Source organism: Achromobacter pulmonis (assembly GCF_002885955.2).
In the GTDB taxonomy this organism is placed as follows: domain Bacteria; phylum Pseudomonadota; class Gammaproteobacteria; order Burkholderiales; family Burkholderiaceae_B; genus Achromobacter; species Achromobacter pulmonis_A.
Genome location: NZ_POQS01000003.1, coordinates 189,724 through 246,016 on the forward strand (window position 1 = coordinate 189,724; position 56,293 = coordinate 246,016).

The 56,293-nt window shown below is 65.3% G+C and carries 49 protein-coding genes and 2 pseudogenes (2 of these 51 running past the window's edge); 34 read left to right on the forward strand and 17 right to left on the reverse strand.

The features are described 5' to 3' along the window. Positions 1–717, reverse strand: partial view of a YbfB/YjiJ family MFS transporter gene (locus C1I89_RS12180; protein ID WP_102773045.1) — the 5' portion only. 528 nt of this gene lie to the left of the window's left edge; only the first 717 of its 1,245 coding nucleotides appear in the window; its start codon is at positions 715–717; its stop codon lies beyond the left edge, outside the window. A 65-nt stretch (positions 718–782) separates the two neighbouring features. Here C1I89_RS12180 and C1I89_RS12185 point away from each other — a divergent pair, with 65 nt between their 5' ends. Continuing rightward, positions 783–1,661, forward strand: a complete 879-nt coding sequence (locus C1I89_RS12185) for a LysR family transcriptional regulator (RefSeq protein WP_102773048.1) — start codon at positions 783–785, stop codon at positions 1,659–1,661. Here C1I89_RS12185 and C1I89_RS12190 read toward each other — a convergent pair. The 4 genes from C1I89_RS12190 to C1I89_RS12205 form a co-directional block, all read right to left on the reverse strand. Then, positions 1,649–2,287, reverse strand: coding sequence for an OmpW/AlkL family protein (locus C1I89_RS12190; protein WP_102773051.1), 639 nt, complete (start codon positions 2,285–2,287; stop codon positions 1,649–1,651). The genes C1I89_RS12185 and C1I89_RS12190 overlap by 13 nt on opposite strands. Before the next feature lie 190 nt (positions 2,288–2,477). Further along, positions 2,478–3,944: a glutamate synthase subunit beta gene (locus C1I89_RS12195; RefSeq protein ID WP_102773053.1), complete on the reverse strand. Its 1,467-nt coding sequence runs from the start codon at positions 3,942–3,944 to the stop codon at positions 2,478–2,480. 8 nt (positions 3,945–3,952) lie between these two features. After that, positions 3,953–8,692: a glutamate synthase-related protein gene (locus C1I89_RS12200; RefSeq protein WP_102773056.1), complete on the reverse strand. Its 4,740-nt coding sequence runs from the start codon at positions 8,690–8,692 to the stop codon at positions 3,953–3,955. Between the two features lie 383 nt (positions 8,693–9,075). Continuing rightward, positions 9,076–9,819: a hypothetical protein gene (locus C1I89_RS12205; RefSeq protein ID WP_102773058.1), complete on the reverse strand. Its 744-nt coding sequence runs from the start codon at positions 9,817–9,819 to the stop codon at positions 9,076–9,078. Positions 9,820–10,052: 233 nt separating this feature from the next. On the opposite strand from C1I89_RS12205, the gene fghA reads away from it, so the two are divergent. The 4 genes from fghA (at position 10,053) to C1I89_RS12225 (ending at position 13,733) form a co-directional block, all read left to right on the forward strand. After that, the gene (gene fghA, locus C1I89_RS12210; RefSeq protein ID WP_102773059.1) at positions 10,053–10,919 is read left to right on the forward strand and encodes an S-formylglutathione hydrolase; all 867 of its coding nucleotides are present in this window, start codon (positions 10,053–10,055) and stop codon (positions 10,917–10,919) included. 63 nt (positions 10,920–10,982) lie between these two features. After that, a complete protein-coding gene (locus C1I89_RS12215) occupies positions 10,983–11,672 on the forward strand; it encodes a hypothetical protein (RefSeq protein ID WP_102773060.1) in 690 nt (229 codons plus the stop codon). Between the two features lie 211 nt (positions 11,673–11,883). Next, complete coding sequence (gene rpoH, locus C1I89_RS12220; RefSeq protein ID WP_102773061.1) at positions 11,884–12,768, forward strand: RNA polymerase sigma factor RpoH; 885 nt, start codon at positions 11,884–11,886, stop codon at positions 12,766–12,768. A 198-nt stretch (positions 12,769–12,966) separates the two neighbouring features. After that, a protein-coding gene (locus tag C1I89_RS12225; RefSeq protein WP_102771781.1) for an IS5 family transposase occupies positions 12,967–13,733 on the forward strand; the annotation gives its coding sequence in 2 pieces (ribosomal slippage) (positions 12,967–13,282 and positions 13,282–13,733; 768 coding nt in all). 137 nt (positions 13,734–13,870) lie between these two features. Here the strand turns inward: C1I89_RS12225 and cpdA (C1I89_RS12230) are convergent. Beyond that, entirely contained in the window at positions 13,871–14,710 is an 840-nt protein-coding gene (gene cpdA / locus C1I89_RS12230) for a 3',5'-cyclic-AMP phosphodiesterase (protein ID WP_102773062.1), read from the reverse strand. Positions 14,711–14,899: 189 nt separating this feature from the next. Here cpdA (C1I89_RS12230) and C1I89_RS12235 point away from each other — a divergent pair. The 3 genes and pseudogenes from C1I89_RS12235 to C1I89_RS12245 all read left to right on the forward strand — a co-directional run. Further along, a pseudogene (locus tag C1I89_RS12235) lies at positions 14,900–16,057 on the forward strand (cation:proton antiporter); the annotation flags it as partial. Beyond that, positions 16,014–16,502 (forward strand): annotated as a pseudogene (locus tag C1I89_RS12240) (sigma-70 family RNA polymerase sigma factor); the annotation flags it as partial. The pseudogenes C1I89_RS12235 and C1I89_RS12240, both read left to right, overlap by 44 nt. A 198-nt stretch (positions 16,503–16,700) precedes the next feature. Continuing rightward, a protein-coding gene (locus C1I89_RS12245; protein ID WP_102771781.1) for an IS5 family transposase occupies positions 16,701–17,467 on the forward strand; the annotation gives its coding sequence in 2 pieces (ribosomal slippage) (positions 16,701–17,016 and positions 17,016–17,467; 768 coding nt in all). A gap of 137 nt (positions 17,468–17,604) precedes the next feature. On the opposite strand, the gene cpdA (C1I89_RS12250) is transcribed toward C1I89_RS12245, so the two are convergent. Beyond that, positions 17,605–18,444 carry a 3',5'-cyclic-AMP phosphodiesterase gene (gene cpdA, locus C1I89_RS12250; RefSeq protein ID WP_102773062.1) on the reverse strand — a complete coding sequence of 280 codons (840 nt, stop codon included), beginning with the start codon at positions 18,442–18,444 and terminating at the stop codon, positions 17,605–17,607. A gap of 189 nt (positions 18,445–18,633) precedes the next feature. Between cpdA (C1I89_RS12250) and C1I89_RS12255 the strand changes: the two genes are divergently transcribed. After that, on the forward strand, positions 18,634–21,285 hold the full coding sequence (locus C1I89_RS12255; RefSeq protein WP_102773063.1) for a cation:proton antiporter: 2,652 nt from the start codon (positions 18,634–18,636) through the stop codon (positions 21,283–21,285). 6 nt (positions 21,286–21,291) lie between these two features. On the opposite strand, the gene C1I89_RS12260 is transcribed toward C1I89_RS12255, so the two are convergent. After that, positions 21,292–22,104, reverse strand: a complete 813-nt coding sequence (locus tag C1I89_RS12260; RefSeq protein ID WP_102773064.1) for an NUDIX hydrolase — start codon at positions 22,102–22,104, stop codon at positions 21,292–21,294. 290 nt (positions 22,105–22,394) lie between these two features. On the opposite strand from C1I89_RS12260, the gene coxB reads away from it, so the two are divergent. The 5 genes from coxB to C1I89_RS12280 all read left to right on the forward strand — a co-directional run bounded on the left by coxB (position 22,395) and on the right by C1I89_RS12280 (position 26,566). After that, positions 22,395–23,552, forward strand: coding sequence for a cytochrome c oxidase subunit II (gene coxB, locus C1I89_RS12265; RefSeq protein WP_102773065.1), 1,158 nt, complete (start codon positions 22,395–22,397; stop codon positions 23,550–23,552). A gap of 104 nt (positions 23,553–23,656) precedes the next feature. Beyond that, the gene (gene ctaD, locus C1I89_RS12270) at positions 23,657–25,264 is read left to right on the forward strand and encodes a cytochrome c oxidase subunit I (RefSeq protein ID WP_102773066.1); all 1,608 of its coding nucleotides are present in this window, start codon (positions 23,657–23,659) and stop codon (positions 25,262–25,264) included. 29 nt (positions 25,265–25,293) lie between these two features. Beyond that, positions 25,294–25,419 carry a cytochrome oxidase small assembly protein gene (locus C1I89_RS34855; RefSeq protein ID WP_209165517.1) on the forward strand — a complete coding sequence of 42 codons (126 nt, stop codon included), beginning with the start codon at positions 25,294–25,296 and terminating at the stop codon, positions 25,417–25,419. Between the two features lie 8 nt (positions 25,420–25,427). Continuing rightward, positions 25,428–25,652, forward strand: a complete 225-nt coding sequence (locus C1I89_RS12275; RefSeq protein WP_102773067.1) for a DUF2970 domain-containing protein — start codon at positions 25,428–25,430, stop codon at positions 25,650–25,652. A gap of 38 nt (positions 25,653–25,690) precedes the next feature. Beyond that, positions 25,691–26,566 (forward strand): cytochrome c oxidase subunit 3, encoded by an 876-nt coding sequence (locus C1I89_RS12280; protein WP_102773068.1) that lies wholly within the window; start codon positions 25,691–25,693, stop codon positions 26,564–26,566. Positions 26,567–26,743: 177 nt separating this feature from the next. Here the strand turns inward: C1I89_RS12280 and C1I89_RS12285 are convergent, their stop codons facing one another. Next, positions 26,744–26,944, reverse strand: a complete 201-nt coding sequence (locus C1I89_RS12285) for a twin transmembrane helix small protein (RefSeq protein ID WP_102773069.1) — start codon at positions 26,942–26,944, stop codon at positions 26,744–26,746. Between the two features lie 36 nt (positions 26,945–26,980). On the opposite strand from C1I89_RS12285, the gene C1I89_RS12290 reads away from it, so the two are divergent. The 5 genes from C1I89_RS12290 to C1I89_RS12310 all read left to right on the forward strand — a co-directional run bounded on the left by C1I89_RS12290 (position 26,981) and on the right by C1I89_RS12310 (position 31,148). After that, positions 26,981–27,790 (forward strand): SURF1 family protein, encoded by an 810-nt coding sequence (locus C1I89_RS12290; protein ID WP_102773070.1) that lies wholly within the window; start codon positions 26,981–26,983, stop codon positions 27,788–27,790. Positions 27,791–27,847: 57 nt separating this feature from the next. Next, entirely contained in the window at positions 27,848–28,423 is a 576-nt protein-coding gene (locus C1I89_RS12295) for an SCO family protein (RefSeq protein WP_102773516.1), read from the forward strand. Positions 28,424–28,577: 154 nt separating this feature from the next. Next, positions 28,578–29,618 (forward strand): COX15/CtaA family protein, encoded by a 1,041-nt coding sequence (locus tag C1I89_RS12300; RefSeq protein WP_247747715.1) that lies wholly within the window; start codon positions 28,578–28,580, stop codon positions 29,616–29,618. 13 nt (positions 29,619–29,631) lie between these two features. Beyond that, positions 29,632–30,525, forward strand: coding sequence for a heme o synthase (gene cyoE / locus C1I89_RS12305; protein ID WP_102773071.1), 894 nt, complete (start codon positions 29,632–29,634; stop codon positions 30,523–30,525). 17 nt (positions 30,526–30,542) lie between these two features. Then, complete coding sequence (locus tag C1I89_RS12310) at positions 30,543–31,148, forward strand: SCO family protein (protein WP_102773072.1); 606 nt, start codon at positions 30,543–30,545, stop codon at positions 31,146–31,148. Here C1I89_RS12310 and C1I89_RS12315 read toward each other — a convergent pair whose 3' ends face one another. Continuing rightward, complete coding sequence (locus C1I89_RS12315) at positions 31,149–31,367, reverse strand: DUF3717 domain-containing protein (RefSeq protein WP_102773073.1); 219 nt, start codon at positions 31,365–31,367, stop codon at positions 31,149–31,151. 132 nt (positions 31,368–31,499) lie between these two features. Here C1I89_RS12315 and C1I89_RS12320 point away from each other — a divergent pair, with 132 nt between their 5' ends. The 6 genes from C1I89_RS12320 to C1I89_RS12345 all read left to right on the forward strand — a co-directional run bounded on the left by C1I89_RS12320 (position 31,500) and on the right by C1I89_RS12345 (position 38,225). After that, positions 31,500–32,159, forward strand: a complete 660-nt coding sequence (locus C1I89_RS12320) for a glycine zipper 2TM domain-containing protein (protein WP_102773074.1) — start codon at positions 31,500–31,502, stop codon at positions 32,157–32,159. A gap of 42 nt (positions 32,160–32,201) precedes the next feature. Next, positions 32,202–32,936, forward strand: a complete 735-nt coding sequence (locus C1I89_RS12325; protein WP_102773075.1) for a PhaM family polyhydroxyalkanoate granule multifunctional regulatory protein — start codon at positions 32,202–32,204, stop codon at positions 32,934–32,936. A 67-nt stretch (positions 32,937–33,003) separates the two neighbouring features. Next, positions 33,004–34,377 carry a bifunctional UDP-N-acetylglucosamine diphosphorylase/glucosamine-1-phosphate N-acetyltransferase GlmU gene (gene glmU / locus C1I89_RS12330; protein ID WP_102773076.1) on the forward strand — a complete coding sequence of 458 codons (1,374 nt, stop codon included), beginning with the start codon at positions 33,004–33,006 and terminating at the stop codon, positions 34,375–34,377. Next, positions 34,377–35,756, forward strand: coding sequence for an MFS transporter (locus tag C1I89_RS12335; protein ID WP_102773077.1), 1,380 nt, complete (start codon positions 34,377–34,379; stop codon positions 35,754–35,756). Before glmU ends, C1I89_RS12335 begins: the two co-directional genes overlap by 1 nt. A gap of 91 nt (positions 35,757–35,847) precedes the next feature. Beyond that, positions 35,848–37,170: a UDP-glucose dehydrogenase family protein gene (locus C1I89_RS12340; protein WP_102773078.1), complete on the forward strand. Its 1,323-nt coding sequence runs from the start codon at positions 35,848–35,850 to the stop codon at positions 37,168–37,170. After that, positions 37,167–38,225, forward strand: coding sequence for a glycosyltransferase family 4 protein (locus tag C1I89_RS12345; RefSeq protein WP_102773079.1), 1,059 nt, complete (start codon positions 37,167–37,169; stop codon positions 38,223–38,225). Before C1I89_RS12340 ends, C1I89_RS12345 begins: the two co-directional genes overlap by 4 nt. A gap of 9 nt (positions 38,226–38,234) precedes the next feature. On the opposite strand, the gene C1I89_RS12350 is transcribed toward C1I89_RS12345, so the two are convergent. After that, entirely contained in the window at positions 38,235–38,723 is a 489-nt protein-coding gene (locus C1I89_RS12350) for an Lrp/AsnC family transcriptional regulator (RefSeq protein WP_102773080.1), read from the reverse strand. Positions 38,724–38,874: 151 nt separating this feature from the next. Between C1I89_RS12350 and glmS the strand changes: the two genes are divergently transcribed. Continuing rightward, on the forward strand, positions 38,875–40,707 hold the full coding sequence (gene glmS, locus C1I89_RS12355) for a glutamine--fructose-6-phosphate transaminase (isomerizing) (protein WP_102773081.1): 1,833 nt from the start codon (positions 38,875–38,877) through the stop codon (positions 40,705–40,707). Positions 40,708–40,933: 226 nt separating this feature from the next. Here the strand turns inward: glmS and C1I89_RS12360 are convergent, their stop codons facing one another. The 5 genes from C1I89_RS12360 to C1I89_RS12380 form a co-directional block, all read right to left on the reverse strand. Beyond that, on the reverse strand, positions 40,934–42,097 hold the full coding sequence (locus C1I89_RS12360; protein ID WP_102773082.1) for an AlbA family DNA-binding domain-containing protein: 1,164 nt from the start codon (positions 42,095–42,097) through the stop codon (positions 40,934–40,936). A 21-nt stretch (positions 42,098–42,118) separates the two neighbouring features. Continuing rightward, positions 42,119–43,030 carry a hypothetical protein gene (locus C1I89_RS12365; RefSeq protein ID WP_102773083.1) on the reverse strand — a complete coding sequence of 304 codons (912 nt, stop codon included), beginning with the start codon at positions 43,028–43,030 and terminating at the stop codon, positions 42,119–42,121. 22 nt (positions 43,031–43,052) lie between these two features. After that, the gene (locus C1I89_RS12370; RefSeq protein WP_146196898.1) at positions 43,053–45,638 is read right to left on the reverse strand and encodes a S8 family peptidase; all 2,586 of its coding nucleotides are present in this window, start codon (positions 45,636–45,638) and stop codon (positions 43,053–43,055) included. Beyond that, complete coding sequence (locus tag C1I89_RS12375; protein WP_219929580.1) at positions 45,574–46,554, reverse strand: AAA family ATPase; 981 nt, start codon at positions 46,552–46,554, stop codon at positions 45,574–45,576. The genes C1I89_RS12370 and C1I89_RS12375 overlap by 65 nt, the downstream gene beginning before the upstream one ends. A gap of 997 nt (positions 46,555–47,551) precedes the next feature. Beyond that, entirely contained in the window at positions 47,552–48,448 is an 897-nt protein-coding gene (locus tag C1I89_RS12380; RefSeq protein WP_102773086.1) for a LysR substrate-binding domain-containing protein, read from the reverse strand. Positions 48,449–48,571: 123 nt separating this feature from the next. On the opposite strand from C1I89_RS12380, the gene C1I89_RS12385 reads away from it, so the two are divergent. The 6 genes from C1I89_RS12385 to C1I89_RS12410 all read left to right on the forward strand — a co-directional run bounded on the left by C1I89_RS12385 (position 48,572) and on the right by C1I89_RS12410 (position 54,128). Continuing rightward, complete coding sequence (locus C1I89_RS12385; protein WP_102773087.1) at positions 48,572–49,321, forward strand: SDR family NAD(P)-dependent oxidoreductase; 750 nt, start codon at positions 48,572–48,574, stop codon at positions 49,319–49,321. Between the two features lie 38 nt (positions 49,322–49,359). Continuing rightward, positions 49,360–50,349, forward strand: a complete 990-nt coding sequence (locus tag C1I89_RS12390) for a TRAP transporter substrate-binding protein (protein WP_102773088.1) — start codon at positions 49,360–49,362, stop codon at positions 50,347–50,349. Positions 50,350–50,424: 75 nt separating this feature from the next. Beyond that, positions 50,425–50,955 (forward strand): TRAP transporter small permease, encoded by a 531-nt coding sequence (locus C1I89_RS12395; RefSeq protein WP_102773089.1) that lies wholly within the window; start codon positions 50,425–50,427, stop codon positions 50,953–50,955. A 13-nt stretch (positions 50,956–50,968) separates the two neighbouring features. Beyond that, complete coding sequence (locus tag C1I89_RS12400) at positions 50,969–52,228, forward strand: TRAP transporter large permease (protein ID WP_102773090.1); 1,260 nt, start codon at positions 50,969–50,971, stop codon at positions 52,226–52,228. A gap of 11 nt (positions 52,229–52,239) precedes the next feature. Further along, positions 52,240–53,121 (forward strand): transketolase, encoded by an 882-nt coding sequence (locus C1I89_RS12405; protein WP_219929581.1) that lies wholly within the window; start codon positions 52,240–52,242, stop codon positions 53,119–53,121. Further along, positions 53,118–54,128 carry a transketolase family protein gene (locus C1I89_RS12410; RefSeq protein WP_102773092.1) on the forward strand — a complete coding sequence of 337 codons (1,011 nt, stop codon included), beginning with the start codon at positions 53,118–53,120 and terminating at the stop codon, positions 54,126–54,128. The genes C1I89_RS12405 and C1I89_RS12410 overlap by 4 nt, the downstream gene beginning before the upstream one ends. 63 nt (positions 54,129–54,191) lie before the next feature. Here C1I89_RS12410 and C1I89_RS12415 read toward each other — a convergent pair whose 3' ends face one another. Beyond that, on the reverse strand, positions 54,192–54,497 hold the full coding sequence (locus tag C1I89_RS12415) for a hypothetical protein (RefSeq protein ID WP_146196899.1): 306 nt from the start codon (positions 54,495–54,497) through the stop codon (positions 54,192–54,194). On the opposite strand from C1I89_RS12415, the gene C1I89_RS12420 reads away from it, so the two are divergent. Together C1I89_RS12420 and C1I89_RS12425 are read left to right on the forward strand one after the other, a co-directional pair. Next, positions 54,496–55,905, forward strand: coding sequence for an aminotransferase-like domain-containing protein (locus C1I89_RS12420; protein ID WP_102773094.1), 1,410 nt, complete (start codon positions 54,496–54,498; stop codon positions 55,903–55,905). The two genes, C1I89_RS12415 and C1I89_RS12420, sit on opposite strands and share 2 nt — an antisense overlap. Positions 55,906–56,001: 96 nt before the next feature. Beyond that, positions 56,002–56,293: the start of an acetyl-CoA acetyltransferase gene (locus C1I89_RS12425; RefSeq protein WP_102773095.1), read on the forward strand. The gene runs 887 nt beyond the window's last position; 292 of the gene's 1,179 nt are visible here — the first part of the coding sequence; the start codon lies at positions 56,002–56,004; its stop codon lies off the right edge, out of view.

The following is a 56,293-nucleotide window of genomic DNA, read 5'->3' on the forward strand; positions in this document are numbered from 1 at the left end:
GGCCATCACGGGCAGGAAGGTGGCGGGGATGATGTAGCCCACGCCGAACACGCCGTAATGCAGGGCCAGCCCCGGTATGCCGGCAGGCAGCGCGGCGTCCGCGGCGGCGGGCGTGGGCGCCACGGGCGCGGCCCGGCGGCGCATGCCGGACCAGGCCGCCGCCGACAGCGCCAGCGCCAGGGCGCCCAGGGCGATCCACAGCATGTCCGCGTCCGCGCCGAGCGCGGTCAGGGCCAGGCAGGCCAGGCCGGTGAGCGCGATGCCCGCGCCCACGCCGGCATAGGCCACGGCCGAAGCGCCCGCCTCGCGCGGGTCGCCGGCCGGCACGGGCCGCCAGGCCGCCACGCAGATGAAGGCGCTGGCGCTGGCGTAGCCCGCGGCCAGCCGCAGCGCGCACCAGGCCGCCATTCCCGGCCACAGGGGCATGGCCAGGGTCAGCGCCGCCACGGCCAGCAGGCTGGCGGCCAGCATGCCGCGCAGGCGCCGCGGCGGCCAGGCGACGGCGGCCAGGGCGCCCAGCAGGTAGCCGGCGTAATTGGCCGAGGCCAGCCAGCTGCCCTGCGCCAGCGACAGCCCGGCTTCCTGCGCCATGGCGGGCCAGACCGGGCTGAAGGCGAACCGGCCGATGCCCATGGCGGCGGCTAGGGCCAGCGCCGCGGGCCAGGCCAGCGCGGCGGCGCTGCGGGGCGGCGGGAGGGGCGAAGCAGGCGTTGACATGCCCCCTACTCTAAGGCTGTACTAATATCTTTAATAGTGAATTATTCAGAACACGAGTTCTTGAAATGAGAAACTTGGACCTCGACGCGCTGCAGATATTCAAGGCGGTGGCCGACCAGGGCGGCGTGGCGCGCGCCGCCGCGCACCTGAACCGCGTGCAGTCCAATGTGTCGACCCGCCTCAAGCAACTCGAAGCCGAGCTGCAGACGCCGCTCTTTCGGCGCCAGAACCGCCGCCTGGTGCTGTCGGACCAGGGCCGCGTGCTGCTGTCCTACGCCGACCGCCTGCTGCGCCTGTCGGACGAGGCCCAGGCCGCGGTGCGCGAGGGCGCGCCGCGCGGCGTGCTGCGCATCGGCACCATGGAAAGCACCGCGGCCGCGCGCCTGCCGCCCATTCTGGCGGCCTATCACGCGGCCTGGCCGCAGGTGCGCATCGAGCTGGTGACGGGCACTTCGGCGGCGCTGGCCGAGCAGGTGCGCGGCTACGCTATCGAAGCCGCTTTCGTGGCCCGGCCGTTTCCGGCGCAGGGGCTGGCGGCGATGGACGCGTTTCGCGAAGAGCTGGCGCTGATCTCGCCCGCGGCCTGGGGGCCGGTCGGGCGGGCGCAGGAATTGAGCGGGCGCAGCGTCATCGCGTTCGCGGCGGGGTGTTCGTACCGCCGCATCCTGGAGTCATGGCTGAACCAGGAAGGCGTGACGCCGGCCAACGTGATGGAGTTCGCGTCGTATCACGCCATCGTGGCCTGCGTGGCGGCCGGATCGGGCGTGGCCATCGTGCCGCGTTCGGTGCTGGAGGTGCTGGGGCCGGCGCATTCGGTGCGCGTCGGCGCCCTGCCCGGCTCCCATGCGCGCGCCCTGACCCAGCTGGTCTGGCGCGCCGACGACGACACGCCGGCGCTGCAGGCGCTGCGCCAGACCTTGCAACAGGCCGCTCAGAAGCGGTAGCCCACGCCCACCGTGGCGACCCACGGGTTGATGCGGGCGGTGCCGATGTGCTGGCCGTCCAGCTTCACCTTGGACGAGATGTCGATATAGCGGATATCCGCGTTCATGAACCAGCGGTCATTGATCTTGATGTCCGCGCCGAGCTGCGCGGCCACGCCCCACGAATCCTTCAGCTTCAGGTCCGAGCCGCTCAGCGCGCCCTTGGTCTGGGTGTCGAAGAAGGTGGTGTAGTTGATGCCGACGCCGATGTAGGGCTGGATCATGCTGTCGGGCAGGATGTGCCATTGCAGGCTCAGCGTGGGCGGCAGGTGCTTGGTGGTGCCGATCTTGCCCAGGCCGCTGCCGCGGATGTCGTGCTGGAAGGGCCAGGCGCCGAGCAGTTCGATGCCGATGTTGCGCGTGGCCATGTAGGTGAGCGTGAAGCTGGGGCGGACGTTGTTGTTGACGTCGAGCTTGACGCTGCCGTCGAGCACGCTGCCGTTGTTGGAGGCCGGCATGACGCTGGTGGCGCCAACCTTGACCAGCACGTCCCCGGCCTCGTGCGCATGCGCGGGGGCGGCGAGCGAGGCGGCGGCGATCAGGCCGGCGATGGCGGTGGCGCGGACGTGGCTGTGCAGCGAAAACATTTTCCTCTCCGATCTTTTCTGGGGTTGAGCAGCTAGGTTCTCAAACCTGCTCCGGACCCCGGTTGACGCGTGTCAAACCGTGAAAAGACCGCAAGGAAAAAGTGGTTATGTTGCAACAAGTCGTAGCACGACCCATGAAAAACGCCGCCGCGCGCTTTCGCGCCGGCGGCGTCGCATGCTGCGCCCAGGCTCAGCGCGGCAGTTCGCTCGACCCCATCAAGTAGGCGTCCACGGCGCGCGCGCACTGGCGGCCTTCGCGGATGGCCCAGACCACCAGCGACTGGCCGCGGCGCATGTCGCCGGCGGCGAAGACCTTTTCCACGTTGGTGCGGTAGTCGTCGGTGTTGGCGCGCACGTTGCCGCGCGCGTCGCGGTCCACGCCGAAGGCGTCGAGCACGGTCTGCACCGGCGACACGAAGCCCATGGCCAGCAGCACCAGGTCGGCCTTGATCTCGAACTCCGAGCCTTCGACTTCGCGCATCTTCATCTGGCCGGTGGCTTCGTCCTTGAACCATTCGACGCGCGCGCCGACCAGTTTCTCGACGCGGCCGTTGCTGCCCTTGAGCAGCTTGGTGGTCACCGACCAGTCGCGCTCGCAGCCTTCCTCGTGCGAGGACGAGGTGCGCAGCTTGAGCGGCCAGTAGGGCCAGGTCATGGCCTTGTTTTCCGACTCGGGCGGCTGGGGCATCAGCTCGAATTGCGTGACCGAGGCCGCGCCGTGGCGGTTGCTGGTGCCGACGCAGTCCGAACCCGTGTCGCCGCCGCCGATCACCACCACGTGCTTGCCCTTGGCCAGCGTCTGGTTGGCCAGGCGGTCGCCGGCCACGGCCTTGTTCTGCTGGCGCAGGAAGTCCATGGCGAAGTACACGCCGGACAGCTCGCGGCCCGGCACCGGCAGGTCGCGCGGGGTTTCCGAGCCGCCGCTCATCACCACGGCGTCGAACTCGGCCAGCAGCGATTCAGGCGTGCGCACCGTGAGGCCGTCGGCCACCGGGTCGCTGGGGTTGCCGATATAGGTCGAGGGCGCGAACTCCACGCCTTCGGCCTCCATCTGCGAGATGCGGCGGTCGATCTGGTGCTTTTCCAGCTTGAAGTCGGGGATACCGTAGCGCAGCAGCCCGCCGATGCGGTCGCTCTTTTCGAACAGGGTCACGGAATGGCCGGCGCGCGCCAGCTGCTGCGAGCACGCCATGCCCGCCGGGCCGGAGCCCACCACCGCGACCTTTTTGCCGGTCTTGCGCGCCGGCACCTGCGGCGTGACCCAGCCTTCGGCCCAGCCCTTGTCGATGATGGCGTGCTCGATGGACTTGATGCCCACGGCCTCGCTGTTGATGTTCAAGGTACAGGCGGCTTCGCACGGCGCCGGGCAGATGCGGCCGGTGAATTCCGGGAAGTTGTTGGTGGAGTGCAGCACGTCCAGCGCGCGCTTCCAGTCCTGGCGGTACACCAGGTCGTTCCAGTCCGGGATGATGTTGTTGACCGGGCAGCCGTTGTTGCAGAACGGGATGCCGCAGTCCATGCAGCGCGCCGCCTGCTGCTTGGCCTGCTCGTCGGTCAGGTGCAGCACGAACTCGCGCCAGTTCTTCAGGCGCTTCTGCGGGGCCTCGGAGGCCTCCTGCAGGCGCTGGTATTCCATGAATCCGGTGATCTTTCCCATGATTTCCCTCACGCAGCCAGTTGTTGCGGGTTGGCTGCACGCCACATTTCACCCAATGCGCGGCGGTAGTCCGTCGGCATGACCTTTACGAATTTGCCGCGCGAGGCTTCCCAGTCGCCCAGGATTTCGCGGGCGCGGAAGCTGCCGGTGTAGCGGAAGTGGTCTTCCACCAGGCGGCGCAGGATGGTTTCGTCCGTCTCGCGTTCGCCGCCGCGCTGGGCGCTGTGCCAGGTGTCCATGTTGTCCTGCGCGGCCTGTTCGGCGTGCGGGACCACGGGTTCCAGTTCGACCATGGACAGGTTGGCGCGGTGCTTGAGCGTGCGCTCCGGGTCCCACACATAGGCCACGCCGCCGGACATGCCGGCCGCGAAGTTGCGGCCGGTGGCGCCCAGCACCACGACGGTGCCGCCGGTCATGTATTCGCAGCCGTGGTCGCCGGTGCCTTCCACGACGGTGGCCGCGCCCGAGTTGCGCACCGCGAAGCGTTCGCCGGCCACGCCGTTGAAGAACGCCTCGCCCGCCAGCGCGCCGTACAGCACGGTGTTGCCGGCGATGATGTGATCCGGGCCGAAGCCGCGGAAATCGTTGGGCGAGCGCACGATGATGCGGCCGCCCGACAGGCCCTTGCCGACGTAGTCGTTGCCTTCGCCCACCAGGTCCATGGTGATGCCATGGGCCAAGAAGGCGCCGAAGCTCTGGCCGGCGGTGCCATTGCACTGGATGTGGATGGTGTCGTCCGGCAGGCCCTCGTGGCCGTAGCGCGCGGCCACCGCGCCCGACAGCATGGCGCCGATGGTGCGGTTGCGGTTGCGCACCGGCACGATGAACGAGACCTTCTCGCCGCGCTCCAGCGCCGGCTTGCTGCGCTCGATCAGCTGGTGGTCCAGCGCGCCGGCCAGGCCGTGGTCCTGCGCTTCGGTCTGGCGCACTTCGGCGTCGGACAGGGTCTGGTGGAACACGCGGGTGAAGTCCAGGCCCTGGGCCTTCCAGTGCTCCACGCCCGAACGCATGTCGAGCAGGTCGGCGCGGCCGATCAGGTCGTCGAACTTGCGGATGCCCAGCTGGGCCATGATTTCGCGCACTTCCTCGGCGATGAAGAAGAAGAAGTTGACGACGTGCTCGGGTTTGCCCTGGAATTTCTTGCGCAGCACCGGGTCCTGCGTGGCCACGCCCACCGGGCAGGTGTTCAGGTGGCACTTGCGCATCATGATGCAGCCTTCGACGACCAGGGGCGCGGTGGCGAAGCCGAATTCGTCGGCGCCCAGCAGCGCGCCGATGACCACGTCGCGGCCGGTCTTCATCTGGCCGTCGGCCTGCACGCGGATGCGGCTGCGCAGGCGGTTGAGCACCAGCGTCTGCTGCGTCTCGGCCAGGCCCAGCTCCCAGGGCGTGCCGACGTGCTTGATGGACGACACCGGCGAGGCGCCCGTGCCGCCGTCATGGCCGGCGATCACGACGTGGTCGGCCTTGGCCTTGGCCACGCCCGCGGCCACCGTGCCCACGCCCACTTCGGACACCAGCTTGACCGAGATCGAGGCCTTGGAATTGACGTTCTTCAGGTCGTGGATCAGCTGGGCCAGGTCTTCGATGGAATAGATGTCGTGGTGCGGCGGGGGCGAGATCAGGCCCACGCCCGGCACCGAATAGCGCAGCTTGGCGATGTATTCCGACACCTTGTGGCCGGGCAGCTGGCCGCCCTCGCCGGGCTTGGCGCCCTGGGCCATCTTGATCTGGATCTGGTCGGCCGAGGACAGGTATTCGGCGGTCACGCCGAAACGGCCCGAGGCCACCTGCTTGATCTTCGAGCGCAGCGAGTCGCCCTTCTTCAGCGCGACGTCGGCTTCGATGCGCTCGGCGCCCAGCACCGAGGCCAGCGTGTCGCCGTCCTTGATGAGGCTCTTGCCTTCGCGCATCTCGGCGCGGTAGCGCAGTTCGTCCTCGCCGCCTTCGCCGGTGTTGGACTTGCCGCCGATGCGGTTCATGGCCACGGCCAGCACCGAGTGCGCCTCGGTCGAGATCGAGCCCAGCGACATGGCGCCGGTGGCGAAGCGCTTGACGATCTCCTTGGCCGGCTCGACGTCGTCCAGCGGGATGGCGCGCGACGGATCGAAGCGGAACTCGAACAGGCCGCGCAGCGTCATGTGGCGGCGGCTCTGGTCGTTGATGATCTGCGCGTACTCCTTGTACGTGCGGTAGTTGTTGGCGCGCGAGGCGTGCTGCAGCTTGGCGATGGAGTCCGGCGTCCACATGTGCTCTTCGCCGCGCACGCGATAGGCGTATTCGCCGCCCGCGTCCAGGTCGTTGGCCAGGACCGGATCGGTGCCGAAGGCGGCGCGGTGCTGGCGCAGCGCTTCCTCGGCGACCTGGAAGATGCCGATGCCTTCGATGTTGGAGGCGGTGCCGGTGAAGTACTTGTTCACCAGGGCGCTTTGCAGGCCCACGGCTTCGAAGATCTGCGCGCCGGTGTAGGACATGTAGGTGGAAATGCCCATCTTGGACATGACCTTGTTCAGGCCCTTGCCGATCGCCTTGATGTAGTTCTTGACCGCCTTTTCGGGGTCATTCATCTTGCCCAGCGATTCCAGCGCCAGGTAGGGGTGGATGGCTTCGGCGCCATAGCCGCCCAGCAGCGCGAAATGGTGCACCTCGCGCGCCGAGCCGGTCTCCACGACCAGGCCGGTGTTGGTGCGCAGGCCGGCGCGGATCAGGTGCTGGTGCACCGCCGAGGTGGCCAGCAGCGCGGGGATGGCCACGCGTTCGCTGTCGACCAGGCGGTCGGACACGATCAGGATGTTGTAGCCGCTGCGCACCGCGTCCACGGCGCGCGCGCACAGCGCGGCCACGCGGGCTTCGATGCCCTCGGGACCCCAGGCGGCCGGATAGGTGATGTCCAGCTCGAAGCTGCGGAACTTCTTGCCCGTCACCTGCTCGATGTCGCGGATCTGCGCCATGGCGGCGAAGTCCAGCACCGGCTGCGACACTTCCAGGCGCAGCGGCGGGTTGACGTTGTTGATGTCCAGCAGGTTGGGCTTAGGGCCGATGAACGACACCAGCGACATCACCAGCTGCTCGCGGATCGGGTCGATCGGCGGGTTGGTGACCTGCGCGAACAGCTGGCGGAAATAGTTGTAGAACGGCTTGGCGCGGTCCGACAGCACAGCCAGCGGGGCGTCGTTGCCCATCGAGCCGATCACTTCCTCGCCGCTGGCGGCCATGGGCTCGAGGATGAACTTGTAGTCTTCCTGGGTCCAGCCGAAAGCCTGCTGGCGGTCCAGCAGCGAGACCGGCGATTGCGTGGCCGTGGCGGCCTGGCGCGGCGCCGGCAGCGATTCCAGCTTGATCTGCAGGCGCTCGATCCACTGGCGGTAGGGGCGGCTGTTGGACAGCTGCAGCTTGATCTCGGCGTCGTCGATGATGCGGCCCTGCTCCAGGTCGATCAGGAACATCTTGCCCGGCTGCAGGCGCCACTTCTTGACGATGCGGTTCTCGGGGATGGACAGCGTGCCGGCCTCGGAGGCCAGGATCACCATGTCGTCGTCGGTGACCAGGTAGCGCGCCGGGCGCAGGCCGTTACGGTCCAGCGTGGCGCCGATCTGGCGGCCGTCGGTGAACGCGACCGCGGCCGGGCCGTCCCACGGCTCCATCATGGCGGCGTGGTACTCGTAGAAAGCGCGGCGGCTTTCGTCCATCTGCGTGTGCTGCTCCCAGGCTTCCGGGATCATCATCATCATGGCGTGGGCCAGCGAGTAGCCCGAGTTCACCAGCAGTTCCAGGCAGTTGTCGAAGGTCGCGGTGTCGGACTGGCCTTCGTAGACGATGGGGTACAGCTTCTTCAGGTCGTCGCCCAGCACGGCCGACTGCATCATGCCTTCGCGCGCGCGCAGCCAGTTGAAGTTGCCCTTGACCGTGTTGATTTCGCCGTTGTGGGCGATCATGCGGTACGGGTGGGCCAGCGGCCAGGCCGGGAAGGTATTGGTGGAGAAGCGCTGGTGCACCAGGGCCAGGGCCGAGACGGTGCGGGTGTCGGCCAGGTCGCGGTAGTAGCGGCCGACCTGGTCGGCCAGCAGCAGGCCCTTGTAGACCACGGTGCGCACCGAGGCCGAGGGCACGAAGTATTCCTTGCCATGCGCCAGATGCATGTTCTGGATGGCGTGGCTGGCGGTCTTGCGGATCACGTACAGCTTGCGTTCCAGCGCGTCCGGCACCATCACGTCGGCGCCGCGGCCGATGAACAGCTGGCGGATCACCGGCTCGCAGGCGCGCACGGCGGGCGACATGGGCATGTCCACGTCCACCGGCACATTGCGCCAGCCCAGCACGACCTGGCCCTCGGCGCGCACCGAACGCTCCAGCTCTTGCTCGCAGGCCAGGCGCGAGGCGGTTTCCTTGGGCAGGAACACCATGGCCACGCCGTATTCGCCGGGCGGCGGCAGGACGATGCCCTGCTGGCTCAGCTCGTCGCGGTACAGCGCGTCGGGGATCTGGATCAGGATGCCGGCGCCGTCGCCCATCAGCTTGTCCGCGCCCACCGCGCCGCGATGGTCCAGGTTCTCCAGGATCTTCAGGCCCTGCTGGATGATGGCGTGGCTTTTCTTGCCCTTGATGTGGGCGACGAAACCGACGCCGCAGGCGTCATGTTCGTTCTTGGGGTGGTACAGGCCCTGGGCGGGAGGCAGACCGATGCGGCTCGCATCGATGGGGGTCGCCTTGGGCGGGAGACAGGATTCGATCTGGGTGTTTTGGGGCATGGCGCGCTCCGCAGTAGGCCTGCGTCGTGATGTTGCAGTGCAGGAGACGGACAATACCCCTGACAGGAGCAGGGTGCAATAGGAAAAAACAGGGTATGTCCCTAATTATATTTATGGTCGCTCATAGGATGATTATTTGGTGACGTATCTAGATCGTTGCCTGGCGCGGGTTTCCAGACAGGGGTGCAGACGGAGAAGCGATGCTTGACCGGGATTCGGCCGTTTTTTTGGTTATACGTCCCCGATAATTTTGGATGTCGAGGCCGCTCGTATCCGCAATCCGGTGTTGCGCAATCGCAATGGCGAGCGCCGCGACGCGCCCAGGGCGCGTCATGCATGCATGCAGGAAAACGGGGAAAGGAATCCGCCCGGGACGGGGCGGATCAGGAATTGGACGTGGAAGAGGAAGGTTCGGCGTCGGCCGGCGCGGCTGCGGCCGGCTTCTTGCGCGGGCGTCCGCGCTGGCCCGGGGCCACGCGCCGGCTGGCGGTGTGGGCCAGGCTGGCGATGAAGGCGGGGCCGCCCAGCGCCCACTGGCCGGAAACCGCCTGGTCGATGCGCTGGCTTTCCTCGCGCGACAGGCCGTCCTGCAGGCGCTTGCGGTAATTGGCCTGGCGGTCGAAAGGCGTGTTGCCGCAGGCCCAGTAATCGGCGTGGTCCGACTGCCATTGGGCGGGGGCGGCCGTGGTGTTGCCGGTGTGGCTGGCGGCCGAGGACCAGGGCCAGGAGTCCGGGTCCTGCGAGGCGCCGCTGCGCACGGGATAGGTTTCCAGCCAGACCAGGGCCGGCAGCACCCAGGCGCCCGGCTCCAGCAGGGCCGAGCGGTAACGGCCGGCGAATACGCGCCCGCCGCGCAGCCGCGCCGCCAGGTTGCGGCCCAGCGTCTGCATCAGCCGCGGCAGGCCTTCTTCGTCGGCCGGCGTGGCCAGCAGCAGGATGCGGTCGTTGGCGAGCAGCCAGCCATGAACCGAGACCCGATGGCGCTGGGCGGATTCGCCCAGCCACGTGGCCAGCTGGTTCAGGATGTCGGCCGGCGCGGGTTGAGACGGCGCCGCCAGCGGCTGGATGAAATTGGCCTGCACCAATTGGGGCAGCCCAGGGGCGTACAGACGGGGCAGACGGGCCATAGTGTCAGGACTTGCGTATCCGGAAGAACGGGTTGTCTTCTCTCACGGTATATAAATAGTGCCACGGTAGGCGGCGGTCAAGTCCCGTGATCGCGATATGGGCAAGGATCCGTCATTTTTTTCGTCGTCCGTACCCGAATACGTGCAGGTTAACATTCGGCGACGGAACGTCGTACCGTGGATATACCCTAACCCGCGGGCGTTTTTTCATCCCCTACGACTGGAGCAGACCTATGGCCGTGGCCCTCGAACTCATCTCGCAGCACCGCTGTTTCGGTGGCTGGCAGCGCTATTACCGCCACGAATCCGCGCAGATCGGCCTGCCCATGCGGTTCTCGGTCTATCTGCCGCCCCAGGCCGAGCAAGGCCCGGTACCCGTCCTGTTCTACCTGGCCGGGCTGACCTGCACCGAAGAGACTTTCATGATCAAGGCCGGCGCCCAGCGCCTGGCTGCGGAGCTGGGCGTCATGCTGGTGGCCCCGGACACCAGCCCGCGCGGGGCCAACGTGCCGGGCGAGGACGAAAACTGGGACCTGGGCACCGGCGCGGGCTTTTACGTGGACGCCACCACGCCGGCCTGGCGCACGCACTACCGCATGTACAGCTACGTGACCGAAGAACTGCATGCCATCGTCACCGGCGGCGCGCTGCCGGGCGACGCGTCGCGCACCGGGATCTTCGGCCATTCCATGGGCGGCCACGGCGCGCTGGTGCTGGCGCTGCGCAACCCCGCCAAGTTCCGTTCGGTGTCGGCCTTCGCGCCCATCGCCGCGCCCAGCCAGTGCCCGTGGGGCAAGAAGGCCTTCGGCGCCTACCTGGGCGCCGACGTCCAGGACTGGGCCGCCTACGACGCGTCTGCGCTGATGCGCCAGGCCCGCCAGCCGTTTCCCGGGGGCATCCTGATCGACCAGGGAGAATCGGACCAGTTTCTGGCGGAACAGTTGTATCCCGAGGTATTCGAGCAGGCCTGCGCCGCCGCCGGCCAGCCGTTGACCCTGCGTCGCCACGAGGGCTACGACCACGGCTATTACTTCATCTCGACCTTTATCGAGGATCACATCCGGTTTCACGTCGAGCGGCTTGGAAAACCCGCGGCCTGAGGCCGCTTCTATACTGGCCGGCCACCGCCCGCGGCGGTTCTTACCTAATCGGGAACGGCTGATTTGATCAACGGAATCGCTCCTTTCGTCTGGATACTGCTGGGCGCCATCGTCGTCCTGCTGCCGGGCATCGTCATGCTGCTGGGCAAGGGCGGCCCGCGCGACGAGCGCGGCCGCAAAATGTTCCAGCTCCGGCCGGTGCGCCGCCTGTTCGGGCTGATGCTGGTGCTGCTGGGCTGCGTGTCCGGCCTGCTGGCCCTGTCGCTGGTGCAGTTCTTCCGCCTGACCACCGACGAGCCGGTGGCCCGCGTCGAGATCCGCCAGCTGGCCGAGGGCCAGTTCCAGGTGGACGCCAGCGCGCCGGCCATCGGCAGCCGCCAGTACGTGCTGTACGGCGACCAGTGGCAGATCGACGCGCGGGTGGTGCGCTGGAAGGTGCCGGCGCTGATGGCGGGCGTGCCGCCGCTGTACCGCCTGGAGCGGCTGTCCGGCCGCTACAGCGACGCGGCCCGCGAGGCCTCGGCCACCCGTTCGGTGCATCCGCTGGACGACTGGCCCGCGCCCGACCTCGGTTCGCTGAAGAAAAACTTCCCGAACTGGTTCCCCTTCGTCGATGTCCAATTCGGCAGCGGCGCCTACATGCCCCTGTTCGACGGCGCCCGCTACCAGGTCTTCCTGGACCCGCGCGGGGCGCTGTTCATCCGCCCCGACGGCCAGGCTACGGTCGACGGCCTCAAGCGCCTGGGCTGGTAGTGTGAACACCCACGCTGCGCCGCCTTGGGGCGGCCCGGCTGCGGCGCGGCCATTCTTGCGCTGGCTCGAACTCCTCGGGCCAAAAAAATTGGGGGCGAATCATGTGTGGTGGAACTTTGATGCGCCGCAATAGTCGAATTAGCACTCCCTTTACTAGAGTGCTAACATCGAATTCATGTCGTCATCCTTAAGCCTTCCGGAGACTCCCGTTATGAAACAACCCAGTACCTCGTTGGCCACTTCCGGCAACGCCCTGGCGTTGGCCATCGGCAATCCGGGCGCGCTCGGCACGATCGACGCATACATTTCCGCGGTGAATCGCCTGCCGGTGCTGTCGGCTGAACGAGAAACCGAGCTGGGACGCCGCCTGCGCGACCAGGAAGACCTGGGCGCGGCGCGCGAGTTGATCCTGTCGCACCTGCGCCTGGTGGTGTCCGTGGCCCGCCAGTACCTGGGCTACGGCCTGCCCCACGCCGACCTGATCCAGGAAGGCAACGTCGGCCTGATGAAGGCCGTCAAGCGTTTCGACCCCGAGCGCGGCGTGCGCCTGGTGTCGTTCGCCGTGCACTGGATCAAGGCGGAAATCCACGAATACATCATCCGCAACTGGCGCCTGGTCAAGGTGGCCACCACCAAGGCCCAGCGCAAGCTGTTCTTCAACCTGCGCAGCATGCGGCCCGACGGCCAGACGCTGGACCCCGAGCAGGTCGATCACATCGCGCGCGAGCTGAACGTGCGCCGCGAAGACGTGAGCGAAATGGAAGTGCGCCTGTCCGGGCGCGACATGTCGCTGGAAAACCAGGACGACGACGATGAGAGCTACGCGCCCATCGCCTATCTGTCCGACGACGGCCGCCAGGAACCCACGCGGGTCCTGGAGCGCGCCGCGCGCGACCGGCTGCAGGGCAGCGGGCTGAGCGACGCGCTGGAAGCGCTGGACCCGCGTTCGCGCCGCATCGTCGAGGCGCGCTGGCTGCAGGACGACGGCGGCGCCACGCTGCACGAACTGGCCCAGGAATTCGGCGTCTCGGCCGAACGCATCCGCCAGATCGAGGCCGCCGCCCTCAAGAAAATGCGCGGCAATCTCCAGGCCTGACACGCCTGCCGCCCGCCCATGCAAAAGGCCGCTTTCGAGCGGCCTTCGTCTTTTGCTGCGCGCTTGGCGGCCGTTACATGAATTGATACAAATTCACCCGGAATTTTTGCGCCGCGCCAGAAACTTAATGCGGGCCGCGCCGACTAGGGCGTGTTAACACTAATTGCGTTCTGATAGATCAGATGTGAAAGTGCAGGCATGGAGATCACCCCCGAGCAATTCAAACGCATCGAACACTGCTTGCCAGTGCAGCGTGGCAACGTCAGGCTGAGCAATCTGCAAGTGGTCAATGCCATGCTGTATGTGGCCGAACACGGCTGCAAGTGGCGCGGGCTGCCCAATCGGTTCGGCAATTGGCACACGATCTACACGCGCATGCGCCGCTGGACCAAAGCAGGTGTGCTGGACAAGATGTTCGAGGAGCTGCAGCGCGAGCAGCTGGTGCGCGTGAAGATCGAGGTGGTTTCGTTGGACTCCACGAGTATCAAGGTGCATCCCGATGGAACTGGCGCTCTAAAAAAAACGGCCCACAGGCCATCGGCAAGTCCCGAGGCGGATGGAACACCAAGATTCATATGGTTGCCGCGGATGCTCGAACGGCCGTGACGTTCTGCCTGTCGCCTGGACAGGCCCACGATGCCCCCGAGGGAAGGCGCCTGCTGCAAAGCCTTGGGCCTGCAAGCCGCCCAATTAACCTGCTCATGGATCGGGCGTACGAGGGCAACGAGACGCGCCAACTGGCCCTTGATCTGGGGTTCATCCCAGTAGTGCCACCGGTGAGGACCCGGATCGAGCCTTGGGAATACGACCGGGTGATGTACAAGCGCCGCAACGAGGTCGAGAGGCTGTTTCGGCGACTGAAGGGCTACCGTCGAATTTTCTCTCGGTTCGAGAAGCTCGATGCAATGTACCTGGGCTTCCTCAGCTTTGTGCTGGTGGCTGATGGTCTTCGCGGTTTGTGTTAACAGGCCCTAACTTCATGTAGACCGCGAACTCCGGTTGGCTGTCTAGTCGTCCGTCTCGGCTTCTCCTCTTTCCCCTCCCCTATGAGACGGATGTTTGCGGGGCACCAATAATTAACTTGGTGCCCCGTTTTTTATGCCTAGGCCGCCTGCACCTTGTCCGACGCCGCCAGCGCCGGACGCCACAACGCGTCCTGCACCCGCCGCACGCCGGTCGCCAGCGATCCGTCCTGGTACAGCTTGATCCAGCGATACCCCGGCGCCATGTTGTCCACCACGTGCTGCCCGTCGCGGATGCTGAACTGGAAGCACGTGGACGGCGTGGCCAGCATGCGCAGGTTGTGGCGGCGGCGGTCGAAGTCGTGGTGCACGTGTCCCCACAGCAGCACGCGGGCCTGCGGCCAGCGGGCCAGCAGCTTGAACAGCGCCTGCGGGTTGTCGATCATCATCGTGTCGTGCCAGTGGCTGTCGATCTGCATGGGGTTGTGGTGCATCGCGACCAGCGTGTGGCGCCCGGGCGCTTCGGCCAGGGCCGCCTCCAGCAGATCCAGCTGGCTGGCGGGCAGGTGGCCCGCGTCGGAGCCGGGCACCGTGGTGTCCAGCGTCACGACGCGCCAGGCGCCCACGTCGGTGACCGGCTCGGACCATTGCGCCAGTTCCTCGCGCATCACGGCAGGCAGGTCATGGTTGCCCGGCAGGCAGCGGATGGTGGCGCGGTCCAGCGCCGGCGCCTCGGACAGGATGGAGGCAAAGCGGCGGTAGGCCGCCGCCGCGCCGTCCTGGGACAGGTCGCCGGTGGCCAGCAGCAGGTCGGGATGGCGGCCGTCGGCCTCGATCTGGCGCAGCACGGCGCGCAGGCTGGCGTCGGTGTCGACGCCCAGCATCACGGTGCCGGGCTCGCCGAACAGGTGGCTGTCGGTGAGCTGGACCAGCATGGCGGGCGCGTCGTCGCGCCGGGTCAGGGCATGGATGCGGGCCAAGTGCCGCTCCTGAAAAGTTGAAGCGATTCCACATTACCCAAAAAACGCGTCGCCACGCGTATCGCGCTTGCGTATTGGGGTAACCAAACGTGCATTCTCTACGATTCTCTACAGTTCGCCGCCCGGACTTGGGGAAAAAAGCCGCTATTCTTGTGAAATTTCTCCCTAGCCTCAGACGCGGCGCTATCCATGGATGTCGGTTTTCTCGTATTCGGCCTGGCCGGTTTGCTCACGCTGGTCTGCTTCATGCCGCCTTTGGCCGGCCGCCTCAAGCTGCCGTACTCGGTGCTGCTGGCCATCGTCGGCTGTCTGCTGGGCATCATCGTGCACCTGCACGGCTGGGCGCCGCGCTGGATCGGCGATTTCCTGGATTCGCTGGAACGCTTCGAGATCTCGTCGGAAACCTTCCTGATGGTGTTCCTGCCGGTGCTGCTGTTCGAGACCGCGCTGTCGATGAACGTGCGGCGCCTGATGGACGACATCGGCCCCATCCTGATGATGGCCATCGTGGCCGTGGTGGTGTGCACCGTGGCCGTCGGGGTGGCGCTGGACGCCGTGTCGTCCTATGGCCTGGTGGTCTGCCTGCTGCTGGGCGCCATCGTGGCCACGACCGACCCGGTGGCGGTGGTGGGCATTTTCCGCGAAGTGGGCGCGCCCAAGCGCCTGACCACGCTGGTCGAGGGCGAAAGCCTGTTCAACGACGCGGCCTCCATCGCCTTGTACTCGGTGCTGCTGGCGGTGCTGGGCGGCCACGGCGAACTGACCGTGAGCGGCATTTTCAACGACTTCATCGTGCACTTCCTGGGCGGCGGCCTGGCCGGCTACGCGATGGGGCGGCTGGCCTGCTTCCTGTTCGCGTGGCTGCGCGGCTTTCCCACCGCCGAAATCACGCTGACGCTGACGCTGGCCTATCTGTCCTTCTTCATTTCCGAGCACTACCTGAACGTCTCGGGCGTGGTCGCCACGGTGATCGCCGGCCTGGTGGTCGGCTCCACCGGCCGCACCCGCATGTCGCCCACCACGTTCGAATACCTGTCCAGCGCCTGGGGACAGTTCGGGTTCTGGGCCAATTCGCTGATCTTCCTGTTCGCGGCCATGCTGATCCCGAAGCTGATGGCGGCGGCCGACTGGCAGGAACTGCTGCTGGTGGTGGTGCTGTTCGTGACCACGCTGGCGGCGCGCGCCATCGTGGTGTTCGGCCTGCTGCCGTTGCTGGGCCTGACCCGGCTGGGCACCAAGGTCAGCAGGCCGTACAAGGTGGTGATGCTGTGGGGCGGCCTGCGCGGCGCCGTCTCGCTGGCGCTGGCGCTGGCCGTNGGTGGCCACCACCAAGGCCCAGCGCAAGCTGTTCTTCAACCTGCGCAGCATGCGGCCCGACGGCCAGACGCTGGACCCCGAGCAGGTCGATCACATCGCGCGCGAGCTGAACGTGCGCCGCGAAGACGTGAGCGAAATGGAAGTGCGCCTGTCCGGGCGCGACATGTCGCTGGAAAACCAGGACGACGACGATGAGAGCTACGCGCCCATCGCCTATCTGTCCGACGACGGCCGCCAGGAACCCACGCGGGTCCTGGAGCGCGCCGCGCGCGACCGGCTGCAGGGCAGCGGGCTGAGCGACGCGCTGGAAGCGCTGGACCCGCGTTCGCGCCGCATCGTCGAGGCGCGCTGGCTGCAGGACGACGGCGGCGCCACGCTGCACGAACTGGCCCAGGAATTCGGCGTCTCGGCCGAACGCATCCGCCAGATCGAGGCCGCCGCCCTCAAGAAAATGCGCGGCAATCTCCAGGCCTGACACGCCTGCCGCCCGCCCATGCAAAAGGCCGCTTTCGAGCGGCCTTCGTCTTTTGCTGCGCGCTTGGCGGCCGTTACATGAATTGATACAAATTCACCCGGAATTTTTGCGCCGCGCCAGAAACTTAATGCGGGCCGCGCCGACTAGGGCGTGTTAACACTAATTGCGTTCTGATAGATCAGATGTGAAAGTGCAGGCATGGAGATCACCCCCGAGCAATTCAAACGCATCGAACACTGCTTGCCAGTGCAGCGTGGCAACGTCAGGCTGAGCAATCTGCAAGTGGTCAATGCCATGCTGTATGTGGCCGAACACGGCTGCAAGTGGCGCGGGCTGCCCAATCGGTTCGGCAATTGGCACACGATCTACACGCGCATGCGCCGCTGGACCAAAGCAGGTGTGCTGGACAAGATGTTCGAGGAGCTGCAGCGCGAGCAGCTGGTGCGCGTGAAGATCGAGGTGGTTTCGTTGGACTCCACGAGTATCAAGGTGCATCCCGATGGAACTGGCGCTCTAAAAAAAACGGCCCACAGGCCATCGGCAAGTCCCGAGGCGGATGGAACACCAAGATTCATATGGTTGCCGCGGATGCTCGAACGGCCGTGACGTTCTGCCTGTCGCCTGGACAGGCCCACGATGCCCCCGAGGGAAGGCGCCTGCTGCAAAGCCTTGGGCCTGCAAGCCGCCCAATTAACCTGCTCATGGATCGGGCGTACGAGGGCAACGAGACGCGCCAACTGGCCCTTGATCTGGGGTTCATCCCAGTAGTGCCACCGGTGAGGACCCGGATCGAGCCTTGGGAATACGACCGGGTGATGTACAAGCGCCGCAACGAGGTCGAGAGGCTGTTTCGGCGACTGAAGGGCTACCGTCGAATTTTCTCTCGGTTCGAGAAGCTCGATGCAATGTACCTGGGCTTCCTCAGCTTTGTGCTGGTGGCTGATGGTCTTCGCGGTTTGTGTTAACAGGCCCTAACTTCATGTAGACCGCGAACTCCGGTTGGCTGTCTAGTCGTCCGTCTCGGCTTCTCCTCTTTCCCCTCCCCTATGAGACGGATGTTTGCGGGGCACCAATAATTAACTTGGTGCCCCGTTTTTTATGCCTAGGCCGCCTGCACCTTGTCCGACGCCGCCAGCGCCGGACGCCACAACGCGTCCTGCACCCGCCGCACGCCGGTCGCCAGCGATCCGTCCTGGTACAGCTTGATCCAGCGATACCCCGGCGCCATGTTGTCCACCACGTGCTGCCCGTCGCGGATGCTGAACTGGAAGCACGTGGACGGCGTGGCCAGCATGCGCAGGTTGTGGCGGCGGCGGTCGAAGTCGTGGTGCACGTGTCCCCACAGCAGCACGCGGGCCTGCGGCCAGCGGGCCAGCAGCTTGAACAGCGCCTGCGGGTTGTCGATCATCATCGTGTCGTGCCAGTGGCTGTCGATCTGCATGGGGTTGTGGTGCATCGCGACCAGCGTGTGGCGCCCGGGCGCTTCGGCCAGGGCCGCCTCCAGCAGATCCAGCTGGCTGGCGGGCAGGTGGCCCGCGTCGGAGCCGGGCACCGTGGTGTCCAGCGTCACGACGCGCCAGGCGCCCACGTCGGTGACCGGCTCGGACCATTGCGCCAGTTCCTCGCGCATCACGGCAGGCAGGTCATGGTTGCCCGGCAGGCAGCGGATGGTGGCGCGGTCCAGCGCCGGCGCCTCGGACAGGATGGAGGCAAAGCGGCGGTAGGCCGCCGCCGCGCCGTCCTGGGACAGGTCGCCGGTGGCCAGCAGCAGGTCGGGATGGCGGCCGTCGGCCTCGATCTGGCGCAGCACGGCGCGCAGGCTGGCGTCGGTGTCGACGCCCAGCATCACGGTGCCGGGCTCGCCGAACAGGTGGCTGTCGGTGAGCTGGACCAGCATGGCGGGCGCGTCGTCGCGCCGGGTCAGGGCATGGATGCGGGCCAAGTGCCGCTCCTGAAAAGTTGAAGCGATTCCACATTACCCAAAAAACGCGTCGCCACGCGTATCGCGCTTGCGTATTGGGGTAACCAAACGTGCATTCTCTACGATTCTCTACAGTTCGCCGCCCGGACTTGGGGAAAAAAGCCGCTATTCTTGTGAAATTTCTCCCTAGCCTCAGACGCGGCGCTATCCATGGATGTCGGTTTTCTCGTATTCGGCCTGGCCGGTTTGCTCACGCTGGTCTGCTTCATGCCGCCTTTGGCCGGCCGCCTCAAGCTGCCGTACTCGGTGCTGCTGGCCATCGTCGGCTGTCTGCTGGGCATCATCGTGCACCTGCACGGCTGGGCGCCGCGCTGGATCGGCGATTTCCTGGATTCGCTGGAACGCTTCGAGATCTCGTCGGAAACCTTCCTGATGGTGTTCCTGCCGGTGCTGCTGTTCGAGACCGCGCTGTCGATGAACGTGCGGCGCCTGATGGACGACATCGGCCCCATCCTGATGATGGCCATCGTGGCCGTGGTGGTGTGCACCGTGGCCGTCGGGGTGGCGCTGGACGCCGTGTCGTCCTATGGCCTGGTGGTCTGCCTGCTGCTGGGCGCCATCGTGGCCACGACCGACCCGGTGGCGGTGGTGGGCATTTTCCGCGAAGTGGGCGCGCCCAAGCGCCTGACCACGCTGGTCGAGGGCGAAAGCCTGTTCAACGACGCGGCCTCCATCGCCTTGTACTCGGTGCTGCTGGCGGTGCTGGGCGGCCACGGCGAACTGACCGTGAGCGGCATTTTCAACGACTTCATCGTGCACTTCCTGGGCGGCGGCCTGGCCGGCTACGCGATGGGGCGGCTGGCCTGCTTCCTGTTCGCGTGGCTGCGCGGCTTTCCCACCGCCGAAATCACGCTGACGCTGACGCTGGCCTATCTGTCCTTCTTCATTTCCGAGCACTACCTGAACGTCTCGGGCGTGGTCGCCACGGTGATCGCCGGCCTGGTGGTCGGCTCCACCGGCCGCACCCGCATGTCGCCCACCACGTTCGAATACCTGTCCAGCGCCTGGGGACAGTTCGGGTTCTGGGCCAATTCGCTGATCTTCCTGTTCGCGGCCATGCTGATCCCGAAGCTGATGGCGGCGGCCGACTGGCAGGAACTGCTGCTGGTGGTGGTGCTGTTCGTGACCACGCTGGCGGCGCGCGCCATCGTGGTGTTCGGCCTGCTGCCGTTGCTGGGCCTGACCCGGCTGGGCACCAAGGTCAGCAGGCCGTACAAGGTGGTGATGCTGTGGGGCGGCCTGCGCGGCGCCGTCTCGCTGGCGCTGGCGCTGGCCGTCACCGAACAGACCGGCGTGCCCGAAGAGGCGCGCCAGTTCATCGCGGTCGCCACCACCAGCTTCGTGCTGCTCACGCTGTTCGTCAACGGCATCAGCCTGCGTCCGCTGATCCGCGCGCTGGGCCTGAACCAGCTTTCGCCGGTGGAGCGCACCATCCGCAACCAGGCCCTGGCCGTGGCGTTGGAAGACCTGCAGGGCAAGACGGAAGAGGTCGCGCGCAGCGAGCACATCGGCGCCGAGGTGCGCGACCGCATCCGCGCGGTGTTCGACGCCAGCCTGACCAGCGTGCACGACGGCCAGGTCGGCCAGATGAGCGACGAGCAGCGCGTGGCGGTGGGCCTGGCCATCGTGGCGCAGCGCGAAGAGGAAATGTTCTTCGACATCCTGAAGGCGCAGATCGTGGACTGGCGCATGGCCGAGGCGCTGCTGGCGCGGGCCGAGCGGCTGGAGGACGCGATCCGGCAGGGCGGCGTCGCGGGCTTCGAGCGCGGGATCGTCGACGACGTGCGCTATTCGCCCGGTTTCCGGCTGGCGCTGCGGCTGCACTACGTGTTCGGCTTCCAGAGCTGGCTGGCGCGCGAACTGGCCCAGCGGTTCGCCAATCTGATGAGCAAGCGGTCGGTCGCGCAGCGCCTGATCGCGTTCGCGCGCGAACAGATCACGCCGCTGCTGGGCGAAGAGGCCACCGCGCGCATCGTGTCCCTGCACCAGCGCCGCCTGGACCTGATCGAAAACGCCATACAGGCGCTGAATCTGCAATATCCGTCCTACGCGCAATGGCTGCAGGAAAGCTATCTGGGCCGCGTGGCGCGCGAAATGGAGCGCATCCGCTACCGAGACATGCTGGAGCAGTTCCTGATCAGCGGCGAGGTGTACGCCGACCTGATGGCGCAGTTGAAGAGCCGCTGGGCCCATATCGACCGCCATCCGCCGCTGGACATCGAAATGAGCGCGGCCGAGCTGATCAAGCGCGTGCCGCTGTTCGAGGGGCTGTCGGCCGATTCGCTGCGCGCCATCAGCAAGCTGCTCAAGCCGCGGCTGTCGCTGCCGGACCAGCGCGTGCTCACCAAGGGCCGGCACGGCGGCGAAATGTGCTTCGTGGCCTCCGGGGCCGTGGCCGTGCACCTGCCGGACAACACCCTGATCGAACTGGGCAGCGGCGAATTCTTCGGCGAACTGGGGCTGCTGGGCGAGCAGCAGATCGAGCCCGACGTGACCTCGCTGGGCTACAGCAAGCTGCTCATGCTGTCGTCGCGGGATTTCCACGCGCTGCTGGCGCGCGACGAGAACCTGCGCGAGCGCATCCAGCTGGTGGCCAAGCAGCGCCTGCGCGCCATCGAGGTGTGGAAGCAGTTCTCGCAGGCCAATGCCGCGGCCGCACCGGCGCCCGCGCCGGCCTCCGCGCCCAGCCCGGCCCAGGCCGCGGAAGCCGCCGAGGCCGCGGGCGCAACCCCGCCCGCCGGCGAGGCGCCGCAAGCCGATCCGCCGCCCGCGGGCATGCTGGACGCGGCGCGTCCGGGCTGACGGGCCTCAGGCCGGGATTTCGCCGGCCGCGCGGCGCTGCATGATGTCTTCGACGATCACCAGCGCCGCTTCCAGCGTGAATTCGCCCTCGGCGATGCGGCGCAGCACCGTGGCCACGTCCAGCGTGGCGATCTCCATGACTTCGCCGTCGCGGTTGGCGGGCCGGGCGTCGGCTTCCAGCACGCAGGTGCTGGTCAGCACGTCCTCGACCTGATAGCCCTCGGGCAGGCGCCGATGGATGCGCAAGATGGTGCGCAGCGGCGTGCGACGCGCCAGGTCGGGCTCGTCCAGCCCGGCTTCCTCGCCGCATTCGCGCACCAGCGCCAGTTCCAGGTCCTCGCGGCTGCCGGCCAGGCCGCCCACCAACGTATCCCACATGCCGGGATCGGTGGATTTGCTGAGCGAGCGGCGCGCGACCCACAGGCGGCCGTCGGGCGTCCACGCGTTCAGGTGCACGGCCTTGGTGAGCAGGCCCAGGGGGCGCACCGCGGCGCGTTCGATCACGCCCAGGGCAGTGTCGCCGTCCATGACGTCCAGCAATTCGTCGCGCCAGCCGCGCAGGCAGTTGGCTTGGCGCAACAGTTGCGCGGCCCGTTCGAGCACGCCATCCAGTTGCGCGCCCGGCTCCAGGCCCGCGCCGATGCGCAGGGTCTCGCCGTCGGCGTCGATATCGGCCGCGCCGCGCAGCGCGTCGCACGCCGCGTGCGTGGCCCAGCCGCAGCGGCGCCCCGCTATATATAAAGCGCGCGCGCCGTCGGGAGCGGGCTCCTGGGCGCGTGCGCAAAGGGCGGCGTACAGATCGGGCAACTGTTGTGGCATCGGGGAATCGTGGTGTTGATGTTACCGACGATTTTATGCCAGCCTGTTTTCAGCCCCAGGTCAAGAGGGCGAGGCCAAATGGGGGCGGCGCCTACGAATTCAAGGGCGCTAACTTACATCTGTTTGCGCGTCCGCTATAATCCGGCAGTTTCTTTGTGATTTCGAGTGGGAACGACAGGGGCCGCTCTATCTCCCTGCCTCGCCCCTGCCATCTAATAATTGCGTGTTGCCCGTTTCCGGTGACTTCCGCCACTAGAGAACGGACCTACGCGCCGTGTTTCGAGGTAAGCATGAAGAAGTGGAGAGGGATACTGGGGACTTGTGCGATGCTGATGGCCAGCGTGGCGAGTGCTCAGGTGCAAGACATGCCCGGCGGCCCGAAGGTCAACCAGCTGAACCTGCATGAGGGCGTGACGTCGATTTCGCGCGACATCATGTGGCTGCACTGGATGCTGCTCACGATCTGTATCGTGATCTTCATCGGTGTGTTCGGGGTGATGTTCTATTCCATCTGGGCGCACCGCAAGTCGCGCGGCCACAAGGCCGCCACCTTCCACGAACACCTCGGCGTCGAAGTCGCATGGACGGTCATCCCGTTCATCATCGTCATCGCCATGGCGCTGCCGGCCACCAAGACCGTGGTCGCCATGAAGGACACCTCCAGCGCCGATCTCACCGTCAAGGTCACCGGCTATCAATGGAAGTGGGGCTACGAGTACCTCGACGGCCCGGCCGCCGGCGTCAAGTTCCTGTCCACCCTGTCGACCCCGCGCGCGCAGATCGAGAACCGCGAGCCCAAGGGCGAGTTCTACCTGATGGAAGTGGACAATCACCTGGTGGTGCCGGTGAATAAAAAGGTCCGCATCGTCCTGACCGCCGCCGACGTCATCCACTCCTGGATGATTCCGGACTTCGGCGTCAAGCAGGACGCCATCCCCGGCTTCCTGCGCGATGCCTGGTTCAATGCCGACAAACCCGGCATTTACCGCGGCCAGTGCGCGGAACTCTGCGGCAAGGACCACGCTTTCATGCCCATCGTCGTGGAAGTTATGGCGCAAGCCGACTACGATAAGTGGGTCGAAGACCAAAAGAAGAAGATGGCGGCGAACGCCGACGATCCCAACAAGGAGTGGACGGAAGCCGAACTGGTTGCCCGCGGCGAGAAGGTTTTCGCGGCGAATTGCGTGGCCTGTCACCAGGCCAACGGCAAGGGCATCCCGGGCAGCTTCCCCCCGCTCGACGGAGACAAGGTTGTTCTGGGGCCGAAGGCCGAACAGATCAACACCGTGCTGAAGGGCAAGCCCGGCACCGCGATGGCGCCGTTCGGCGGCCAGCTCAACGATGTCGAGATCGCGGCGGTCATCAGCTATACGCGCCATGCCTGGAGCAATGCAGGCAAGGGGCAGGACCCGACGGTTCAGCCGAAGGACGTGACGGCTGCGCGCTGATCGCGCGCGCCCAGCCACGCCTACGCAGAACCGGTTCCGTTTAGTTAGAGATACCCTGCCGGCCCCGTGGATCGGGCCCGGCACTCAGCAGGAAGGAGTCCATCATGAGCAGCGTCACTGTAGACCACGTGTCGCCGGGCCACGGCCACGGTCACGATGACCACCACCACGCCATCCCCACCGGCTGGCGCCGCTGGCTTTTCGCCACCAACCACAAAGACATCGGGACGATGTACCTCATCTTCTCGTTCGTCATGCTGCTGGAAGGCGGCACGCTGGCCTTGCTGCTGCGCACCGAGCTGTTCGAGCCGGGCCTGCAGTTCTTCCGCCCCGAGCTTTTCAACCAGTTCACCACCATGCACGGCCTGGTGATGGTGTTCGGCGCCATCATGCCGGCCTTCGTGGGCTTCGCGAACTGGATGATCCCGATGCAGATCGGCGCTTCCGACATGGCCTTCGCGCGCATGAACAACTTCAGCTTCTGGCTGCTGCCCATGGCCGCCATCATGCTGACGGCCTCGTTCTTCGTGCCCGGCGGCGCCACCGCGGCCGGCTGGACCCTGTACGCGCCGCTGTCGCTGCAGATGGGCCCCGGCATGGATCTGGCGATCTTCGCGCTGCACATCATGGGCGCCTCGTCCATCATGGGCGCGATCAACATCATCGTCACCATCCTGAACATGCGCGCGCCCGGCCTGACGCTGATGAAGATGCCGCTGTTCTGCTGGACCTGGCTGATCACCGCCTTCCTGCTGCTGGCCGTGATGCCGGTGCTGGCCGCCGCTATCACCATGGTGCTGACCGACCGCCATTTCGGCACGGGCTTCTTCAACGCCGCCGCCGGCGGCGACCCGGTGCTGTACCAGCACGTGTTCTGGTTCTTCGGGCACCCCGAGGTCTACATCATGATCCTGCCGGCGTTCGGCATCGTGTCGGCCATCGTTCCCGCCTTCGCCCGCAAGAAGCTGTTCGGCTACGCCTCCATGGTGTACGCCACCGCCTCCATCGCCGTGCTGTCCTTCATCGTGTGGGCGCACCACATGTTCACCACCGGCATGCCGGTGACCGGCCAGCTCTACTTCATGTACGCCACCATGCTCATCTCCATCCCGACCGGGGTGAAGGTGTTCAACTGGGTGGCCACCATGTGGCGCGGCTCCATGACGTTCGAGACCCCGATGCTGTTCTCGATCGGCTTCATCTTCGTGTTCACCATGGGCGGCTTCACCGGCCTGATCCTGTCGGTGGCCCCGATCGACATCCAGGTGCACGACACCTACTACGTGGTGGCCCACTTCCACTACGTGCTGGTGGCCGGCTCGCTGTTCGCGCTGTTCGCCGGCGCCTACTACTGGGTGCCCAAGTGGACCGGCCGCATGTACAGCGAAAAGCTGGGCAAGCTGCACTTCTGGTCCACGCTGATCTCGTTCAACGTGACCTTCTTCCCGATGCACTTCCTGGGCCTGGCCGGCATGCCGCGCCGCTACGCCGACTACGCAGGACAGTTCACGACCTTCCACCAGATGGCCACCATCGGCGCGTTCTGGTTCGGCCTGTCGCAGCTGATCTTCCTGTGGGCGATCCTGCGCTGCTACCGCGGCAAGGGCGAAGTCGCCGCCGCCAAGCCGTGGGACGGCGCCGAAGGCCTGGAATGGACGGTGCCCTCGCCCGCGCCCTTCCACACCTTCGAGACTCCGCCCGAAGTGAAGTAAACCGCTTTCACGTTCCAGGTAGCACAGCCATGACACCCGAGCAGCGCCGCCGCAACAAGATCGCAGGATTGGTCCTGCTGGCTTTCGTCATCGCCGTGTTCGCCTGGACCGTGCTGCGCGGCTCGGCCCTGATGTCCGGCATCGCGCTCAAATAGGCCCGGCCATGAGCGACGACCTGCGCGAGACCGCCCAGCGCAAGCTGAGTTTCCTGCAAACCATGAAGGCGGTGGCATGGGGATTCTTCGGGGTCCGCAAGGGGGCGGGCCACCGGGAGGACATCGCCAAGCTCAACCCGGTCCACGTGATCCTGGGCGGACTGCTGGCAGCGGCCATCTTCGTTACTGTGCTGGTATTAATTGTGCGTTGGGCCGTTTCCAGCCTGACTTGACTCACTTGATTCTATAAATCTGTACCAGGGAGAAAGCCATGAGTGCAAGCCACTCGGTTCAAGGTAAAGAGGCACCGTACTACTTTGTGCCCGCCGACTCGGGTCACCCCGTGCGCACGGCCGTGACGCTGCTCGTGATGGCCCTGAGCGCCACGGCCTGGTTCAACGGCGTGGGCTGGGCCAAATGGACCTTGCTGGTGGGCTTCGTCGGCCTGATCTCGGTGCTGTACTTCTGGTTCGGCGACGCCATCCAGGAATCCGAGTCCGGCCTGAACAGCAAGCGCATCGACGGTTCGTACCGCTGGGGCATGAGCTGGTTCATCTTCTCCGAAGTCATGTTCTTCGCGGCGTTCTTCGGCGCCCTCTGGTACACCCGCACCGTCACCACGCCGTGGCTGGGCGACATGGACCACCGGCTGATGCTGTGGCCCGACTTCCAGGCCGTGTGGCCGAACTTCGGCCCGGCCGGCGTGGTCGAGCAGTTCCAGACCGTCGGCCCCTTCTGGCTGCCCACGATCAACACCGCGCTGCTGCTGAGCTCCGGCGTCACGCTGACCATCGCCCACCACGCGCTGCGCGAAAACCACCGCGGCAAGGCCATTTTCTGGCTGCTGGCCACGGTCGTGCTGGGCTTCGTCTTCGTCGCCTGCCAGGCCTATGAATACCACCATGCCTACACCGAGCTGAACCTCAAGTTCAACTCCGGCGCCTACGGCTCGCTGTTCTACATGCTTACCGGCTTCCACGGCTTCCACGTGCTGCTGGGCGCGACCATGCTGACCGTGATCCTGGTGCGCCTGATCCGCGGCCACTTCACCGCCGACCACCACTTCGGGTTCGAAGGGGCGGCGTGGTACTGGCACTTCGTGGACGTGGTGTGGCTGGGGCTGTACTTGTTTGTGTATTGGTTCTGAGGTGGGGAGTGCGCTGGCCGCGGGAGATGGCGGCTGGCGCCGGCTGATGGGTTGCGCGCGTTGGGGGGGTTGAGTTCTTGCTTAAGAATTCTCGCGCTGCGCCCATCCTACGCCGTCGTGTCGGCATGCCGTCATGTCGACGGCCGCCCGGCGGCGGGGAACCTCGCCAGGCCAGGCCTATCTAAGGCCTGTGCTCTCGATCCAGCCCATGTGATGGGCGAACAGCACGAACAGGAAAAGGGCCACGGACAGCCCGATGCGTACCGTCAGCGCGTTCACCGTGCGGTTGGTGGTGCCTTTGTCCCGCATCAGGTAGACCAGGGCGGATGCCAGACTGGCCAGAATACCGATAAAGGCCAGGACGACGAAAACGCGCATGGTGGTCTCCGGACAAATCAGAGTTATTGAAGAAAGATGGCCCGACCGCATTCAACCCGCAACACGGTAGCTGCCCTGCTGTTGCTCGGCGCCGCCGTGGTGGTTCTGGCGTCGCTCGGGCAATGGCAGCTGCGCCGCGGCGACGAGCGACGCGCCATTCTGGCGGCTATCGAGGCCGGCCGCAAGCAAGCGCCGCTGCCCTTGACGCCGGCCACCGACCCCGCCGCCATGACGGCATGGCGCGCCGCTCGGGCCACGGGCGTGTGGCTGCCGCAATTCAGTGTACTGCTGGACAACCGCAACCAGGACGGCAAGCCCGGCTACTGGCTGGCCACGCCGCTGCGGCTCGACGGCCCCGAAGGCCGCGCCGTGCTGGTGCTGCGCGGCTGGCTGCCGCGCGTCATGGCCGCGCCCGGACAGGGGCCGGCGCAGCCCGACCTGCCCGCCGCGCCCGCCGGGCCGCAGACCGTGGCGGGCGAACTTTCGCCGCGCGTGCCGCGGCTGTTCGAGATCTGGTCGCTGGGCGGGTCCGAGGAGTCGGCCCTGCCGGCCGCGCTGCCGGCGGCGGGCGGCGCGGCGCCGCAGGTGCAGAACCTGCCGCTGGAGGAATACGCGAAGGCGACCGGCCTGGCCTTGCTGCCCACGGTGCTGATGCAGTCGGACGACGGCGCCGGCGACGGCCTGGTGCGCGACTGGCCGCAGCCCTCGGTGGATTTCCAGCAGAACACCTCTTATGCCGTACAGTGGTTCGCTTTCGCCTCGATCGCCGCCATCGCGTGGCTGGTGGTGCTGGGGGGCGCCATCCGCCGCATGAGGCGCTCATCCGCAACCCGCAACACAGGATAAAAAGTGGCTCGCGACATTTCTTCCAACCGGCCCGCAGGCAAGCGTTCGCTGCTGCCCATGCTGCTGGTGTTCCTGTGCTCTTTGGCGCCCATCGTCGGCGCCGTCGTGGTGTACATGAACCCGCAGTGGTGGCCCGCCGAATCCAGCAACTACGGCGCGCTCATCGAGCCGCAGCGGCCCATGCCCGCGGCCGGCGAACTGCGCCTGACCACGCTGGACGGCCGGCCCTTCGACCTGCAGAGCCTGAAAGGCAAATGGCTGCTGGTGGCCGCCGACGGCGGCGCCTGCCCCGACAGCTGCGCGCGCAAGCTCTTCATCACGCGCAACAGCCACGCCAGCCAGGGCAAGAACGTGGAGCGCCTGGCGCGCATCTGGTTCATCACCGACGACGCGCCAGTGCCGGAAAAAGTGCTGGAGGCCTACAAGGGCACGGTGATGGTGCGCGCCGACCCCGACCAGCTGGCGCGCTTCCTGCTGGCGCGCGAGCGCGCCGCCGGCCAGCCCGGCCTGCAGGACCCGATCTGGGTGATCGATCCGCTGGGCAACCTGATGATGCAGTTCCCGGCCGAGGCCGACGGGGTGAAGGTCCGCAAGGACATCAGCAAACTGGTCTATAACTCAAGAGTGGGTTAGGTCCCCCCCCGAAGCGCCTTTGGCGCTTCCCCCCCAGGGGGGCGCCGCTACGGACCGGCGGAGCCGGATCCGTGCGGCCTGGCTTGTGGGGCGTTGGTTTGATGCGTTGCGCCTGTGTGCGTGGCGCGTAATTTGATTTTTTATTGTTTTTTTTATGGATATCGAACGCCTTCGGACGCGTTATCGCAAGCTGGTTTTTTTCACCTGGTTCCTGACGCTGGACCTCATCATGTTCGGCGCTTTCGTGCGCCTGACCGATTCGGGGCTGGGTTGTCCCGACTGGCCGGGCTGCTACGGCAGCGTGACGCCGCTGGGCGCCATGGGCGATATCCATGAAGCGTCGCAGGCCATGCCTTTCGGTCCCGTCACGCTGTCCAAGGCCTGGATCGAGATGATCCACCGCTATGTCGGTTCCATCCTGGGCATGCTCATCATCGGCATCGTCTACATGGCCTGGCGCTACCGCCGCGAACTGGGCCGTTCGCCGGCCCTGGCCGTGACCACGCTGGTGGCCGTCTGCGTGCAGGGCGCGTTCGGCGCCTGGACCGTGACCCACAAGCTCATGCCCGCCGTCGTCACCGCGCATCTGGTGTTCGGCCTGTCGGTGCTGGCGCTGATGACCTGGCTGTCGGCGCGCGAGCGTCCGCACCTGGCCCTGTCGGCGGCCGCCGCGCGCTGGAGGCCGTGGGTGGCCGGGGGCTTCGCCCTGCTGCTGGTGCAGGTGACGCTGGGCGGCTGGGTCAGCACCAACTACGCCGCGCTGGCCTGCATGGACTTTCCCATGTGCCACGGCCAGTGGGTGCCCGAAATGGACTTCCACGGCGGCTATTCGGTGATCCGCGCGCTGGGCGAGCTGCCCTCGGGCGAGATGATTTCGCAGCCGGCGCTCACCGCGATCCACTGGGTCCACCGCAATTTCGCCTTCGTGGTGTTCCTGTACCTCGGCACGCTGGCCTGGCGGCTGCGCGCCGAGCCCGGCCTGCGCGGCCCCGCCACGCTGATGCTGGCGCTGCTGGCGGCGCAGCTGCTGACCGGCCTGACCACGATCTTCTTCCAGTGGCCGCTGCTGATCGCGGTGCTGCACAACGGCGGCGCCGCCGGCCTGACGCTGGCCGCGGTCGTATTGATGGTGCGTTTGTCCACGGCAGGACGTGCGCCGGCGGGGAATTACGGCCCCGATTTGGTGCGCGTTTAAAATAGGGCTCATCATGACCAGTATTGCCGCTCCCCAATCCGGATTGCTCCGCCAGTATTTCGTCCTCACCAAGCCGCGCGTGACGCAGCTGGCGGTGTTTTGCGCCGTGATCGGCATGTTCCTGGCCGCGCCCGGCATTCCCGACATGCGCCGGGTGCTGTTCGGCACCATCGGCATCTGGCTGCTGGCCGCCGCCGCCTTCGCCATCAACTGCCTGATCGAACAGGAAGTCGACGCGCGCATGCTGCGCACGGCGCGCCGCGCCACCGCGCGCGGCACGATCTCGGCGTTCCAGGTGCTGAGCCTGTCGGGCCTGCTGGGCGGGGCCGGCATGTTCGTGCTGTACCACCTGGTCAACCCGCTGACCATGTGGCTGACCTTCGCCACCTTCGTCGGCTACGCCGTCATCTACACGGTCATCCTCAAGCCGCGTACGCCGCAGAATATCGTCATCGGCGGGCTGTCCGGCGCCATGCCGCCGGCGCTGGGCTGGGCCGCGGTGGCCGATTCCGTGCCGGCCGAGGCCTGGGTCCTGGTCCTCATCATCTTCATCTGGACGCCGCCGCACTTCTGGGCGCTGGCGCTCTACCGCAACCACGATTACGCCAAGGCCGGCCTGCCCATGCTGCCGGTGACGCACGGCAACCAGTTCACGCGCCTGCACATCCTGCTCTACAGCGTGGCCCTGATGGCCACCACGCTGCTGCCCTACGCCATCCGCATGAGCGGCGAACTCTACCTGGCCAGCGCGCTGGCGCTGGGCGGCATGTTCGTGTCGTATGCATGGCGGCTGTACCGCGCCTACAGCGACGAGCTGGCGCGCAGCATGTTCCGTTTTTCCATTCTTTACCTGGCGCTGCTGTTCGGCGCCCTGCTGGCGGACCACTGGGTCGGCCTGCTGCGCTGATGTCCTGGAGGTTGTCGATGTCCGTGTTTTCCGCCAGCCGCCGGCTGGCCCTGCGACTGGGCGCAGCCGCCGCCTTCGCCGCCGCCCTGGCCGCCTGCGGCGAGAGCGCGCCCGCTTTCAAGGGCAGCGACATCAGCGGCACCCAGCTGGGCCGTGGCATGGAGCTGTCCGATTTCAACGGCAAGACGCGCCAGTTGTCCGACTTCGCCGGCAAGGTCGTGGTGGTGTTTTTCGGCTTCACCCAGTGCCCGGACGTGTGCCCCACGTCGCTGGCCGAACTGGGCGAAGTCATGAAAAAGCTGGGGCCTGACGCCGACCGCGTCCAGGTGCTGCTGATTTCGGTCGATCCCGAGCGCGACACGCCCGAGGTCCTGAAGCAATACGTGACCGCCTTCGATCCGCGCTTCCTGGGCCTGACCGGCACGCCGGACCAGGTCAAGAAGGCCGCGGCGTCGTTCAAGGCCTATTACGCCAAGGCGCCCACCAAGGACGGCGGCTACACCATGGACCACACCGCCGCCTTCTACCTGTTCGACGGCAAGGGCGAATCGCGGGTGCTGGCCAACAACAATATCGGCGTGGACGCGCTGGCCCACGACATCCAGGCGCTGCTGAAGCAGTAACTAAAGCGTCGCCGCCCAGCCGTCCAGCGCGGCGCGCGCCGCCTCGCCGAGTTCGGCGGTGGCGATCTCGCGGTGGTGGGCCATGATCATCAGCGCGTAGGGCGCCGCCAGCGCGGCCGCCTCGGGGCAGAGCCGGCATTCGTCGCCGACCGAGGGCGATACGTTGCGCCAGTAATTGATCGCCTGTTCGAGCTGGGGCAGGGTGATGACGGAGTCCATGGACCTATTGTCCACGATTGGCCTGCGCTGTCCACCGGCGCGCCGGGCTGCAAAGAAGCGTCACCATCGCAACATGCCGAAACCGCGGGCGGGTGCTATACCACTGCCGGTTAGTAACGATGGAGCATCGTCATGAGTACCCCTACCCGAATCGACTCTCCGCGCCGCGGCCTGCATCCGCTGGTGGCGGCCGCCGCAATCGCCGTCATCGTCATGTGCTCGGTCGGCGTGGCCGCCGTGATGGGCTGGCTGCCCACGCCTTCGGCCAATCCGCATGCCGACGAACCGGTGGCCGAGGCCGGCCCGGAAGGCGCCAACCTGGCCCCGCTGCCGGCCGAATCGGCGCAGGCCGCGGCCCAGACGCCGTCCCAGCCCGCGCCTGCGCCCAAGGCCCGTCCTGCCCCCGCCCCGGCGCCCGCTCCCGCGCCCGCCAAGCAGGCCTGCGCCAACTGCGGCGTGGTCGAAACCATCCGCCAGGTGCAGGTGCCGGCCAAGGACGATAGCAACCATCTGGTCGGCACCATCGCCGGCGGCGTGGCCGGCGGGGTGGTCGGCAACCAGTTCGGCGGCGGCAACGGCAAGACCGCGCTGACCGTGCTGGGCGCGGTCGGCGGCGCTTTGGCAGGCCGTGAAGTTGAGCGTAATATCAGACAGCAACAAACGGTGACGCACTATGAGCTCACCGTGCGCATGAACGACGGCAGCAAGCGCCAGTTCCGCAGCGCCCAGCCGTTCGCGTTCGCTTCGGGCGACCACGTGCGCGTGGAAAACAATCAGCTGCTGCCGGGATGAGCCCGGCGCGAGCCTAATCATCCGTCTTTGGGGAGACCAGGAATGAGCGACCAACAATCCAACCCGTTCGTCCTGCCCGGCATGGGCCAGCATTCCGACTTGTCGGGCAACCCGCTGCTGGCCAGCATGGAAATGATGCGCCAGGCCTGGGCCGGGCTGACCGGGCCCGGCGGCCTGGCCAGCAGCCTGCCCATGGCTCCCCCGATGAACCTCGAAGACCTGGACCGCCGCATCGCCGAACTGCGCTCGGTGGAAAACTGGCTGCGCATGAACCTGAGCATGCTCTCCAGCACGATCCAGGGCATGGAAGTGCAGCGCTCCACCATCAGCACGCTGCGCGCCTTCGTCGACAGCGCGGCCAACATGGACATGGCGGCCGTGCGCGCCAGCGGCGCGGCCTCGCCGCTGGAAGTGGTGCTGGGGCTGAAGCCCGCGCCCAAGCCGGCAGCGGCCAAGGCGCCGGAGAGCGCCGGCGCCAAGGACGGGCAGGCGCAGGCGGCGGCCGACGAGGCGCCCGCCAGCGCGCCGGGCATGAGCGAGCAGATGGGCGCGGCGGCCCAGTCGGCCTCCAAGGCCTGGTGGGACCTGCTGCAGCAGCAGTTCAACCAGATCGCGGCCGCCACCGCCGCTTCCATGCCGGCCGCGCCCGCCGCCGCGCCCGCGCCGGCCAAACCGCAGGAACCCGCGCCCGAGGCGGGCGCCGCCAAGCCGGCGGCGCGCAAGCCCGCGGCCCGCGGCGCCAAGGCCGCCAAGAAAACCGGGCCTGGCGCGAGCTAGCCCTCTCTTTCAATCGATGCCCCGGCCGGCCGCCAGGCCGCCGGGCCGTCTCAACACCGTGGAACTTATGCTTAACGTAGTGATTCTCGCCGCCGGACTGGGCAAACGCATGCAGTCCGATCTTCCCAAAGTGCTGCACACGCTGGCGGGCAAGCCCATGCTGGCCCACGTGCTGGACAGCGCGCGCGCGCTCGAGCCGGCGCGCATCATCGTCGTGGTCGGCCACGGCGCGGATCGCGTCAAGCAGGCTTTCGAAGGCCAGCCCGACCTGCACTTCGCGCTGCAGCAGCCGCAGCAGGGCACCGGCCACGCGGTGCAGCAGGCCGTGCCGCTGCTGCTGGAAGGCGGCGGCCAGGACGACGTGACACTGGTGCTGTACGGCGACGTGCCGCTGGTGCAGCCCGACACGCTGCGCCGCCTGCTGCAGGCCCGCGGCGCCGGCGCCGCCGTGCTGACCGAAGTGCTGGCGGACTCCACCGGCTACGGCCGCATCGTGCGCGACGCCGCCGGCAACGTGTGCCGCATCGTCGAGCACAAGGACGCCTCCGAAGGCGAGCTCGCCATCAAGGAAGTCAACACCGGCATCCTCAGCGCGCCCACCGCCAGGCTCAAGGACTGGCTGTCCCGCATCGACAACAACAACGCCCAGGGCGAGTACTACCTGACCGACACGGTCGGCCTGGCCGTGGCCGACGGCGTGCCGGTGGGCGCGGCGCAGCCGGGCGCGGCCTGGGAGACGCTGGGCGTGAACAGCCGCGTCCAGCAGGCCGAACTGGAGCGCCGCTGGCAGGCCGAGCAGGCCCGCCGCCAGCTCGAAGCCGGCGTCACGCTGGCCGATCCGGCGCGCTTCGACGTGCGCGGCACGCTCACCTGCGGGCGCGACGTGTTCATCGACGTGGGCTGCGTGTTCGAAGGCAGCGTGACGCTGGCCGACGGCGTGCGCGTGGGCCCGCACTGCGTGCTGCGCGACGTCAGCGTCGGCGCGGGCACCCAGATCGAGGCCTTCAGCCACCTGCAGCAGGCCCTGGTGGGCAGCGACGCGCGCGTCGGCCCGTATGCGCGCCTGCGCCCCGGCGCCGAGCTCGGCGACCGCAGCCACGTGGGCAACTTCGTCGAGATCAAGAAAAGCGTGCTGGGCGAGGACAGCAAGGCCAATCACCTGGCCTACATCGGCGACGCCGACATCGGCGCGCGCGTGAACGTGGGGGCGGGCACCATCACCTGCAACTACGACGGCGTGAACAAGCACCGCACCGTCATCGAGGACGACGCCTTCATCGGCTCGGACACCCAGCTGGTGGCGCCGGTGCGCGTCGGCCGCGGCGCCACGCTGGGCGCGGGCACCACGCTGACGCGCGACGCGCCGGCCGACAAGCTGACCGTCTCGCGTCCCAAGCAGCTCACCATCGACGGTTGGCAGCGCCCGGTCAAGAAATCGTGATGGAACAGCAAGACCGGGCGCCGGGCGGCGGCGCCAAGCCCGCCCCGCCCGACGGCCTGCCGACGCCGCGGCGCTATTGGGCCGCGGCAACGGTGATGACGGGCATCAGCCTGTCGGTGCTGGACACCACCATCGCCAACGTCGCGCTGCCCACCATCGCAGTCGATCTCAATGCCTCGCCGGCCCAGGCGGTCTGGATCGTCAACGCCTACAACCTGGCCGTGGTGACCATGCTGCTGCCGCTGTCGGCGCTGGCCGAGCGCATCGGTTTCCGCCGCATGTTCTCCTTCGGCCTGGCGCTGTTCACGCTGGCCTCGCTGGGCTGCGCCCTGGCCGGCACGCTGTGGCAGCTGACGGCGGCGCGGGTGTTCCAGGGCATAGGCGCGGCCACGCTGATGTGCATGTTCGGCGGGCTGGTGCGCAACATCTATCCGCTCAAGCTGCTGGGCCGCGGCATCAGCATCAACGCCACCACGGTGGCCATCATGTCGGTGCTGGGGCCGACCATCGGCTCGGCCATTCTCTCGGTGGCGCCCTGGCCGTGGATCTTCGCGGTCAACCTGCCCATCTGCGTGCTGGCCATGCTGGGGCTGCGCCACCTGCCGGAAGTGCCGCGCAACGACGTCAAGCTGGACTGGATCAGCGCCTTGTTGTGCATGCTGACCCTGGGCGTCTTCATTTCCGGCGTGGACATGATGGGCGAGGACCTGTTGCGCGGCATCGGCCTGGTGGCCATCGCCACGGTGGTCGGCCTGCTGCTGGTGCGCCGCGCCAGCCGCCAGCCCGCGCCGCTGGTGCCGGTGGACCTGCTGCGCATCCGCCCGCTGGCCTTCGCCGTGGCGGCCTCGGCCTGTACCTTCGCGGCGCAGATGGCGTCGTATGTGTCGCTGCCGTTCTATTTCCAGCAGGTGCTGGGCCGGCCCTACCTGGAGGTCGGCATGCTGATGGGCGCCTGGCCGGTGGGTACCGCCATCATCGCGCCCGTGGCGGGACGGCTGTCCGACCGCTACTCGGCCGCCACGCTCAGCGGCGTGGGCGCGGCCACCATGGTCATCGGCATGCTGTGGCTGGCCGTGCTGCCGGCCAGCGTCTCGAACTGGCCGGTCATCCTCGGGATGTTCGTGGCCGGCGTCGGCTTCGGGTTCTTCCAGACGCCCAACAACCGCGCCCTGCTGTCGTCGGCGCCCCGCTCGCGCAGCGGCGCGGCCGGCGGCCTGCAGGCCACCACCCGGGTGTTCGGCCAGAGCTTCGGCACCGCGCTGGTGGCGATCGCGTTCAGCATCAGCCTGGCCCACGGTCCGGCCCTGGCCCTGGTGCTGGGCATGATCTGCGCCGGCCTGGCGGTGGTGGTCAATACGGTGCGCTTCGCCAAGCTGTAGGGCGTCGGCCCCGCGCCGCTTCTATAATGGCGGCCTGCGCCCGGCTGCCGATGCCGGGCGCGGGACTCGTCCATTTTTAAGGTGTGCAGGCATGAAGATCACGGTCGTGGGTACCGGTTACGTGGGTTTGGTGTCGGGGGCGTGCCTGGCCGATATGGGCAACGACGTCATGTGCCTGGACCTCGACGCCGACAAGATCGCCCTGCTGCGCCGCGGCGGCATCCCCATCTACGAGCCCGGCCTGGAAGACCTGGTGCGCCGCAACGTGCAGGCCGGCCGGCTGCATTTCACCGACGACGTGGCGCAAAGCGTGGCCTTCGGCGACGTGCAGTTCATCGCCGTGGGCACCCCGCCGGGCGAAGACGGCTCGGCCGACCTGAAGTACGTGCTGGCCGCCGCCCGCAACATCGCGCGCCACATGACGGCGCGCAAGCTGATCGTGGACAAGTCCACCGTGCCGGTGGGCACGGCCGACAAGGTGCGCGAAGTGGTCGCGCAGGAACTGGCCGCGCGCGGCGTGGACATTCCGTTCAGCGTCGCGTCCAACCCGGAATTCCTCAAGGAAGGCGCGGCCATCAACGACTTCATGAGCCCCGACCGTGTCGTGGTCGGCGCCGACGACGAATACACGATCGGCGTGATGCGCCGCATCTACGAGCCGTTCCAGCGCACCCACGACCGCCTGATGGTGATGGACGTGCGCTCGGCCGAACTGACCAAGTACGCCGCCAACGCCATGCTGGCCACGCGCATTTCGTTCATGAATGAAATGGCCAACCTGGCCGAGGCGCTGGGCGCCGACATCGAGCAGGTGCGCCGCGGCATCGGCGCCGACCCGCGCATCGGCTACCACTTCCTGTATCCGGGCGCCGGCTACGGCGGCTCGTGCTTTCCCAAGGACGTGCAGGCGCTGGTCAACACCGCCGCCGAGAACGCGCTGCCGATGCGCGTCATCGAGGCGGCCGAGGCCGCCAACCACGCGCAGAAATTCCGCCTCTCCGAGAAGCTGGTGAGCCACCTGGGCGAAGACCTGCGCGGGCGCAGGATCGCGCTGTGGGGCCTGTCGTTCAAGCCCAATACCGACGACATGCGCGAAGCGCCCAGCCTGACCGCGATCGCCGAACTCACGCGGCGCGGCGCCGAAGTGCGCGCCTACGACCCGGTGGCCATGCACGAGGCCGCCCGCGTGCTGGCCGGCCAGCCCGGCGTCACCTTCGCCACCGACATGTACGACGCGCTGGACGGCGCCGACGCGCTGCTCATCGCCACCGAATGGAAAGTGTTCCGCGCGCCCGACTTCGATCGCGTGAAATCCCTGCTCAAGACGCCGCTCATCATCGACGGCCGCAACCTGTACACGCCGGCCGACGTGCGCGCGATGGGCTTCCAGTACTCCGGCATCGGGCGCGCATGAAAATCCTGCAGCTGAACTTCGAGAAAGGCTGGCGCGGAGGCGAACGGCAGACCCTGTACTGCATGCGCGCGTTCCGCAAGGCCGGCCACGAAGTCGAAGTCATGTGCCGCGAGGGCGCGCCGCTGGCCGAGCGCGCCCGCCAGGAAGGCTTCATCGCCCACACCTGCCGCAATGTGCCGGGGCAGCTGGCCTTTCTGGCCGGGGCCGGGCGCTACGACATCGTCCACGCCCAGACGGCCAACACCATCACCTGGGCGGTGCTGACCAAATGGCTGCACCGCCGCCCGGTGGCGTTCTCGCGCCGCACCTCGTTCGCGGTCAAGCCCGGCGACGAATGGAAGACCGGCTTCAAATGGCGCCACGCCGATCTGTTCGTGGCGATCAGCGAAATGGCCGCGGGCGAGCCGCGCCGCCTGGGTATCGAGCCCGTCATCATCCGCAGCGCCGTCGAGCCGCACCGGATCGACGCCGAGAACGTCGCCGGCCTGGTGCGCGAATTCGATCTGGACGGCAAGAAGGTCATGGCCACCTCGGCCGCGCTGATCCGCGACAAGGACCCGGTGACGCTGGTGCGCGCCGTGGGCGAATTGGCCAGGACGCGCCGCGATTTCGTGTTCCTGCACTTCGGCGCCGGCGGCGACCGCGAACAGCAGGCCAAAGACGAGGCGCGCAGGCTGGGTATCGAGGACGTCTACCGCTTCGCGGGTTTTCGCAAGGGCGTGGAAGACTTCTACAGCATTCTCGACGTGTTCGTCATGAGCTCCGAGGAAGAAGCCCTGGGCAGCAGCGTGCTCGACGCCTTCCTGCAGCGGGTGCCGGTGGTGTCCACCGACGCCGGCGGCCTGAAGGAAAGCCTGGCCGACGGCCGCGGCGTGCTGGTCGCCGTGGGCGACTTCAAGGCCATGGCCCAGGGCATGGCGCGCTGCCTGGACGACGCGGCCTTCCGCCAGGAAGTCACCGAGCGCGCCTACGAATACGTGCGCAGCGAGCACGACGTGCAGGAAATGGGCAACCGCTACCTGGCGCAGTTCGAGCGCCTGCTGGCGCGCCGCTGAAGCCCGCGTTCAGGCGCGCAGGTCGATGCGCGTCTCGAACTTGGCGCGATGCACCGAGAAGAACGTGCGCACGTTGCGCACATTGGCCTGGGCGGTGAACGCCCGGTGCGCCAGCGCGTGATAGGCCGGCATGTCCCGGACCTGCGCGATCACCACGAAATCCGGCCCCGGCGACACCCGGTAGCACTGCAGCACCGCGCGCTCGGCCTGCAGGCTTTGTTCGAACTCGTCCAGGCGCTCGGCCGCCTGCACGTCGAGCGTGATTTCCACGATGGCCGTCAGCGTGCTGCCCAGCTTCTCGGGCGCCAGGATCGCCACCTGCCGGTCGATCACGCCTTCGTCCACCAGCCGGCGCACCCGCCGCAGACAGGTCGGCGGCGAGGCATGCACGCGCAACGCCAGGTCCTGGTTGGTCAGCGAGCAGTCTTCTTGTAACTGTTCAAGAATGCGCCGGTCCAGATCGTCCAGCTCAGGCAGCGTAATCGGCGGGTTTTGCATGATTAATTTCAAAATCGTCGTCTATAAGAAAGATAATTTAATCACAAATATGTAAGGGAATTAACTTACATATATAGCCAGATAAAGAAATCAAATTTCTTGCCGTCGCGAGCACAATGCGTCCGTACCTGAACTTTCCGGAGCTCCTCCTATGTGCGGCATTGTTGGCGCCGTCGCCCAGCGCGACATCACCCCGATCCTGGTCGAAGGCCTGAAGCGCCTGGAGTACCGCGGCTATGACTCCTGCGGCGTCGCCGTCTACGCCGACGGCCACCTGCGCCGCACGCGCAGCACCCAGCGCGTCTCCGAGCTGGCCGCCCAGGTCGAGCAGGACAAGCTGCAGGGCTATACCGGCATCGCCCACACCCGCTGGGCCACCCACGGCGTGCCCGCCACCCACAACGCCCACCCGCATTTCTCGCACCTGGGTAACGACGAGCCGCGCATCGCGCTGGTCCACAACGGCATCATCGAAAACCACGACGAACTGCGCGCCGAGCTGCAGGCCGTGGGCTACGTGTTCGAGAGCCAGACCGACACCGAGGTCATCGCCCACCTGGTCAACCACCTGTACGCCGGCGACCTGTTCGAAGCCGTGCAGAACGCCGTGCGCCGCCTGCATGGCGCCTACGCCATCGCCGTGTTCTGCCGCGACGAACCGCACCGCGTGGTCGGCGCGCGCCAGGGCTCGCCGCTGGTGGTGGGCGTGGGCCAGAACGAAAACTTCCTGGCCTCCGACGCGCTGGCCCTGGCCGGCACGACCGACCAGATCATCTACCTGGAAGACGGCGACGTCGTCGACCTGCAGCTGGCGCGCGTCTGGATCGTCGACGCCGCCGGCAAGAACGTGCAGCGCGAAGTCCACACCGTGCACGTGCACACCGGCGCGGCCGAGCTCGGCCCCTACCGCCACTACATGCAGAAGGAAATCTTCGAGCAGCCGCGCGCCGTCGGCGACACGCTGCAGGACATCGAGGCGATCACGCCCGAACTCTTCGGCGACGACGCCTACAAGATCTTCAAGGACATCGACTCCCTGCTGATCCTGGCCTGCGGCACCAGCTACTACGCCGGCCTGACCGCCAAGTACTGGATCGAATCGATCGCCAAGATCCCGGTGGCCGTGGAAATCGCCAGCGAATACCGCTATCGCGACAGCGTGCCCAACCCGCGCTCGCTGGTCGTCACCATCTCGCAGTCCGGCGAAACCGCCGACACGCTGGCCGCGCTCAAGCACGCCCGCTCGCTCGGCATGGAAAACACGCTGACCATCTGCAACGTGTCCACCAGCGCCATGGTGCGCGAGTGCAAGCTGTCGTACATCACCCGCGCCGGCGTCGAAATCGGCGTGGCCTCGACCAAGGCCTTCACCACCCAGCTCACCGCACTGTTCCTGCTGACGCTGGCGCTGGCGCAGGTGCGCGGGCGCCTGAGCGACGAGCAGGAGGCCGAACACCTGAAGGCGCTGCGCCACCTGCCGGTGGCCATCGGCTCGGTGCTGGCGCTCGAACCCCAGATCATGGCCTGGGCCGACCGCTTCGCCTCCAAGGAAAACGCCCTGTTCCTGGGCCGCGGCATGCACTATCCGATCGCCCTGGAAGGCGCGCTCAAGCTCAAGGAAATCAGCTACATCCACGCTGAAGCCTACCCGGCCGGCGAACTCAAGCACGGCCCGCTGGCCCTGGTGACCGAGCATATGCCCGTGGTCACCATCGCGCCCAAGGACGAACTGCTGGAAAAGCTGAAGTCCAACATGCAGGAAGTGCGCGCCCGCGGCGGCGAACTGTACGTCTTCGCCGACGCCGACAGCAAGATCCAAAGCGCCGAAGGCATGCACGTGATCCGCATGCCCGAACACTACGGCAAGCTCTCGCCCATCCTGCACACGGTGCCGCTGCAGCTGCTGTCGTATCACACGGCTTGCGCCCGGGGGACTGATGTGGATAAGCCGCGTAATCTGGCGAAGAGTGTGACGGTGGAGTGAGGCGGGGGGTGGCGCCGGCGTGAAGACAAGGAATAAGTCGGTTGCGCGGAATTAAAGTCGGTCGCAGCGCGAACGTCTTCGTTCTCTTGCTATTTGCTTTTATCGCATCTCGATATCTTTCGTTTAGGTAGGGAAGGTCGCCTCGGCGGCCTTCTATGCATCGAGCATGCATGCGAACTAAAGACGAACAAATTCAGCCGGTGAACCCTCCCAGTCTTACTTGGTTTTACCGGTTTGGAGCCCAGTCGCCCTCCTGGTTGTAATTGTCCGATCGTTCTATACCTGCCGCTTGCCAGACCAAATCGAAAACCGGCTTCAACGCATGCTCGGCGCTGAGATCGCCAGGAAGTAATACGTCTGGCAGAACGAGCGTCTGACGGTCGAAGTAGCCCTGGTGATCTTCGAGGGGGTAACGGAATCGGTCGATGCCCAGCTCCACCTGATCGGCATTTAGCAGTGAGACCATAAGTGTCATCTCCGTTCCAATTTCGAGGTGGATGTACTCGTCTCGAAGAGCGCGTACTAGTGCGATAAAATCTCGCTCGTACGCTAGGCTACCGAGCGCGGCTCGAGCCCCCTCGTCGTACGTCAAGACTTTTACGGCCTCGAAATACCCGTTTCGAAACAGTTGCGAGTACCCGTGGGTCCCGAGTGGGCCGGGGTTTCGAACAGCTAGCGCTCCATCTGCATTGACCCGTGAACGAGCTGCAGTTGGACTCAATACTGGCAAGTCACGGAGCTGCATGTAGGGGATGGGGTCGATTTGAACGGCCCCCAAGGCGGCCTGCGTCGGTACGAAATGGCCTACGAGTAGCGCGCCTGGCACGAGGCGATGCGGGCCTTCTCCTGCAATCAGCTTGCCAAGCCGTTCGGATCTGAAATCTCGGACGCGTTGCGCCTGATTCTCTGATCGTAAAAAGAGGCCCCTGATCTCTGGGACATCAAGTTGCCGCTTGCGACCGTTTTCCCGAGTGAAGAAGTGCTGATTTGTCCGCACCCGGTGAGGCCCCGCCCAGCTTTGGGGCGCTCGCACCACAATCACGAATCCGTCTGCGACTGTTGTTGCCTGCACTTGCAGGCCTGGCACCCTCGGTTCGATTCCATTGAGCAGTACGTCCTGAAGACGTCGACATTCCTCGTCGGCATTCCCCTGTAGCGCAGAAATGGCGGCAGCTCGACCCTCGTCATCCTCTTCAATGCCATAAACCAGATCTCCCCCACTGCTGTTCGCGAACGCCGATACATCAGCTAAGAACTCGTGTCTTCCACCGGCGTCGGGCCTGGGGAGCTCTCGTTTGAACTCCAGGTAGGTTCCTTCAGCATGGCGCTCGGCGACGAGCGTTTGGATGTCATCTTGAGTGATTTTTAAGAGGTCACGAGGAAGGCTCATAGTGCAAAGAAAATGTAGTGGTCAGCAGTTTGAAATGTCCCATCGCTTTGCAGCTGACATAGTGTCAATGCTGAACACCATGTAATTGAAAGGAATCGGTGTGGATTGGTCGTGCCGGTAGCAGATCGCCATGCCGTCGTCGTTCCATGCGAAGTCATCCCATTTCCACCGAGAGCCCTCGTCGCTTTGCAAGACGACGTACGAACCGGCTCGAAGCCGCACGGAAGATCGGCCTTCACCGAAGTCTAGGCCTAGGTCAAAGGTGTGAACCTGGACATTTTTTTTGTCAGTAAGAGCCTGTTTGACTGCGGCGATGGTCAAATTCGTGAAGGGAATGAGCGCAGGCTGCGCGGTATGCAGCAAGGATAGCCCACCCCGAAATGCAGGTGAGTCGAGCGTTTCCAAGATCTTGCTGTCGCCGGAGCTTCGAACATTTACGGTGCGCCCCTTGAAGGAAATGCCCTCCGCGGACACGTTCAGCCCCATGAAGATTGGTGCCCCAGAGACTCCAGCGGCAGCGCCGTCGGCCGCGTCAAAGCGGCGAGCGAAGGTCAGATCTTCCTTCTTCGTCTCCGCTTGGTTGCAGCCGGAGAACTCGCACAAAATGGTGTGCTTCCCTAAGCCGGGATAGCTTGCTACGTGGAACTTATCAAGCGTGATCTTGATAGGTTTTCCGATGAGTTCAGGTTGGGCCGTGATCCTGCTGGCTCCGAGAATTTCTCGATCTCTGGGATGATCGTCCTGCGGCACAAAGCCGACGATCATGCCTGTATGACTGTAGGCCTTGCGGGTGAATAAGCCTCCCGTCTGACCTGAGAAGCCCGCAGCAAGCAGCTCTCGCTCGCCCTCTGCGTCGCCAATCAGCGCAAGGTACTCAGCGATTTCTTTGTTCGAACGATAGCCGAGTGAGTTGTTTTGGCTGTAGGTAGGCATGTTATGTCTTGAGATGTGTAAGTCAGTGACGGATTCGCGCCCGCGGTTGAACCGATTGGCGAACTTCGTTGTAAAGCTCTGTTCGCTGCCTCTGACCGATTTCGATTGTGACGGCCAATGCATATGGAACCTCTACGTGCTCGAAACCAGATTTGGCGGCGGCTTGTACGCAGACTTCGAGCTTCCCGTTCGGATTTTTGATCAACTTCTCGCCTCTATGCCGCACGTGCACGATTGTGCCGCGTGCCGCTTGGAGGGAAGACGGCTGCGGCTCTCCTGTCGTCACGCCTTCCCAGTACTTAGACTTGCCATCCGAGCCGCATAGCTTCAGTACAACGGCCCTTGGATCGGATGTCGTGTGGGTAGTGGGTGTCGTCCATGCCATCGTCAGCGTGACACTTCTGAGTTCTTTGTTATTTAACAGTGTGGCAGGGATGGGAAGCACGAAGTTGTGCCGGTCTCCACTTTTGATGACGTCGTCGCCAAGTAGCGTAGCTCGGTTGGCATTTCCCGAGACAACTCTCTCCGCGTTGGCAGAGCCGAATCCGATGAATTTTGAGATGCTCGAACGACGAGTCGAATGACTTCCTTGTCCCTGAGGAAGAAACGCTTTATCGAGAACGGTTCCAATGCCGCCCCATTCGCAACTGTGAACCAGCAAAGCCTTCAGAATAGGCGTACGAGTTCGCAGATCTTGCCAGTCAATATCGTCTTGACCGTAGAGATCATCCAGTGCATCGGCGATGTGATGGCTCGCCCGCGTAACGAGCGCAGCGGCATTGCTTGTCCCCGCAGTTCGGACGTAGCGGCTCAAGCTACCGGTCAGCGATGGCGCTGCTACGAGATGCCCAAAGTCCACGGGTGCAAATGGATGTAGTTCCACGCTGCCTTCAGGAGTTTCGATGCATCGCGCTGCATATCGCCCTCCGCTCGCTACTAGCTCCGGCTTTATGCACCTATTTAGTCCTGGCCCTAATGCGGAGACGAGGCTCGTCATGCGCAATGTGGGGTAGGGATCAAGGTGCATGCCAGTCTCCGGGGAGCCATCCGAATGCAGGGCGCCTACGGTTAGTGAGTTGACTGATTCTGCAGGGCTCAACAGCCCTCGCTGTCCCTTGGCTTTTTCCATTGCTGCTATAAGCATCCCCTCCCGCTCGGTATCATCTGCCTCCTCGAAATGCGAAGCAGACAGGGCACCAGGTATAGGAACAGGCGAGAAAATATTGCCGGCACTCAGCACGAAGAGGAGCCGATTGTGGTGGCTGAAATGGTCCAATAGTGCTGCCCAGGGAGAGGCTCGGCGCACATAAGGTGATATGACGTCGCAAATCGAGTGATTTATCACTGTGATATTTGCGAGTTCAGGATCTTGGAGAGGGTCAGCGAGCGTGATGGCACGCAAGGCGCGGTAGATGACGCCGATAGGCATCTTGCCCTTCGGTGTCTCTTCCTGATGGCCATTACCTGCAAGAACGGGAATCGAGATGATGCGTCGATTGAGAGGGGCCTCATCTTCATCGTGGAGATCTCCGTTGAGAACAAGCGACAGCATGGACGTGCCATGAAACCTGGCAGATACCGGCGCTTGCTCTCCAGTCACGTCCACTTCAACCACTCGAACGCGACCGGCTAAGGCCTCGTGGCGTGCAATTGGGTAACCGTCCAGTACCGCTGCTATAGCGGTCTTTTGATCTGAGTTTTCGCGCCGCCGAGGTGCAGGTGTGGTGAGCGCCCCTTCCTCAACTGCGACCTGAAAGGAAGATTGCGGCCGGATGGTCATGATGTCATCGAGGGAAGCAATACCTTCGCCGCCCTCAGCCATCCGGCGTGCAACAGATGCGGGCACCCTGATCAGCAATCCCTGGTACCTGATTTCTCTGATCTCTACTTGATCAAGCAGTGTGCCGCCTACTGTGGCGAGCATCTCTTTAACATGCTCAACTGACTGATCGCGGCGTTGTTTCTCTGATCGATACCAGAGGTCGAGTTCTACGGTAACTTCTCTATTGGGATCTGCACTCAGAATTCGATTGACGTAGCGAGCAAGCGCTGGATCGAGTCGATCCTCAATGGACCACACGCGCAATGCAGTTAAGTAGTCGAACAGCCGCCACAGAGGTGTGAGCCTTTCCGGGCAGTCATACCCCTTGGAGTACTTCTTCCAGTGCTTGAGCAACTCGCGCAGAGCTGCATCGCTGGGCATGGTGAGATACAGAAGCTTGGCTTTCGTATCGAGTTTGGTGTTATCGCCCGGAAGCTCGTCAGCCTCGTCTTCGCCAGGGTCCTTGTTGAAGTCCGCATCTTCAGTGAGGAGCCATTCCAGTCCAAGCGCCTGCGCAGCTACGTTGAACTTGTACGCGGCTCCATTCAATTCAAAGACGAGGCATCGCTCAGGCACTACTGCGCGAGGATCCGCTGAGACATCTACTCCAGCACTGATATCGGCGAGGTTCGCCGCAGCGCTATCGAAGATTTTTCCAAGGCGTTTCGCTTGGACGTCGTAAGGAAGTCGTGTGGCGTGGCCTTTGGTGTTTCTCCTACCGCTAGCTATCCGTCGGGCGACTTGCTTTTGTCTTTTTAGGCGGACGATTGGATACTCGGCTGGCAACGTCGGTCTCCCTGCTGTTAACAGTAACAGGAAGAATACTACGTTTCATGATGTGACGAACCGCCTCTGCGGCTGTCAGTTTTCCGCGGGACAAGACCATCTTTCGGCGTACGTCCAGAGTGAAAGCTTCGACGGCTGACATATTCTCTCCATCGAGATAGTCAGCAAATTCCTTCCCGGTGAGGCCAGATGGCTCTCCTAAAGCCGCTTCAAAACGCTTGAACCACGAAATCAGTTGGTCGCGCTGAGGGCGGCCGATTTCCAACCTCAATTCAAATCGGCGCCATACTGCGCGATCCAGAAGTTCCGGATGATTAGTCGCGCAAATGACCATTGAATGGCTCGGCAGTTGATCCATCTGTACAAGCAAGGACGATACGACTCGTTTGATCTCGCCCGTCTCCTGCGCGTCGCTCCGCTCCTTGCCAACAGCGTCGAACTCATCAAAGAAAAGGACACATGGCGTTGCAGTGGCGTACTCAATCAGCTTCCGAAGACGGTTGGAGGTTTCCCCAAGGAAGCTATCGACGATCGCGTCGTAGCGAAGGGCAAGTAGTGGAAGGCCGAGCTCAGTAGCCATAGCCTCCGCAATACTCGTCTTCCCATTACCAGGGGGGCCCACCAGCAGCAATGTGTGTCGCGGCTCGAGCGAGTGAGCGCGCAGCAGCGCGGAGCTAGAAAATTCTTCGATTAGCTCTTCGATCTGTTCGACAACTTGCGGATGTAGTACGAGTTCATCCAGGCGTCGGCGCGTGGACATTGCGTACACAAGCTCTGCAATACGGTCAGGAAGCTCGGCAGACCCATTCGTTTGTCCCCTGCTGCGGGAGTTGCCGTCGATCCCCGGCAATTGGCTTTGCAGGCTTTGAGCCGCCTTCAAGGACGAACGCTTCGATTCTGAAATTATCGCGCTCATCGCTCTACCTACGGCTTGTCTATCATTTCGGGTCGTGGACATTTCTTCACCTAGCGCATCCGGGACATGAGGCTCGTTTCACTACCGTGCTTTAACAAAACACCTTCATAAGCGTCGAGCAGTCGTAGAAGGCTGTCGCACACACGTCGTATGTGACGCAATTCGCGAGCGTGAACGGGAGGTGGCATCGTTACTTGCTTTAAAAGTGAAACTGAATCGGCGCTCTTTGTTTCAGTTTTCTCGAGCCGTAGGCGCGCTAACGATGCATGGTACACCTGCCGACGATCCTTGCGCGCCTTTCCGGTGCTAAGGAATCTCCATAGCGAAACGCGGTCAACCCCTAGCTCTCGAGCGGCTTGCGGGATAGACATTTTGCTGGCCTGTATGAACTGTTGCAGCTGGGTGCGCAACTCATCGTCCTGCGCAACTTTTGGCACGTCTGGTCCCTTAAAAAGTATTGTACCGACAAGTCTAAACTGCAACGGAAAAAACTGCAACGAGCCAGGGTAGTTGCTCTTTTTGTTTCTTTTTGGATAGTGTTTTCTGCGAACTTGCGGTGAGGGGCCCCCCGGCCATGTACAGGGTCGGTAGCGGTGACTTGCTAGATGGGATGTCAAATTGGCAAGCGACCGGCCCCTCGTCAGGTCGTCACTACCCAGCGCCGCCGGCATCACGAAACCACCGAAGCGCCGGATAGTAGAACCTTGAGACCGCCGGATCGAATGTAATGCGGTACTTGGTCTGGCAGGCGAACTTTATTCCTTCACCTCAGGGAGTGGTGGACTAGTTCACGGGGCCGCCTCCGCCCGGCCGTGGTGCTGAAGTTGTGACCTAAGACCTGCACAAGCCTTAGTTTGTAAAACGCGAATACAACCTCAGCGTTGTATGCCGGAATTCACCTTCTGGACAGCGGGGGCAGCTGCCGACACTGCTCCAGGCTTTTGCTGCCCGCCGAATTCCCATGCACGTGGCCCCCCGTCCACGATGTCGGCCAGCCTTATCCCCCAATGCTGGTCTTCGCCGCTTCGGCATGAATCCATGCCAGAAAGGCCTCTACGGCCGGACGCTTGCCATACTTGGGCGGATAGACGGCGAAATGCGCCTTTATCCGAATTGCCTTCGACATTCCAAAAATAGGAACCAATCGGTTCTCTGCCAAATGCCTTCCCGCAATGATGGCGCTTTCCAGCGCTATCCCTAGCCCCTGCGCCGCAGCGTCCAGGGACATCTGGGCCCGGTCGAAGCGAATACTGAAGTGATCCGGAGCCCGTCTTTTTGAATACCGTGCAAACCAATCGGACCATTGCACGACGCTGACGTTGCTTTGAATCAGCGGCACGTCCAACAATTGGTCGATTCGCTTGAGCCGGTGCTCGCGAACAAAGGCGGGGCTTGCCAGCGGCAATATCCGCTCTTCGAACAGCGGTTCGATCGCGACATTGTCCCATTGCGGCACACCATAGCGAATGTCGATGTCGGCTTGTCCGAGCTGAAAATCGCTGTGCGAATGAGCTGCCGACAGATTGAGCGACACGTGCGGATGCGCTTCTGCAAACCGCCTGAGCCTGGGCATCAGCCACAGGCTCGCGATGCTGGGCGCGGAATGCACATACAGGCTGTTGCTGACGCCGTGGCGCAAATCGTCGGTTGCGGAGGAAATCGCCGCTAACGCGCCGCTGATGCGGCTCAGGTATTGCTCTCCGGCGCTGCTGAGCCGCACGCCGTGGGCGCTGCGCTCGAAGAGCCGCAGTCCGAGTTCCGCTTCCAGCCGGGAAATCTGATGGCTGACCGCCGAAGCAGTGAGGTGCAGTTCTGTTGCAGCGATCGCAAAGCTGCGCCGGCGCGCGACGGCCTCGAACGCCAGGAGGTTGACGATGGGCGGCAGCGCAGGCATGGGGTTGACCCTCACTTCAGATGATGATTCGTCATCTTAGGCTGATGACACATCGTTTGTCTTAATGCTAGGCGGCGTCCAGAATTGTCCGCACACAGTTCAACAAGGACAGGAGGACGACAGATGCTGCTCAAGGACAAGATCGCCGTGATTTCCGGCGGCGCCGGGATCAACGGACTGGGATTCGCCACCGCGCGGCAGATGGCCGCGCATGGTGCGCGCGTGGTGATCCTGGACCTGGCGCGCGCCGAGCCCGCCGGCGCGGCCGCCCGGCTGGGCGACGGTCATCTGGGGCTGGTCGCGGACGTGACTGACAAGGCTGCGTGCGTGGCAGCTATCGAACGGACGCTCAAGGCGTTCGGGAAGATCGACATCCTGGTGAATAATGCCGGCATCACGCAGCCGGTCAAGACGTTGGAGATCACCGGCGCGGACTACGACCGCATTCTGGACGTCAGCCTGCGCGGCACGCTTTACCTGTCGCAAGCGGCGCTGCCTGCCATGCAGGCGCAACGTGCCGGGTCGATCGTGTGCATCTCGTCGGTGTCCGCGCAGCGCGGCGGCGGCATCTTCGGCGGCCCTCACTACTCCGCCGCGAAGGCGGGCGTGCTGGGCCTGGCGCGCGCCATGGCGCGCGAATTCGGCGGGGACGGCATTCGGGTCAATTGCATCACGCCGGGCCTCATCGAAACCGACATTACGCAAGGCCGGCTGTCCGCCGAGCGCAAGGCCGACATCGAAGCCACGATTCCGCTCGCGCGCCTGGGCAGGGCGGACGACGTGGCGGGCGCGTGTGTGTTCCTGGCCAGCGACCTGTCCGCGTACTGCACGGGTGTCACGCTGGATGTCAACGGAGGCATGTTGATTCACTGATCCGCAGCACTCCCATAAAAAACTGGAGGAGGAGAATCATGAAAAGCAGAAAATTGCTTCAGGCGAGCCTGACCTTGGCCGCCGCCACGCTGCTGCCGCTCGCGGCGCAGGCGCAAAACCTCAAACTGACGCTGGGCCATGGCGCCGCAGTGGGCAACCCTCGGCATGAGGCTTCGGTGAAATTCGCTGAAGTGCTCAAGGCCAAGACAGGCGGACGCATCGAGGTGCAGGTCGCGCCCTCCGCCCAGTTGGGCGACGACGCCGCAATGGTCACAGCGCTGCGTACGGGCGCCTTGGACCTGAGCGCCAACTCCCAGGGCGCGGTGGCCGCCGCGGTGCCGGAGTACGCAGCATTCGGCATGCCGTTCCTGTTCCCGGACGCCGACGCGGCGTTCAAGCTGCTGGATGGGCCGCTGGGCAAGGAGCTGGCCGAGAAGTCGGCCACCAAGAAGCTGGTTCTGCTCGGCACTTGGGACAACGGCATCCGCCAGATGACCAATAGCAAACACCCCATCAACAAGGTCGAGGACATGAAGGACCTGAAGATGCGGGTGCCGCCTGACGCGACCCTGGTCGACATCATGAACGCCCTGGGCGCGCAGGCGCAGCAGATCAAGTTCGCGGAACTGTACGTGGCGTTGCAGCAGGGCGTGGTGGACGGCCAGGAGAACCCGCTGGTGAATTTCGAAGCCAGCAAACTGTATGAAGTGCAGAAGTACCTGGCGATGACCAATCACCAGTTCCAGATGACGCCTTTCCTGATGAGCAAGCGCACCTGGGACCGCTTGAGCGAAGCCGACCGCAAGGCCGTGCGCGAGGCCGCGGACGAAGCGTCCGCCCTGCAGCGCAAGCTGAGCAAGGACGCCGACGCCCGGCTGCTGGCCGAGTTGAAGGCAAAGGGCGTGCAGGTCACCACGCCTGACACGGCCGCCTTCGCCAAAGCCACCGCGTCCGTCGACGAAAAATGGCTGGCCGGCCCCATCGGCCCCTACGTGAAGAAGGTTCTGGCGGCCGCGCGCGGCAACTGACAAGTCCTTCGGTCCGCCGTCGTGCCCGCCTTCGCGCCGGGCACGGCGGCGGACCGGCACAACGCAGGAGACAACATGAATACCGATCGACACGGATGGATCGGCACGGTCATCGACGGCATATGCCGCGTGATTCTGTGGCTGTCCACCACGGTGATCTTCGTGATCCTCGTCGTCAACACCGCGCTGCGCTATGCAACCGGTACCAGTCTGGAATGGGCCAACGAGGTCCCCGAGCTGCTCTTTCCCTGGCTCGTCATGTCGGGGGTCGTACTGGCTGCGCTGCACAACGCGCACATCGCCACCGTATTCCTGATGGACGCGTTGCCCGCGCACGTCCGCCGCCTGGTCGCAACCGTCGCCTGGAGCGTGGTCGCCGCGCTGTACGCGACCCTGTCCTGGGCGACGTTGAACATGATCGATATCGTCCACGATGAAAAATCTCCCGTTCTGCAGATGCCCGGTTCGCTTACCTACGGGTGCGTGATGGGCGGCCTGGTGCTGCTCGCCGTGCTGGCGGCGCAGTCGGCGTGGCAGAGCTGGCATAGCCGCGACGCCGTGGCGCAGCCCGACGGCGAGCAGCAGGCGCCCGCCGTGCACTGGTGACGGGAGGACTGCCATGAGTGCATTGATACTGGTCGTATTCATGGGCGCCGCCGTCTCGGCCATGCCCATCGCCCATGCCCTGCTCGTCGCCGCCATGGCGGCGGTCGCCAGCGCGGACCGCGTGCCGCTGGATGTGGTGGTCCAGCAGATGGTGGCGCAGGTGCAGAGCTTTCCCCTGATCGCGATTCCGTTCTTCATGCTGACCGGTTCGCTCATGATGGGCGGCAAGCTCGGCGAGGCGCTGGTGGGCGTGCTGTCGGCGCTGATCGGCCGCTATCACGGCGGTCCCGCCCAGGTCGGCGTGCTGTCGTCCACGCTGTTCGGCGGCGTGTCGGGCTCGGCCGTCGCGGATGCCTCGGCCATCGGCTCGCTGATGATTCCGTGGCACAAGCGGCTGGGCTACCCGGCCGCGTTCTCGGCCGCGACGCTGGCCGCCGCCGCCACGATCGACATCCTGATTCCGCCATCGATCCCGCTGATCCTGTTCGCCCTGACCGCCAACGCATCGATCGCGTCGCTGTTCATCGCAGGCGTTCTGCCCGGCCTGCTCCTGTGCGGGGGCTTCATGGTTTCCTGCTGGTGGGTGGGCCGCCGCCGCAACTTCCCCCGCGATACGTCGCCTTTCGACGGCGCGGCCTTCCGCCGGCACTTGCTGTATGCCTTGCCGGCCGTGGTCCTGCCGCTCTTGATCATCGTTTTCCTGCGGTTTGGCATTGCGACGCCGACCGAAGTGGCGGTGCTGTCGACGCTGTACGCGGGCCTGGCGTCGGCCCTGATATACCGCGACCTGACGTGGTCGCGCCTCAATGCCGCCATCGTCCACGCGGGCCTGGCCACCGGCGTGGTGCTGCTGGTGATCATGGCGTCGTCGGCCATCGGCTGGCTGCTGACCTTCGACCAGACGCCGCAGGGGATCGCGCACTGGGTGCAGGAAAACGTGCATGTCAAATGGCTGGTCACCCTGCTGATGAACCTGATGATGCTGTTCCTTGGCATGTTCCTCGACTTGCCTGCCGCCGTGCTGCTGCTGACGCCAGTCTTCGTGCCGCTGGCGCAGAGCATCGGCATGGACATGACCCAGCTTGGCGTGATGATGGTCGTGAACCTTGCCATCGGGCTGTACACGCCGCCAGTGGGCACCACGCTCTTCATCACCAGCGCATTGGCCAAGGTGAAGGTGGGCCAGACAGTGCGCGAGCTGGTGCCCTTTTATCTGGTCGCGTTTGCGGTGCTGGGACTGGTGTCCTATGTGCCTGCCTTCATCCTGCAATGAACCCCCATACCATGAATAGGGAGCTTCGAATGGAGCAATCCAAGCCTTTGAGCGATCTGGCGGCTGCCGCGTGGCGCATCCGCCGCTACGCGGTCCGCATGGGCGAAGTCCAGGGCCAGGGCTACATCGGCCAGGCGCTCGGCTGGGCCGACGTGCTGGCCGTGGCCTACCGCCATGCGATGCATGTGCGGCCGGACGATCCGCAATGGGAAGGCCGGGACCGGTTTCTGCTGTCGCACGGCCACTACGCCATCGCCCACTATGCGGCGCTGATAGAGGCTGGCGTGGTCCCGGAAAGTGAACTCGATACCTATGGCAGCGACGACAGCCGCCTGCCCATGTCGGGCATGGCGACCTACACGCCCGGCATGGAGATCTCGGGCGGATCACTGGGGCAGGGCCTGTCCATTGGCGTCGGCATCGCGCTGGGACTCAAGCACAAGCGCAACCCGGCCTTTGTCTACAACTCCATGTCGGACGGCGAACTGGACGAGGGCTCGACCTGGGAAGCCGCGATGGGCGCCGCGCACCATGAACTGGACAACCTCATCTGCCTGGTCGACATCAACAACCAGCAGGCGGACGGGCCTTCCGGCAAGGTGCTGGGATTCGAGCCGCTGGCCGACAAGTGGGCCGCTTTCGGCTGGCATGTGCAGCGCGTGGACGGCAACGACCTGGCAACCGTTGTCCAGGCATTCGACACCGCGCGCGCCCTGCCTGACGCCAAGCCGCGGGTCATCCTGTTCGACACGCGGATGGGCAAGGGCATCCCGTTCCTCGAACGGCGAGAGAAGAACCACTTTATCCGCGTCGATCCGCCGGAATGGCAACAAGCGCTGGACATCCTGGACCAGAGCCGCCCCACCCACACGACCCAAGGAGCCTGGTCATGAGCAGCGCCAGCACTCAGCAAAAACCCCGCCTCACCACGTCGGCCATGATCGCGTCGATTGCCTCGGAAGGGCAGCGCGTCCGGGCCGCACCCTTCGGCAAGGCGCTGGTCGAGTACGCCGCATCGCATCCGGAGGTCGTGGGCCTGACGGCGGACCTGGCCAAGTACACCGACCTGCACCTGTTTGCGCAGGCCTACCCCGAGCGCTTCTACCAGATGGGCATGGCCGAGCAGCTGTTGATGGGCGCCGCAGGCGGCATGGCCAAGGAGGGCCTCGTGCCATTCGCCACGACCTATGCCGTATTCGGCACGCGGCGCGCCTACGATTTCATCCATCAGGTGATTGCCGAGGAGAACCTCAACGTCAAGATCTGCTGCGCGCTGCCGGGTCTGACCACGGGTTACGGTCCCAGTCACCAGGCCACCGAAGACCTGGCGATGATGCGTGGCATTCCGGGCCTGACCATCGTCGACCCTTGCGATGCGCTGGACATCGAACAGGCCGTGCCGCAGATTGCGGGGCACCAGGGCCCGGTGTACATGCGGCTGCTGCGCGGCCAGGTGCCGGCGGTGCTGGACGAGATCGAGGGTTATCGATTCGAGCTGGGCAAGGCGAAGATGCTGCGCGAAGGCGGCGACGTGCTCGTCATTTCGAGCGGCATCATGACGATGCGCGCGTTGGAGGCCGCCGAGGATCTGGCACGCGACAACATCGGGGTCGCGGTGATGCACAGCCCGACCGTGAAGCCACTGGACGAGGCCAGCCTGGTCGAGGCGGTGCGCTACAAGCACCGCCTGGTGGTCGTGGCCGAAAACCATTCGGTGATCGGCGGGCTGGGCGAGGCCGTGGCCAGCGCCTTGCTGCGGCATCGCGTGCAGCCCGCCGGGTTTCAACTGGCGGGGCTGCCGGACGCGTACCTGGATGCCGGCGCCCTGCCCACGCTGCATGACCGCTACGGCATCAGCCGCGAAGCGCTGGCCGGTCGCATCAAGGCCTGGCTAGGCTGAACGATCCATGGACTGCGGGCGCTGGCCCGCTTTTCGCCAACCGCGCATGCGTTAGGACCGGCCCTACGGCGCCTTCATCTCCTGCTTTTTCTTCTTCTCCTCTTTTTCTCCGTCGTAATGGGACTTGATGGCGAGATACATGCCGGTGCCCAACACGAGGAGCTTGAACGTACCGAAGACTACAGGGATCCAAAAATTCATCATTTCCTCGAAACGAGCGCAGGTCGGACGCGCGGAGTGAACGCTATACTCCCTACAAACCAGCCGAATTTTACCGTCAAAATCCATACAAACTGTTGAATTTCTCGGTTTGTATGTTTTTTCCTGCCTGCGCAGGGTGCAAAAACCCCATACATCAAGATAAGGCATGTCTCTCCCACGTCGCCTGAAGAAAGCAAACACGTCTTGGGTGCGGCCCCTGACCGCGGGCTCGGGCCCCCGGTACCAGCAGATCGCCGCGCAAATCGTCACGGCGGTGGAGGACGGCGTGCTTCGGGCGGGTGACCGCCTGCCCCCGCAGCGCGAACTGGCCCAGGCATTGGGCGTCGATCTCACGACCGTCACCCGGGCGTACACGGAGGTCCGCCAGCAAGGCTTGCTGGAAGCCCAGGGGTCGGGCGGGACTTATGTGGCCTATTCGGGCGCCGAAACGGCGGGGACGATCGACCTGGGCATGAATATCCCGCCGTTGCTCGGCAGCGCGGAGTTTCTGCACATGCTTGCGCAAGGCGGCGGCGCGACGCAGGCGGCGGCAAGCTCGATGGACCTGATGAGCTATCACGTGGGGGCGGGGGCCAGCCGGCATCGGGCAGCAGCGGCGAAATGGCTGCGGCCGATGATAGGCGACACGGAGATCGAGCGGATCGTGGTCTGCCCGGGCGCCCAGACCGCCATCGCGGCGCTGTTGCTGGCCAGGAGCCAGTCCGGAGACGCCATTGCATGCGATGAGCTGACTTATCCGGGTTTCCTGGCCGCGGTGCGCGTACTTCAGCGCCAGGCCGTCGGGGTGAAGTCGGATGAAGTCGGCATGGACCCCGCCGACCTCCAGCGCGTGTGCGAGCAGCATCGTCCCGCGATGCTGTACCTGAATCCGACGATCCAGAACCCGACCGCGCTGACGCTCTCCCACGAGCGGCGGATGGCGCTGTTGCGTGTTGCCGAGAAATACGCGCTGCCGGTGATCGAGGACGATCCCTACTGGCTGTTGAGCGATCGTGCGCCGAGCACGATGTTCTCATTGGCCGCCAACACGTCTGTGGCGCCGGTCTACTACGTCTCGACGCTATCCAAATGCATGGCGCCAGGGCTGCGAACGGCTTACCTGGTCGTGCCTGCCGGTGAGCCGTTGAGTCCGGTTCTCGATGCCCTGCGTTCGCTGGCCCTGATGCCCGCTCCCTGGATGACTGAAATGGCTTCGGCCTGGATAGCGTCGGGGGCTGCCGCTCAATGGCTTACACAGGTCAAGAACGAGCTGCGGCATCGGCAGGCCATTGCCGCATCGATCCTGCCCGGCAATATCCAGGCCGACCCGAACGGGCTGCATCTCTGGCTCCAGTTGCCGCGTCATATCGACCTCTACCGGCTTACGCAAACGGCGCTGCAACAAGGGGTGAGCGTCACCGACTCGGAGTCGTTTTCCACGGAGGCCCACAGCCCCGCAGCGCTTCGTGTGTCGTTGGGCGGAGCCATCGACCGGAATCGCCTGACGCAGGGCCTGACCCGGTTGGCGGAGCTGCTCAAGGGCGATCTTGCCAGGCGGGTGTCCAACGTCGTGTGATCTTTCTGTACGTATTTTTGTACGTAGCTGCACGTATGGATATACGGGGTACGTCGTCCGATACTGAAAAAACCAGAAAAATCAACGGAGACGACGATGCCCGGCATACCGGTATCCATCGTGGGCAGCGGCCATACGCCCTTCGGCCGCCTGGACGCCCTGAACCTCGAACAGCTTATCGTCATGGCCTCCACGGAGGCGATCGAGGATGCCGGCGTGGACCCGGCCAGCATCGACGCGGTGTTCCTGGGCAATTTCAACGCCGGCCTGGTGCCTGACGCCTTCGCCGCCTCGCTGATCCTGCAGGCCGCGCCGGCGCTGCGCTTCAAGCCGGCCACCCGTTGCGAGAACGCCTGCGCCTCCGGCTCGGCGGCGCTGCATGCCGGCA

What these genes read in the sequence shown, in the direction of transcription:
- C1I89_RS12185 (WP_102773048.1), top strand. Translation starts at nt 783, where the DNA reads ATGAGAAACTTGGACCTCGACGCGCTGCAGATATTCAAGGCGGTGGCC.
- C1I89_RS12190 (WP_102773051.1), bottom strand. Translation starts at nt 2,287, where the DNA reads ATGTTTTCGCTGCACAGCCACGTCCGCGCCACCGCCATCGCCGGCCTG.
- C1I89_RS12195 (WP_102773053.1), bottom strand. Translation starts at nt 3,944, where the DNA reads ATGGGAAAGATCACCGGATTCATGGAATACCAGCGCCTGCAGGAGGCC.
- C1I89_RS12200 (WP_102773056.1), bottom strand. Translation starts at nt 8,692, where the DNA reads ATGCCCCAAAACACCCAGATCGAATCCTGTCTCCCGCCCAAGGCGACC.
- C1I89_RS12205 (WP_102773058.1), bottom strand. Translation starts at nt 9,819, where the DNA reads ATGGCCCGTCTGCCCCGTCTGTACGCCCCTGGGCTGCCCCAATTGGTG.
- fghA (WP_102773059.1), top strand. Translation starts at nt 10,053, where the DNA reads ATGGCCGTGGCCCTCGAACTCATCTCGCAGCACCGCTGTTTCGGTGGC.
- rpoH (WP_102773061.1), top strand. Translation starts at nt 11,884, where the DNA reads ATGAAACAACCCAGTACCTCGTTGGCCACTTCCGGCAACGCCCTGGCG.
- C1I89_RS12255 (WP_102773063.1), top strand. Translation starts at nt 18,634, where the DNA reads ATGGATGTCGGTTTTCTCGTATTCGGCCTGGCCGGTTTGCTCACGCTG.
- C1I89_RS12260 (WP_102773064.1), bottom strand. Translation starts at nt 22,104, where the DNA reads ATGCCACAACAGTTGCCCGATCTGTACGCCGCCCTTTGCGCACGCGCC.
- coxB (WP_102773065.1), top strand. Translation starts at nt 22,395, where the DNA reads ATGAAGAAGTGGAGAGGGATACTGGGGACTTGTGCGATGCTGATGGCC.
- ctaD (WP_102773066.1), top strand. Translation starts at nt 23,657, where the DNA reads ATGAGCAGCGTCACTGTAGACCACGTGTCGCCGGGCCACGGCCACGGT.
- C1I89_RS34855 (WP_209165517.1), top strand. Translation starts at nt 25,294, where the DNA reads ATGACACCCGAGCAGCGCCGCCGCAACAAGATCGCAGGATTGGTCCTG.
- C1I89_RS12275 (WP_102773067.1), top strand. Translation starts at nt 25,428, where the DNA reads ATGAGCGACGACCTGCGCGAGACCGCCCAGCGCAAGCTGAGTTTCCTG.
- C1I89_RS12280 (WP_102773068.1), top strand. Translation starts at nt 25,691, where the DNA reads ATGAGTGCAAGCCACTCGGTTCAAGGTAAAGAGGCACCGTACTACTTT.
- C1I89_RS12285 (WP_102773069.1), bottom strand. Translation starts at nt 26,944, where the DNA reads ATGCGCGTTTTCGTCGTCCTGGCCTTTATCGGTATTCTGGCCAGTCTG.
- C1I89_RS12290 (WP_102773070.1), top strand. Translation starts at nt 26,981, where the DNA reads ATGGCCCGACCGCATTCAACCCGCAACACGGTAGCTGCCCTGCTGTTG.
- C1I89_RS12295 (WP_102773516.1), top strand. Translation starts at nt 27,848, where the DNA reads ATGCTGCTGGTGTTCCTGTGCTCTTTGGCGCCCATCGTCGGCGCCGTC.
- C1I89_RS12300 (WP_247747715.1), top strand. Translation starts at nt 28,578, where the DNA reads ATGGATATCGAACGCCTTCGGACGCGTTATCGCAAGCTGGTTTTTTTC.
- cyoE (WP_102773071.1), top strand. Translation starts at nt 29,632, where the DNA reads ATGACCAGTATTGCCGCTCCCCAATCCGGATTGCTCCGCCAGTATTTC.
- C1I89_RS12310 (WP_102773072.1), top strand. Translation starts at nt 30,543, where the DNA reads ATGTCCGTGTTTTCCGCCAGCCGCCGGCTGGCCCTGCGACTGGGCGCA.
- C1I89_RS12315 (WP_102773073.1), bottom strand. Translation starts at nt 31,367, where the DNA reads ATGGACTCCGTCATCACCCTGCCCCAGCTCGAACAGGCGATCAATTAC.
- C1I89_RS12320 (WP_102773074.1), top strand. Translation starts at nt 31,500, where the DNA reads ATGAGTACCCCTACCCGAATCGACTCTCCGCGCCGCGGCCTGCATCCG.
- C1I89_RS12325 (WP_102773075.1), top strand. Translation starts at nt 32,202, where the DNA reads ATGAGCGACCAACAATCCAACCCGTTCGTCCTGCCCGGCATGGGCCAG.
- glmU (WP_102773076.1), top strand. Translation starts at nt 33,004, where the DNA reads ATGCTTAACGTAGTGATTCTCGCCGCCGGACTGGGCAAACGCATGCAG.
- C1I89_RS12335 (WP_102773077.1), top strand. Translation starts at nt 34,377, where the DNA reads ATGGAACAGCAAGACCGGGCGCCGGGCGGCGGCGCCAAGCCCGCCCCG.
- C1I89_RS12340 (WP_102773078.1), top strand. Translation starts at nt 35,848, where the DNA reads ATGAAGATCACGGTCGTGGGTACCGGTTACGTGGGTTTGGTGTCGGGG.
- C1I89_RS12345 (WP_102773079.1), top strand. Translation starts at nt 37,167, where the DNA reads ATGAAAATCCTGCAGCTGAACTTCGAGAAAGGCTGGCGCGGAGGCGAA.
- C1I89_RS12350 (WP_102773080.1), bottom strand. Translation starts at nt 38,723, where the DNA reads ATGCAAAACCCGCCGATTACGCTGCCTGAGCTGGACGATCTGGACCGG.
- glmS (WP_102773081.1), top strand. Translation starts at nt 38,875, where the DNA reads ATGTGCGGCATTGTTGGCGCCGTCGCCCAGCGCGACATCACCCCGATC.
- C1I89_RS12360 (WP_102773082.1), bottom strand. Translation starts at nt 42,097, where the DNA reads ATGAGCCTTCCTCGTGACCTCTTAAAAATCACTCAAGATGACATCCAA.
- C1I89_RS12365 (WP_102773083.1), bottom strand. Translation starts at nt 43,030, where the DNA reads ATGCCTACCTACAGCCAAAACAACTCACTCGGCTATCGTTCGAACAAA.
- C1I89_RS12375 (WP_219929580.1), bottom strand. Translation starts at nt 46,554, where the DNA reads ATGAGCGCGATAATTTCAGAATCGAAGCGTTCGTCCTTGAAGGCGGCT.
- C1I89_RS12380 (WP_102773086.1), bottom strand. Translation starts at nt 48,448, where the DNA reads ATGCCTGCGCTGCCGCCCATCGTCAACCTCCTGGCGTTCGAGGCCGTC.
- C1I89_RS12385 (WP_102773087.1), top strand. Translation starts at nt 48,572, where the DNA reads ATGCTGCTCAAGGACAAGATCGCCGTGATTTCCGGCGGCGCCGGGATC.
- C1I89_RS12390 (WP_102773088.1), top strand. Translation starts at nt 49,360, where the DNA reads ATGAAAAGCAGAAAATTGCTTCAGGCGAGCCTGACCTTGGCCGCCGCC.
- C1I89_RS12395 (WP_102773089.1), top strand. Translation starts at nt 50,425, where the DNA reads ATGAATACCGATCGACACGGATGGATCGGCACGGTCATCGACGGCATA.
- C1I89_RS12400 (WP_102773090.1), top strand. Translation starts at nt 50,969, where the DNA reads ATGAGTGCATTGATACTGGTCGTATTCATGGGCGCCGCCGTCTCGGCC.
- C1I89_RS12405 (WP_219929581.1), top strand. Translation starts at nt 52,240, where the DNA reads ATGAATAGGGAGCTTCGAATGGAGCAATCCAAGCCTTTGAGCGATCTG.
- C1I89_RS12410 (WP_102773092.1), top strand. Translation starts at nt 53,118, where the DNA reads ATGAGCAGCGCCAGCACTCAGCAAAAACCCCGCCTCACCACGTCGGCC.
- C1I89_RS12420 (WP_102773094.1), top strand. Translation starts at nt 54,496, where the DNA reads ATGTCTCTCCCACGTCGCCTGAAGAAAGCAAACACGTCTTGGGTGCGG.
- C1I89_RS12415 (WP_146196899.1), bottom strand. Translation starts at nt 54,497, where the DNA reads ATGCCTTATCTTGATGTATGGGGTTTTTGCACCCTGCGCAGGCAGGAA.